General features: G+C 62.4%; 44 protein-coding genes (1 of these 44 running past the window's edge). 21 read left to right on the top strand and 23 right to left on the bottom strand.

Features of this window, described 5'->3' with window-relative positions; genetic code table 11:
- Positions 1-329: 329 nt before the first annotated feature.
- The 5 genes from rluB to CAF70_RS11895 form a co-directional block, all read right to left on the bottom strand.
- The gene (rluB, locus tag CAF70_RS11920) at positions 330-1397 is read right to left on the bottom strand and encodes a 23S rRNA pseudouridine(2605) synthase RluB (protein WP_085623078.1); all 1068 of its coding nucleotides are present in this window, start codon (positions 1395-1397) and stop codon (positions 330-332) included.
- A 274-nt stretch (positions 1398-1671) separates the two neighbouring features.
- Positions 1672-2442 carry an SMC-Scp complex subunit ScpB gene (gene scpB / locus CAF70_RS11910; protein ID WP_085623077.1) on the bottom strand — a complete coding sequence of 257 codons (771 nt, stop codon included), beginning with the start codon at positions 2440-2442 and terminating at the stop codon, positions 1672-1674.
- Positions 2429-3154, bottom strand: coding sequence for a ScpA family protein (locus CAF70_RS11905; protein WP_178076378.1), 726 nt, complete (start codon positions 3152-3154; stop codon positions 2429-2431). Before CAF70_RS11905 ends, scpB begins: the two co-directional genes overlap by 14 nt.
- A gap of 125 nt (positions 3155-3279) precedes the next feature.
- Positions 3280-3909: an L-threonylcarbamoyladenylate synthase gene (locus CAF70_RS11900; RefSeq protein ID WP_038408376.1), complete on the bottom strand. Its 630-nt coding sequence runs from the start codon at positions 3907-3909 to the stop codon at positions 3280-3282.
- A 13-nt stretch (positions 3910-3922) separates the two neighbouring features.
- Positions 3923-4783: a PHP domain-containing protein gene (locus CAF70_RS11895; RefSeq protein ID WP_085623075.1), complete on the bottom strand. Its 861-nt coding sequence runs from the start codon at positions 4781-4783 to the stop codon at positions 3923-3925.
- Between the two features lie 67 nt (positions 4784-4850).
- Here CAF70_RS11895 and CAF70_RS11890 point away from each other — a divergent pair, with 67 nt between their 5' ends.
- The 5 genes from CAF70_RS11890 to CAF70_RS11870 all read left to right on the top strand — a co-directional run bounded on the left by CAF70_RS11890 (position 4851) and on the right by CAF70_RS11870 (position 8549).
- Positions 4851-5444 (top strand): septation protein A, encoded by a 594-nt coding sequence (locus tag CAF70_RS11890; RefSeq protein ID WP_085623074.1) that lies wholly within the window; start codon positions 4851-4853, stop codon positions 5442-5444.
- A 1-nt stretch (position 5445) separates the two neighbouring features.
- Positions 5446-5745: a YciI family protein gene (locus CAF70_RS11885; RefSeq protein WP_012273585.1), complete on the top strand. Its 300-nt coding sequence runs from the start codon at positions 5446-5448 to the stop codon at positions 5743-5745.
- A 206-nt stretch (positions 5746-5951) separates the two neighbouring features.
- Positions 5952-6629: a response regulator transcription factor gene (locus CAF70_RS11880; protein ID WP_085623073.1), complete on the top strand. Its 678-nt coding sequence runs from the start codon at positions 5952-5954 to the stop codon at positions 6627-6629.
- Between the two features lie 102 nt (positions 6630-6731).
- Entirely contained in the window at positions 6732-7148 is a 417-nt protein-coding gene (locus CAF70_RS11875) for a Spy/CpxP family protein refolding chaperone (protein WP_025340137.1), read from the top strand.
- 60 nt (positions 7149-7208) lie between these two features.
- Positions 7209-8549, top strand: a complete 1341-nt coding sequence (locus tag CAF70_RS11870) for a HAMP domain-containing sensor histidine kinase (RefSeq protein ID WP_085623165.1) — start codon at positions 7209-7211, stop codon at positions 8547-8549.
- Between the two features lie 146 nt (positions 8550-8695).
- Here CAF70_RS11870 and CAF70_RS11865 read toward each other — a convergent pair whose 3' ends face one another.
- On the bottom strand, positions 8696-9253 hold the full coding sequence (locus CAF70_RS11865; protein ID WP_085623072.1) for an NAD(P)H nitroreductase: 558 nt from the start codon (positions 9251-9253) through the stop codon (positions 8696-8698).
- Positions 9254-9354: 101 nt separating this feature from the next.
- Between CAF70_RS11865 and CAF70_RS11860 the strand changes: the two genes are divergently transcribed.
- Positions 9355-10809 (top strand): TrkH family potassium uptake protein, encoded by a 1455-nt coding sequence (locus CAF70_RS11860; protein ID WP_085623071.1) that lies wholly within the window; start codon positions 9355-9357, stop codon positions 10807-10809.
- Here the strand turns inward: CAF70_RS11860 and CAF70_RS11855 are convergent.
- The gene (locus CAF70_RS11855; protein ID WP_085623070.1) at positions 10766-11827 is read right to left on the bottom strand and encodes an AraC family transcriptional regulator; all 1062 of its coding nucleotides are present in this window, start codon (positions 11825-11827) and stop codon (positions 10766-10768) included. The genes CAF70_RS11860 and CAF70_RS11855 overlap by 44 nt on opposite strands.
- A 151-nt stretch (positions 11828-11978) precedes the next feature.
- Between CAF70_RS11855 and CAF70_RS11850 the strand changes: the two genes are divergently transcribed.
- Positions 11979-12290, top strand: coding sequence for a DUF962 domain-containing protein (locus CAF70_RS11850; protein WP_015271286.1), 312 nt, complete (start codon positions 11979-11981; stop codon positions 12288-12290).
- 41 nt (positions 12291-12331) lie between these two features.
- Here CAF70_RS11850 and CAF70_RS11845 read toward each other — a convergent pair whose 3' ends face one another.
- Complete coding sequence (locus CAF70_RS11845; protein WP_085623069.1) at positions 12332-13144, bottom strand: UDP-2,3-diacylglucosamine diphosphatase; 813 nt, start codon at positions 13142-13144, stop codon at positions 12332-12334.
- A 131-nt stretch (positions 13145-13275) separates the two neighbouring features.
- Between CAF70_RS11845 and CAF70_RS11840 the strand changes: the two genes are divergently transcribed.
- Positions 13276-14049 carry an AraC family transcriptional regulator gene (locus tag CAF70_RS11840; protein WP_085623068.1) on the top strand — a complete coding sequence of 258 codons (774 nt, stop codon included), beginning with the start codon at positions 13276-13278 and terminating at the stop codon, positions 14047-14049.
- A 178-nt stretch (positions 14050-14227) separates the two neighbouring features.
- The gene (locus tag CAF70_RS11835) at positions 14228-15118 is read left to right on the top strand and encodes a DMT family transporter (RefSeq protein WP_085623067.1); all 891 of its coding nucleotides are present in this window, start codon (positions 14228-14230) and stop codon (positions 15116-15118) included.
- A gap of 1 nt (position 15119) precedes the next feature.
- Here the strand turns inward: CAF70_RS11835 and CAF70_RS11830 are convergent, their stop codons facing one another.
- Positions 15120-15347: a SelT/SelW/SelH family protein gene (locus CAF70_RS11830; RefSeq protein ID WP_256573273.1), complete on the bottom strand. Its 228-nt coding sequence runs from the start codon at positions 15345-15347 to the stop codon at positions 15120-15122.
- Positions 15348-15468: 121 nt separating this feature from the next.
- Between CAF70_RS11830 and CAF70_RS11825 the strand changes: the two genes are divergently transcribed.
- Positions 15469-17655 (top strand): patatin-like phospholipase family protein, encoded by a 2187-nt coding sequence (locus CAF70_RS11825; RefSeq protein WP_085623066.1) that lies wholly within the window; start codon positions 15469-15471, stop codon positions 17653-17655.
- 114 nt (positions 17656-17769) lie between these two features.
- Here the strand turns inward: CAF70_RS11825 and CAF70_RS11820 are convergent, their stop codons facing one another.
- Positions 17770-18207 carry a MarR family transcriptional regulator gene (locus CAF70_RS11820; protein ID WP_085623065.1) on the bottom strand — a complete coding sequence of 146 codons (438 nt, stop codon included), beginning with the start codon at positions 18205-18207 and terminating at the stop codon, positions 17770-17772.
- Positions 18208-18355: 148 nt separating this feature from the next.
- Positions 18356-20503, bottom strand: a complete 2148-nt coding sequence (gene recQ, locus CAF70_RS11815) for a DNA helicase RecQ (protein WP_085623064.1) — start codon at positions 20501-20503, stop codon at positions 18356-18358.
- 246 nt (positions 20504-20749) lie between these two features.
- On the opposite strand from recQ, the gene CAF70_RS11805 reads away from it, so the two are divergent.
- The 3 genes from CAF70_RS11805 (at position 20750) to CAF70_RS11795 (ending at position 23396) form a co-directional block, all read left to right on the top strand.
- Positions 20750-21337: a YecA family protein gene (locus CAF70_RS11805; protein WP_025340148.1), complete on the top strand. Its 588-nt coding sequence runs from the start codon at positions 20750-20752 to the stop codon at positions 21335-21337.
- Positions 21338-21344: 7 nt separating this feature from the next.
- On the top strand, positions 21345-21710 hold the full coding sequence (locus CAF70_RS11800) for a YbaN family protein (RefSeq protein WP_085623164.1): 366 nt from the start codon (positions 21345-21347) through the stop codon (positions 21708-21710).
- A 312-nt stretch (positions 21711-22022) separates the two neighbouring features.
- Positions 22023-23396, top strand: a complete 1374-nt coding sequence (locus CAF70_RS11795) for a TolC family outer membrane protein (RefSeq protein ID WP_085623063.1) — start codon at positions 22023-22025, stop codon at positions 23394-23396.
- 128 nt (positions 23397-23524) lie between these two features.
- Here CAF70_RS11795 and CAF70_RS11790 read toward each other — a convergent pair whose 3' ends face one another.
- From CAF70_RS11790 to CAF70_RS11780, 3 genes are all read right to left on the bottom strand, one after another.
- Positions 23525-24124, bottom strand: a complete 600-nt coding sequence (locus CAF70_RS11790) for a tRNA-uridine aminocarboxypropyltransferase (RefSeq protein ID WP_085623062.1) — start codon at positions 24122-24124, stop codon at positions 23525-23527.
- A 50-nt stretch (positions 24125-24174) separates the two neighbouring features.
- Positions 24175-25740 carry a PAS domain-containing methyl-accepting chemotaxis protein gene (locus CAF70_RS11785; RefSeq protein ID WP_085623061.1) on the bottom strand — a complete coding sequence of 522 codons (1566 nt, stop codon included), beginning with the start codon at positions 25738-25740 and terminating at the stop codon, positions 24175-24177.
- A gap of 139 nt (positions 25741-25879) precedes the next feature.
- Positions 25880-26773, bottom strand: a complete 894-nt coding sequence (locus CAF70_RS11780; RefSeq protein ID WP_063912913.1) for a LysR family transcriptional regulator — start codon at positions 26771-26773, stop codon at positions 25880-25882.
- A gap of 224 nt (positions 26774-26997) precedes the next feature.
- On the opposite strand from CAF70_RS11780, the gene speB reads away from it, so the two are divergent.
- Together speB and CAF70_RS11770 are read left to right on the top strand one after the other, a co-directional pair.
- Positions 26998-27948: an agmatinase gene (speB, locus tag CAF70_RS11775; RefSeq protein WP_085623060.1), complete on the top strand. Its 951-nt coding sequence runs from the start codon at positions 26998-27000 to the stop codon at positions 27946-27948.
- Positions 27949-28111: 163 nt separating this feature from the next.
- Complete coding sequence (locus CAF70_RS11770; RefSeq protein ID WP_085623059.1) at positions 28112-29491, top strand: sodium:solute symporter; 1380 nt, start codon at positions 28112-28114, stop codon at positions 29489-29491.
- A gap of 189 nt (positions 29492-29680) precedes the next feature.
- Here the strand turns inward: CAF70_RS11770 and CAF70_RS27885 are convergent, their stop codons facing one another.
- Positions 29681-29809 carry a PA1414 family protein gene (locus tag CAF70_RS27885; RefSeq protein WP_009683677.1) on the bottom strand — a complete coding sequence of 43 codons (129 nt, stop codon included), beginning with the start codon at positions 29807-29809 and terminating at the stop codon, positions 29681-29683.
- Between the two features lie 124 nt (positions 29810-29933).
- A complete protein-coding gene (locus tag CAF70_RS11765) occupies positions 29934-30827 on the bottom strand; it encodes a LysR family transcriptional regulator (protein WP_085623058.1) in 894 nt (297 codons plus the stop codon).
- A gap of 106 nt (positions 30828-30933) precedes the next feature.
- On the opposite strand from CAF70_RS11765, the gene CAF70_RS11760 reads away from it, so the two are divergent.
- The gene (locus tag CAF70_RS11760; protein WP_085623057.1) at positions 30934-32106 is read left to right on the top strand and encodes an MFS transporter; all 1173 of its coding nucleotides are present in this window, start codon (positions 30934-30936) and stop codon (positions 32104-32106) included.
- 127 nt (positions 32107-32233) lie between these two features.
- On the opposite strand, the gene CAF70_RS11755 is transcribed toward CAF70_RS11760, so the two are convergent.
- Entirely contained in the window at positions 32234-33160 is a 927-nt protein-coding gene (locus CAF70_RS11755) for a DMT family transporter (protein ID WP_085623056.1), read from the bottom strand.
- A 106-nt stretch (positions 33161-33266) separates the two neighbouring features.
- Positions 33267-33662, bottom strand: a complete 396-nt coding sequence (locus tag CAF70_RS11750; protein WP_085623055.1) for a transcriptional regulator — start codon at positions 33660-33662, stop codon at positions 33267-33269.
- Between the two features lie 292 nt (positions 33663-33954).
- Between CAF70_RS11750 and CAF70_RS11745 the strand changes: the two genes are divergently transcribed.
- Complete coding sequence (locus tag CAF70_RS11745; RefSeq protein ID WP_085623054.1) at positions 33955-34248, top strand: addiction module antidote protein; 294 nt, start codon at positions 33955-33957, stop codon at positions 34246-34248.
- Between the two features lie 70 nt (positions 34249-34318).
- On the opposite strand, the gene CAF70_RS11740 is transcribed toward CAF70_RS11745, so the two are convergent.
- Both CAF70_RS11740 and CAF70_RS11735 read right to left on the bottom strand, forming a co-directional pair.
- On the bottom strand, positions 34319-34573 hold the full coding sequence (locus CAF70_RS11740; protein WP_085623053.1) for a BrnA antitoxin family protein: 255 nt from the start codon (positions 34571-34573) through the stop codon (positions 34319-34321).
- Complete coding sequence (locus CAF70_RS11735) at positions 34551-34829, bottom strand: BrnT family toxin (protein WP_085623052.1); 279 nt, start codon at positions 34827-34829, stop codon at positions 34551-34553. Before CAF70_RS11735 ends, CAF70_RS11740 begins: the two co-directional genes overlap by 23 nt.
- A gap of 228 nt (positions 34830-35057) precedes the next feature.
- Here CAF70_RS11735 and CAF70_RS11730 point away from each other — a divergent pair, with 228 nt between their 5' ends.
- The gene (locus tag CAF70_RS11730; protein WP_085623051.1) at positions 35058-35330 is read left to right on the top strand and encodes a hypothetical protein; all 273 of its coding nucleotides are present in this window, start codon (positions 35058-35060) and stop codon (positions 35328-35330) included.
- A 125-nt stretch (positions 35331-35455) separates the two neighbouring features.
- Here CAF70_RS11730 and CAF70_RS11725 read toward each other — a convergent pair whose 3' ends face one another.
- On the bottom strand, positions 35456-36778 hold the full coding sequence (locus CAF70_RS11725) for a DEAD/DEAH box helicase (protein WP_085623049.1): 1323 nt from the start codon (positions 36776-36778) through the stop codon (positions 35456-35458).
- A 144-nt stretch (positions 36779-36922) separates the two neighbouring features.
- Here CAF70_RS11725 and CAF70_RS11720 point away from each other — a divergent pair, with 144 nt between their 5' ends.
- Positions 36923-38224 (top strand): mechanosensitive ion channel family protein, encoded by a 1302-nt coding sequence (locus tag CAF70_RS11720; protein ID WP_085623047.1) that lies wholly within the window; start codon positions 36923-36925, stop codon positions 38222-38224.
- A gap of 388 nt (positions 38225-38612) precedes the next feature.
- Here the strand turns inward: CAF70_RS11720 and CAF70_RS11715 are convergent, their stop codons facing one another.
- A complete protein-coding gene (locus CAF70_RS11715) occupies positions 38613-38882 on the bottom strand; it encodes a DUF3077 domain-containing protein (RefSeq protein ID WP_019471426.1) in 270 nt (89 codons plus the stop codon).
- Positions 38883-38978: 96 nt separating this feature from the next.
- A complete protein-coding gene (locus CAF70_RS11710) occupies positions 38979-39221 on the bottom strand; it encodes a hypothetical protein (protein ID WP_085623045.1) in 243 nt (80 codons plus the stop codon).
- A 789-nt stretch (positions 39222-40010) separates the two neighbouring features.
- Between CAF70_RS11710 and CAF70_RS11705 the strand changes: the two genes are divergently transcribed.
- Together CAF70_RS11705 and CAF70_RS11700 are read left to right on the top strand one after the other, a co-directional pair.
- On the top strand, positions 40011-40997 hold the full coding sequence (locus tag CAF70_RS11705; RefSeq protein ID WP_085623043.1) for a DUF1837 domain-containing protein: 987 nt from the start codon (positions 40011-40013) through the stop codon (positions 40995-40997).
- Positions 40994-42326, top strand: partial view of a DEAD/DEAH box helicase gene (locus CAF70_RS11700; protein ID WP_085623041.1) — the 5' portion only. The gene runs 1322 nt beyond the window's last position; 1333 of the gene's 2655 nt are visible here — the first part of the coding sequence; the start codon lies at positions 40994-40996; its stop codon lies beyond the right edge, outside the window. The genes CAF70_RS11705 and CAF70_RS11700 overlap by 4 nt, the downstream gene beginning before the upstream one ends.

Here is a 42326-nt window from a genome sequence, read left to right as displayed (position 1 = left end):
GGTTTGGTGCTTGGGCGGCGGCAAGGTTTGTTTACACGATCGGGTTTAATCTGAAATCCGGACTGAAACAGGCCGCTTTTGTATGAATTTCTTTACACGCCGGTTCAAGAACTTGCCAGTCGTCCGAAAAATTCTTTTTGTTCAATATCTTGGGGCCGCTTTGCGGCCCATCGCCGGCAAGCCAGCTCCCACAGGATGGTCACAGGTGCGGCCATTGTGGTGACCCTGTGGGAGCTGGCTTGCCGGCGATGGGCTGCAAAGCAGCCCCAAATTCTCACAGGCATAAAAAAACCAGCCCGAAGGCTGGTTCTCTTTAAAACAAAGGCCAATCAGCCACGGGATTTGCCGCGGCCACGCCCTGCCGGCTTGTCACCTTCAGGCTTGGCCGGGCGCTTGCGCATCTCGCTCGGGCGCTCTGCCACCGTGCTGCCACGGCTGGTCTTGCGTGGGGCCTCTTCACGCGGCTGGCGTGCAGGGCGTTCGCCGGCAGCAGCACCTTCGTGAGCCGGGCGCAGGCTGCGCACGCGCTCGCCACGGCCCAACGGGCGAGTGGATTTGCGCTGCAGGCGCTCCATCTTGTCCTTGGCCTTGAGCTTCATGGCTGGCAGCGCCACCGGCTGCAGGCCCACCTCAGCGGCAAGGATGTCGATTTCACCCTGGGTCATTTCACGCCAGCGGCCCATCGGCAGGTCGGAGTTGAGGAACACCGGGCCGAAACGCACGCGCTTCAGGCGGCTGACCACCATGCCCTGGGACTCCCACAGGCGACGCACTTCACGATTGCGGCCTTCCATCACCACGCAGTGGTACCAGTGGTTGAAGCCTTCGCCACCGGGCGCCTTCTGGATGTCGGTAAACTTGGCTGGGCCGTCTTCCAGCATCACGCCGGCCTTCAGGCGCTCGATCATCTCGTCGTCGACCTCACCACGCACACGTACCGCGTACTCACGGTCCATCTCATAGGACGGGTGCATCAGGCGGTTGGCCAGTTCACCGTCGGTAGTGAACAGCAGCAGGCCGGTGGTGTTGATATCGAGGCGGCCGATGTTGATCCAGCGGCCTTCTTTGGGCCGCGGCAGGCGGTCGAACACGGTCGGGCGGCCTTCCGGGTCGTCACGGGTACAGATTTCGCCATCGGGCTTGTTGTACATGATCACCCGGCGGGTGGCCTCGGCGGCCTCTTCGCGCTTGATCAGCTTGCCATCCACGGCAATGGCGTCGTGCAGGTCGACGCGCTGGCCGAGGGTGGCCTCGACGCCGTTGACCTTGATGCGGCCCTGGCTGATCCAGGCCTCGACGTCACGGCGCGAGCCAACGCCGATGCGCGCCAGCACTTTCTGCAGCTTTTCGCCGGATGGAGGGGTGATTTCGGTATCTTGCAGGTCTTGCTCACTCATCTGGGCACCTCCCGGTGTAGGAATGAAATCAGGGTTTTGACGACGAATGCGCCAAAAGGCCGCGCATCATACGCGGTTCGGCGGGGGAACGCACTGGAGGGTAGTGGGTTTTGTGGGTATTGCGAGGGGTTTCTGCCTAATGGTGGGGTGCTGACAGTGCCGGCCTCTTCGCGGGCTTGCCCGCTCCCACAGGGATATCACAGGTCCTGAGGGCTGCGCAGTACCTGTGGGAGCGGGCGAGCCCGCGAAGAGGCCGGTACTGGCAACAAAGGAATCAGGGCAGCGACTTGCCCTCTTCCCCCACCGAGGCCTCAGCCTCTTCCTCGCGCAAGTCATCGAAATCGGTCTTCAGCCCCTCTTCCATGGCATCCAGCTCCACCAGCAAGCTGCGGAAGCTGGTCTCCTCCTTCGGATCGGCAACCTCTTCCTCGTCGCCAAGGCTGGCATCAGCCAAAGCCTGCAAGTGCGCCGGCACTGGCGCGTCATCCGGGTCGAGCAGCGGCTCCGGCTCCATCTCCCGCAGTTCGGCCAAGGCCGGCAGCTCGTCGAGGCTCTTGAGGTTGAAATGGTCGAGAAACGCCTTGGTAGTGGCGAACATCGCCGGCCGCCCGGGCACTTCGCGGTAGCCGACCACGCGGATCCACTCACGCTCCATCAGGGTCTTGATGATGTTGCTGTTCACCGCCACGCCGCGCACATCCTCGATTTCGCCGCGGGTGATGGGCTGGCGATAGGCGATCAGGGCCAGGGTTTCCAGCAGCGCGCGCGAGTAGCGCTGCGGCCGCTCTTCCCACAGGCGCCCGACCCACGGCGCAAAGTCTTCGCGAATCTGCAGGCGGTAACCGCTGGCCACCTCCTTGAGCTCGAAGGCGCGACCATTGCACGACGTGCCCAGCAGCTCCAGCGCCTGCCTGAACACCTTGGGCTCCGGTCGTTCGGCCTCCTCGAACAGTTCGTACAGGCGCTCCAGGGATTGCGGCTTGCCCGAAGCCAGCAGGAAGGCTTCGATCAGCGACGCCAGGTCGCGGGGTTCATTCAGGTTCATCGGGTTCTTCAACAAGCGCCGGGCGAAGCCGCACGTGGATGGCGGCGAAGGGTTCATTCTGCACCAGTTCGACCAGCGATTCCTTCACCAGCTCGAGAATCGCCATGAAAGTCACCACCACGCCCAGCTTGCCCTCCTCGGCGGCGAACAGCTCGACGAACGGCACGAATCCACCGCCCTTCAGGCGTTCCAGCACCTGGCTCATGCGCTCGCGGGTGGACAAGGTCTCGCGGGTGATCTGGTGGCTTTCGAACAGGTCGTTGCGGCGCATCACCTCGGCCATCGACACCAGCAGCTCTTCCAGGCTGACCTGGGGCAACAGCTTGCGCACCTTGGCCTGCGGCGCCTCCAGGCGTGGCACCAGCACCTCGCGGCCGACCCGTGGCAACTCATCGATGCCTTCGGCGGCGGCCTTGAACCGCTCGTACTCCTGCAGGCGCCGGATCAGTTCGGCGCGCGGGTCGCCCTCTTCCTCCTCGACGTCGGCCGAGCGCGGCAGCAACATGCGCGACTTGATCTCGGCGAGCATGGCAGCCATCACCAGGTATTCGGCAGCCAGCTCCAGGCGCACGCTCTTCATCAGCTCTACGTAGCCCATGTACTGGCGGGTGATTTCTGCCACCGGGATGTCGAGGATGTCGATGTTCTGTTTGCGGATCAGGTACAGCAACAGGTCCAGCGGGCCTTCGAAGGCTTCGAGGATGACTTCCAGTGCGTCCGGCGGGATGTACAGGTCCAGCGGCAGCTCGGTCAGGGCTTCGCCATAGACCAGAGCCAGTTGCAGCTGCCGAGGCTCGTCGACCTGTTCGGCCGGCGCCTCGGGCGTTTCCACCTGGCTCACGCGTTGACCAGGAACGGCGTGGGGTCGCCGCAGCCTTCACGGACCAGTTCCGGCTCATCGCCGGACAGGTCGATGATGGTCGAGGCCTTGAGGTCACCGAAACCGCCATCGATCACCAGGTCGACATGATGCTCCAGGCGCTCGCGGATCTCGTAAGGGTCGGTCATCGGCTCGGTGTCGCCCGGCAGGATCAGGCTCACACTCATCAACGGCTCGCCCAGTTCAGCCAGCAAGGCCAGGGTGATGGCATGGGCCGGCACCCGTAGCCCGATGGTGCGGCGTTTATCGTGCAACAGCAGGCGCGGCACTTCGCGCGTGCCGTTGAGGATGAACGTGTAAGGCCCCGGCACATGTGCCTTGAGCAGGCGGAAGGTGCCGGTGTCGACCTTGGCGTACAACCCCAGCTGCGACATGTCGCAGCACATCAGGGTGAAGTTGTGCGTCTTGTCCAGCCCGCGCAGGCGCCGCACCCGTTCGATGGCCGCCTTGTCACCCATCTGGCAACCCAGTGCGTAGGCCGAATCCGTCGGGTACACCACCACGCCGCCCTTGCGGATAATCTCGACGGCCTGCTTGATCAGGCGCTGCTGCGGGTTCTCCGGATGAATCTGGAAAAATTGGCTCACGTAGTCGTCCTGTTCATACCGCCAAAGGCTGTTCATGGCTGAATCGGCGCCACAGAGGTGGCAGGTCCTCGGGCAAAGGCCGGTAGGCACCGATCTCACCCCAGGTGCCGGGGCCGTGGAAGTCACTGCCAGCGCTTGCCAGCAGGCCGAACTCACGGGTGAGGATGGACATGGTGCCCACCTGCTCGGCAGGCATCATCCCGTTGACCACTTCAAGCGCCTGCCCGCCTGCCTGAATATAGTCGGCAATCAGCCTTCTGCGCTTGCTGCGGGTCAGATCGTAGTGCATGGGATGCGCCAGGCTCACCCAAGCATTGGACTGGCGCAGGGTAGCGACGGTTTCATCGAGGGTCGGCCAGTGCTGCTTGACGTCCCCCAGCTTGCCGGCCCCCAGCCATTTGCGAAACGCCTCGCCGCGGTCCTTGACGTGCCCGGCGCGCACCAGGTATTCGGCAAAATGCGGGCGTGCCGGGGCGTTGCCGCTATCGCCCAGTTCGTGCTGCACGGCGCGAGCGCCGTCGAGGGTACCGGGCATGCCCTTGGCCGCCAGCCGTTTGTCGATTTCTTCGGCGCGCAGCCAGCGGCCACGGTGCAGCGCATCGATTGCCGCCAGCAGGGGCGGCGCGTCGAGCGGGAAGTCATAGCCCAGCACATGGATGGTCGCACCACCCCAGGTGCACGACAGCTCTACCCCGCTGACCCAGCGCATGCCCTTGTCGCGGCATGCCTGGCGCGCCTCGGGCAGACCTTCGATGGTGTCATGGTCGGTCAGTGCCAGCGTTTGCACCCCATGCTCATGGGCCCGGGCGACCAGGGTCGAGGGCGACAGGGCGCCATCGGAGGCCGTGCTGTGACAGTGCAGATCAACATTCATGGAGGAGCGCTTTCGCTGGAATCGATGTTTGTTATTATGCCGTCACATCCCGATTCTGGCTGCCATTGTGAAACAATTCATCGATTTCATCCCGCTGCTGCTGTTCTTCATCGTCTACAAGCTCGATCCGCGCCCCATGGAAGTCGCCGGCCACAGCTTCGAATTCGGCGGTATCTACAGCGCCACGGCCATGCTGATCATCAGCTCGCTGGTGGTTTATGGCGCGCTGTTCCTGCGCCAGCGCAAGCTGGAAAAGGGCCAGTGGCTGACCCTGGTAGCCTGCCTGGTGTTCGGCGGCCTGACGCTGACCTTCCACAGCGAAACCTTCCTGAAGTGGAAGGCGCCGGTGGTGAACTGGCTGTTCGCCCTGGGCTTCGCCGGCAGCCACTTCGTCGGCGACCGGGTGCTGATCAAACGCATCATGGGCCACGCCCTGAACCTGCCCGATGCCATCTGGACCCGCCTGAACCTGGCCTGGATCGGCTTCTTCCTGTTCTGCGGCGCGGCCAACCTGTTCGTTGCCTTCACCTTCCAGGACTTCTGGGTCGACTTCAAAGTGTTCGGCAGCCTGGGCATGACCGTGATCTTCCTGGTGGCGCAGGGCATGTACCTGTCGCGCCACTTGCACGACGACCCTTCTACCTCCAAACCCAAGGATTGACATGCTCTACGCCATCATCGCCAGCGACGTCGCAAACTCCCTGGAAAAGCGCCTGGCCGCCCGCCCGGCGCACATCGAACGCCTGCAGCAACTGAAGGCCGAGGGCCGCGTGGTACTGGCCGGCCCGCACCCGGCCATCGACAGCAACGACCCGGGCGAAGCAGGTTTCAGCGGTAGCCTGATCGTTGCCGAGTTCGAATCGCTGGCTGCGGCGCAGGCCTGGGCCGATGCCGATCCGTACATTGCGGCCGGCGTGTACGACAAGGTCGTGGTCAAGCCGTTCAAGCAAGTACTGCCCTGATCTGAGACCGCGTCGGCTTCTTCGCGGGTTTGCCCGCTCCCACAGGTAACTCACAAACCTCAGGATCTTTGGTGTCCCTGTGGGAGCGGGCAAGCCCGCGAAGAAGTCCACGCAGTACTGGCAGTTATACGATTGCCATCAGTCTGCGGTATCTTTGCCACTGGCGGGCCGATTTAGCCGCCGTCAATGGTTGAATTGAGTGAGTCATGAGCGAGCTGTTACTGATTGATGATGACCAGGAGCTGTGCGAGCTGCTCGGCAGCTGGCTGACCCAGGAAGGGTTTACCGTGCGCGCCTGCCACGATGGCCACAGCGCACGCCAGGCCCTGGCCGCGCACGCCCCGGCGGCCGTGGTGCTGGACGTGATGCTGCCCGACGGCAGTGGCCTGGAACTGCTCAAGCAGTTGCGCAGCGAGCATGCCGAACTTCCGGTACTGATGCTCTCGGCGCGCGGCGAGCCGCTGGACCGCATCCTCGGCCTGGAACTGGGCGCCGACGACTACCTGGCCAAACCCTGCGACCCGCGTGAGCTCACCGCTCGCCTGCGTGCGGTGCTGCGCCGCAGCCACCCCTCCGCCACCACCAGCCAGGTGGAGCTGGGCGACCTGGTCTACAGCCCTGCTCGTGGCGTGGCCAGCATCGATGGCCGCGAAATGACCCTGACCCTGTCCGAAAGCCGCATTCTCGAAGCCCTGCTGCGCCAACCCGGCGAGCCGCTGGACAAGCAGGAACTGGCGCAGATCGGCCTGGGCCGCAAGCTGACCCTGTACGACCGCAGCCTGGACATGCACGTCAGCAACCTGCGCAAGAAGATCGGTCCGCACGCCGATGGCCGGCCACGCATCGTTGCCCTGCGCAGCCGTGGCTATTACTACTGCCTCTGAACATCTTTACCGAGCCTTTACCCTCCACTGACCGCGCTTGACGGTGATCTCCCTAGACTGTGCTCATCCGGTAACCACCGGCCCATGTAAAGGAGAGACACCATGCGCAAGACCCTTATCGCCCTGATGTTCGCCGCCGCCCTGCCGACCGTGGCCATGGCCATGCCTGAAGGCGGCCCGCGCCACGACGGCCCGCATCATCGTGGTGATGCGCCTTTCCACCAGCTGGACCTGAGCCGTGACCAACGCCAGCAGATCGGCAAGCTGATGGGCGAGCAGATGAAACAGCGCCGCGACATCACCGAGCGCTACCTGTCCAAGCTGCCGGCCGCCGACCAGAAGGCGATGAAGGACGAACTGCAGGCCAACCGCGACAAGACCGACAGCGCGGTCCGTGCCCTGCTCAAGCCTGAGCAGCAGAAGAAGTTCGACGAACTGCAGAAGGAACGCGCCGCACAAAAGGCCGAGTGGCAGGAGTTCCAGGCCTGGAAAGCTGAAAAAGGCAACAAGGCCCAGTAAGCTGTCCGCCCGATGCCCGGCCCGCCTCAGTGCGAGCCGGGCTTTTCCCGTTTGCAGGAGGTGCACTTGCGTTCACTGTTCTGGCGCATCCTGGCCAGTTTCTGGCTGGCCATCACCCTGGTTGCGGGCCTGTCGATCCTGCTGGGCCATATGCTCAACCAGGACGCCTGGATCCTCAGCCGCCACCCGGGCCTGAATACCCTGGCCAGCAAGTGGGCCAAGCATTACGAACAGGAAGGCCTGGCTTCGGCACAGCACTTCCTGGAACGGCGCAAGGACCGCTACAAGATCGACGTGCAGGTGCTCGACGACAGTGGCGAGGCCGTGGTGCCTGGCACTTTCCCACGCCGTGCGGCGGCCTTCGAGGCACGCCAGCACAACGACCAGCGGCGCCTGCCGTGGCGCCGGCTGACCGAGGAATACACCAGCCCCGACACCGGCGAGACATACCTGCTGATCTACCGCATCCCCCATCCGGCGCTGGACGCCTGGCACCGCGAAAGCCTGCTGTGGCCGCTCAGTGCGCTGGGCATTGCCCTGGTGGTGCTGACCCTGTTCAGCCTGCTGGTAACGCTGTCCATCACCCGCCCGCTCAATCGCCTGCGCGGCGCCGTGCATGACCTGGGCCAGACCACCTACCAGCAGAACAGCCTGGCACAATTGGCGGCGCGGCGTGACGAGTTCGGCGTGCTGGCCAAGGACTTCAACAAGATGGGCGCGCGCCTGCAAAGCACCATCGGCAGCCAGCGACAGTTGCTGCGCGATGTGTCCCATGAACTGCGCTCGCCGCTGGCCAGGCTGCGTATCGCCCTGGCCTTGGCTGAACGCGCCGAGCCCGAGCAGCGTGAGGCGCTGTGGCCACGCCTGACCCGCGAATGCGACCGCCTGGAAGACCTGATCAGCGAAATCCTCGCCCTGGCGCGGGTCGATGCCGAACAGGCCCATGCCGAGCCGGTCGACCTCAATGCCCTGCTCGGTAGCGTGCGCAAGGACGCTCAGCTCAGCGCACCGGAGCAGGATGTGCGCCTGGAGGCACAGCCGGGGTTGACCATGCTGGGCTGGCCAAAACTGATCGAGCGTGCCGTGGACAACCTGCTGCGCAACGCCCTGCGCTTCAACCCGCAGGGCCAGCCGATCGAGCTCAGCGCCGTGCGCGAGCAGGACCGTATCGTGATCCGCGTGCGTGACCATGGACCTGGAGCGGCGGCGGAGCACCTGGCGCAGCTGGGGGAACCCTTCTTCCGTGCGCCGGGGCAGGATGCGCCGGGGCATGGGCTGGGGCTGGCGATTGCACGCAAGGCGGCAGAGCGGCATGGTGGCAGCCTGGTGCTGGACAATCATCCACAGGGAGGCTTTGTGGCCAGGCTGGAGTTGCCTGTAGCTGAAGTGACGGGTAGTTGATTTGATGTAAATGCTGCTGGCCTCTTCGCGGGCCTGCCCGCTCCCACAGGTACTACACAGGCCTTGAAGCAGTGTTGTACCTGTGGGAGCGGGCAAGCCCGCGAAGAGGCCGGATGCCTTGATACGGCGATCAGCCCAAGGCTGCGTTACTCGCCCCAGGCGCTGACAAACGCGGCAGTTTCCAGAATCGGCGCCGTACGCGGCTCGGTCAGCGGCGTACCAACATACAGGTAACCGATCAGCTCCTCGTTCTCGGCCAGCCCCAGGCCCTTGTGCACATGAGCATCGAAAGCCATTTCGCCGGTGCGCCATACCGCACCGATACCTTGCGCATGCGCAGCAATCAGGATGCCGTGCGCCGCACAGCCTGCCGCCAGCCGCTGCTCGGACTTGGGCACCTTGAAGTGGTCCTGCAGCCTGGCAATCACCACGATCAGCAACGGCGCCCGCAGCGGCGTGGCGCGGGCCTTGTCCAGGGCAGCCTGGCTGGCATCGCCCTTGTGCTGCAGCGCTTCGGCGAACAGCTCCCCCAGCCTCTCCCGGCCCTGGCCTTCGATGGTGAGAAAGCGCCATGGCCGCAGCTGACCGTGGTCCGGGGCGCGCAAGGCGGCCTGGAACAGCGCCTCGCGCTGTGCGGCATTGGGCGCCGGGTCAGTCAGACGTGGTACGGAAACACGGTTGAGCAATGCGTCGAGAGCCTCCATGGCTACCCTCCTGGCAGGTGAATGTGCCGCCATTCTAGCGTTTACATCACCAGACCCATAGGTAGAATGGCGCCCTTCCGTTTCGAGTCAGAGCAGATCACATGGCGTTGCCGACCTTAAGGATCATTGGTTTCATCATCGGCATCTTCCTGATTACCCTCGCCGTCAGCATGGCCGTGCCCATGGCGACCCTGGTGATCTTCGAACGCACCCGTGACATGCCGTCGTTCCTCTGGTCGAGCCTGATCACTTTCATCGCCGGCCTGACCCTGGTGCTTCAGGGCCGCCCCGAGCATGTGCACCTGCGCCCGCGCGACATGTACCTGCTGACCGTCAGCAGCTGGCTGGTAGTGTGCGTGTTTGCCGCCCTGCCGTTCCTGCTGACCCAGCACATCAGCTATACCGACGCGTTTTTCGAAAGCATGTCAGGCATCACCGCCACCGGCGCCACCGTGCTCAGCGGGCTCGACAACATGTCACCGGGCATCCTGATGTGGCGTTCGATGCTGCACTGGCTTGGCGGCATCGGCTTCATCGGCATGGCGGTAGCGATCCTGCCGCTGCTGCGCATCGGTGGCATGCGCCTGTTCCAGACCGAATCGTCCGACCGCTCGGAGAAGGTCATGCCGCGCTCGCACATGGTCGCCAAATCGATCGTGGGGGTATACGTCGGCTTCTCGATCCTGGGTGCGCTGGGCTTCTGGTGGGCCGGCATGAGCCCGTTCGATGCGATCAACCACGCCATGTCGGCGATTTCCACTGGCGGGTTTTCCACCTCCGACCAGTCGCTGGCCAAGTGGGATATCCCGGCCGTGCACTGGGTCGCGGTGGTGGTGATGATTCTCGGCAGCTTGCCCTTCACCCTTTACGTGGCGACGCTGCGCGGCAACCGCAAGGCACTGCTCCGCGACCAACAGGTGCAGGGTTTGCTGGGCATGCTGGTGGCCACCTGGCTAGTGCTTGGCACCTGGTACTGGGCCACCACCAACCTGCACTGGCTCGACGCCCTGCGCCACGTGGCGCTGAACGTGACCTCGGTGGTCACCACCACCGGTTTCGCCCTGGGTGACTACAGCCTGTGGGGCAACTTCTCGCTGATGCTGTTCTTCTACCTGGGCTTCGTCGGCGGCTGCTCCGGCTCGACGGCAGGTGGCATCAAGATCTTCCGCTTCCAGGTCGCCTACATCCTGCTCAAGGCAAGCCTCAACCAACTGATCCACCCGCGTGCGGTGATCAAGCAGAAGTACAACGGCCACCGCCTTGACGAAGAAATCGTGCGGTCGATCCTGACCTTCTCGTTCTTCTTCGCCATCACCATCTGTGTCATGGCGCTGCTGCTGTCGTTGCTTGGCGTGGACTGGATGACCGCCCTGACCGGCGCTGCCGGCACGGTGTCGGGTGTGGGCCCGGGCCTGGGGGAAGTGATCGGCCCGTCGGGCAACTACGCCACGCTGCCGGATGCCGCCAAATGGATTCTCGCCAGCGGCATGCTGCTCGGTCGCCTGGAAATCATTACCGTACTCGTGTTGTGCATGCCGGCATTCTGGCGCCACTGACCAGCTCGGGCTCCGCACCCAGGCGGGCGCGGAATTCACCGGGTGTGGCATCGAACCAGCGGCGGAACGCCCGATAGAAGTTGCTGGGGTCGGCAAAGCCCAGCAGGTAGGCGGTTTCCAGCAGGGTCATGCCAGGCTGCGCCAGGTATTGTTCGGCCAGTTCTCGGCGGGTGTCATCGAGCAGGGTCTGGAAGCTGGTGCCCTCCTCCTGCAACCGCCGCTGCAAGGTGCGCTGCGACAGGTGCAGGGCCTGGGCCAGGGCCTCGCGCTTGGGCTCGCCCTGCGGCAGGATGCGGCACAGCACCTGGCGCACGCGGTGGGTGACCCGGCTTCCCGTGAAACGCGCCAGGTATTCGCCGGCAAAGCGGTCATGCAGGATGGCCATGGCTTCGTTGGCGGTGGGCAGCGGTGCCTCCATGTCGGCGCGCTCGAATACCAGCGCATCGTGCGGCGCACCGAACACCAGCGGCGAGTGGAACGCCACCTTGTACGGTTCGATGTCCTTTGGTTGCGGCCCCTGCACCAGCACCCGGCGTGGTTGCAGCTGCCGACCGCTGAGCCAGCTGCACAGCGCCAGCGCGCACGCCAGCGACGCCTCGGCACTGTGCCGGGTTGGCGGCAGATGGTCGCCGTGCACGGTCAGGATCAGCGAATAGCCTTCGGGGCCGAGGACGAAGCTGAGGTCGGAGCTTTCGGCGATGATGCGCTGATAACGCACCAGTCGCTCGAAGCCTTCGGCCAACGTGCGGCTGGACATCAACGCATAACCCACCACATGGAACGACGCCGGGCGCACCACCCGCGCCATGTTCAGGCCAATGGCCTCGTTGCCCGAAAGTTCCACCGCCAGTTGCCACAACCGGGTCATGGAGTCCTGGGGGAAGCGCGCGTCGGGGTCGTCGAGGGCGGCGAAATCCAGCCCCAGCTGCTTGAACATGGCCTGGCAGTCCAGCCCTTCCAGTTCGAGTGCCTTCACGATTCCTGACGCCCAGCTCGCTGACGTGGTTCTTTCGCTCATGACAGGCATCTTGCTGACCGCTCCTGCGGTAAACCCCAAGGATATTCAATTGGCGCCTATTGTCACTGATAGGCCTCGCCAGTCACTCTAGACTCGAATCAGGCTCCACGCCGTGCATCTTGTCCAGAAGTATTAATCCCGGAGCACTGCCATGAACCGCACAGCGCAATTTCGCAGTTTCGCCGAGTTCTATCCCTACTACCTGGGGGAACACAGCAACCCCACCTGCCGCCGCCTGCACTTTGTCGGCACCAGCCTGGTGATCGCCCTGCTGGCGTATACAATCGGCAGTGGCAAATGGTTGCTGCTACTGGCCTTGCCCGTGTTCGGCTACGGCTTTGCCTGGGTCGGGCATTTCTTTTTCGAAAAGAATCGGCCAGCGACCTTTACCCATCCGTTGTACAGCCTGATCGGGGATTTCGTGATGTTCAGGGATATCCTGCTGGGCAAGATCAGCCTGTAGATTTTTTGGGGCCGCCTTGCAGCCCCCTGGGGCCTCGAACCCTACGCCGGTTCACGTACCGCCGCCGCTGCCTGCGCTTCACGCGCCTGTGCATCTGCCAACCGGTACAACTCGATCGTGCCATCCCAATGCTCGATCAGTGCCGTGCACGATTCCACCCAATCCCCGCAATTGAGGTACTCCACCTCCCCCACCTGGCGAATCTCGGCATGGTGGATATGCCCACACACCACCCCATGAAAACCGCGACGGGTGCATTCGTGGGCAATCGCATTCTCGAAGTCGCTGATGAAGTTCACCGCGCCTTTGACCTTGTGCTTCAGGTACGCCGACAGGGACCAATAGCCGTATCCATAGCGGGCGCGCCAGTGGTTGAGCCAGCGATTGAGCACCAGGGTGAACTCGTAGGCACGGTCACCCAGAAATGCCAGCCAGCGGTGGTAACGGGTAATCACATCGAACTGGTCGCCATGGATCACCAGCAGTCGGCGGCCATCGGCAGTCAGGTGCTCGGCCTCGTCCACCAACTGGATGTTGCCAAGGATCAGCCTGGAATAACGGCGCAGGAATTCGTCATGGTTGCCGGTGACGTAGATCACCTCGGTGCCCCGCTTGCTCATGGTCAGCAACCGGCGGATCACGTTGGTATGGGCTTGCGGCCAGTAGATGCCACCGCGCAGCTTCCAGCCATCGATGATATCGCCCACCAGGTAGATGCGGTCGGCCTGGTAACCCTTGAGGAACTGCGACAGGTGTTCGGCCTGGCAGTCGCGGGTACCCAGATGCACATCGGAGATCCACAGGGTACGCACGCGTTGCTTGCGCGAGGGACGGGACAGTTCGGCATGGGTCATGGGCAGGCTCCGGCGCAGTTTGCTGGAGCCTGGCAGGCGCGGATGACAGCGCGGTGGCAAAACCGTTACGAGTGATGGGTTGCAGGGAATGAGGCACAATGCGCTTCTGCCCTGCGAGGACGACGCTACCCATGACCGCCGGCCCGATCCTCTCGCTGCGCCACTACCGCGACAGCCTGATCGCACACAGCCACGAACACCCGCAACTGGTGTTCGGCCTGCGCGGCCGCCTGGATTTCGAGGTGCAGGGGCATGGCGCCGGGATCGATCGACAGGGGTTGATCGTGGTACCGGCGGGTGCCCATCACACCTGCGCCAGCGATGGCGGTAGCGATTGCCTGGTGCTGGATGTACCAGGAGACCTCTGGTTGCGCGAGCAACTGGGCGAACATGCCGATGCCAGCCGCCGTTTGCTCGACCGCCCCGGCGCCCTGGGCCTGGATGAGCGCCAGCAGCAGCTGGTGGATTGGCTGGCGGCCAGCCCCATGCACGATCCGCTGATTGCCCGGCAAGGGGCAGCACTGCTGCTGGCCAGCCTCAACCCTGCGGCGGCCGCCAGCGTCAGCGCCAGCCAGCGCCTGCCCTATGCTGCCTTCGATGCGCATATCGAGCAGCAGGCTGCCTACCCGCTGCAAGTGGCTGACCTGGCGCGCATCGCCGGGTTGTCCAGTGCCCGCCTGCATGCGCGCTTTACTGCGGAGTGCGGGATGACGCCGATGGACTACATTCGCCAGCGGCGCTTGCTCAAGGCGCGGCGCCTGGTGGTGCAGACCTTGCTACCGATGGGCGAAATTGCCGCGCAGGTGGGGTACAGCTCGCAGAGTGCGTTTTCGGCGGCGATGTTGCGGGCGTTCGGGTGTACGCCGCTTGCGTTGCGACGAGAGTCTGGCGACAAGGCACATTAGTCTGGCGACAGAATGCATTCTCCCGAGCCTATACACTGAGCCTGTACCGGCCCTTTCGCGGGCGCGCCCGCTCCCACAGGTGTTGCACCGTTTTCAACACCTGTGCAGTACCTGTGGGAGCGGGCATGCCCGCGAAGAGGCCGGCATAGTCAGCACAGATCTTGAGCAAGGACCCCCCATGAACCACCGCACTGCCCTCGGCGCCCTGCACATTGGCGCGCTGTTCTTCGGCCTCACCGGCGTCTTCGGCAAACTGGCCGCCAGTGCCAGCCCGGTGATCATCGTCTTCGGCCGCGCCGCCTTCGCCGTGCTCGCCCTGGCCCTGTTCGCCAGCCTGGCCGGGCCGGGCTGGCAACGGCTGAGCGGTCAGGACGCCCGCCGTCTGCTGCTCGGCGGCGTGCTGCTGGCCGGCCACTGGGTCAGCTTCTTCATTGCGGTAAAGGTCGCCGGCGTGGCCATCGCCACCCTCGGCTTCGCCAGCTTCCCGGCCTTTACCGTGATCCTCGAAGGCCTGCTGTTCCGCGAACGCATCCGTCGCAACGAGGCATTGCTGGTATTGCTGGTCAGTATCGGCCTGGTCCTGGTCACGCCGGCCTTCGACCTGGCCAGTGAAGCCACCGGTGGCCTGCTGTGGTCATTGCTGTCGGGGTTGCTGTTCTCCCTGCTGTCACTCACCAACCGCGCTGGCTCCGGGCGCCTGCCCGCGGTGCAGGCGGCGCTGTGGCAGAACCTGGTGGTGGGGCTGTGCCTGCTGCCGTTCGCGGCACCGGGCCTGGCTGGCGTAGCCACCATGGACTGGCTGTGGATCGCCCTGCTCGGCATCTTCTGCACCGGCGTGGCACACAGCCTGTTCGTCGCCAGCCTGTCGGTGATCAAGGCGCGCACCGCCGCCGTGGTATTCGGCATGGAGCCGGTCTACGGCATCGCCGTGGCCTGGGCGGTGTTCGCCGAAACCCCGACCCTGCGCATGCTGCTGGGGGGCGCACTGATCATTTTCGCCATCGTGCTGTCCAGCCGCCTGGCCGCCGAGCAACCGCCCAGGCAGCGGCCATTGGCCGAGGGCGCCTGATTCAGCGGTCGTTGTGGCCAAGGTCACGCTGTGGGTCGATCTGGTCGCGTACCCGCTGCTTCAGCACCTTGGCCTCGGGGAAACCACCGTCGGCCTTGCGTTCCCAAATCTGCACGCCATCGCAGGTGATGCGGAAGATACCGCCGGTGCCAGGCTCCAGCGCCACTCGGCCAAGGTCGTCGGTGAAGGTGCTGAGCAGTTCCTGGGCCAGCCAGGCGGCACGCAGCAGCCATTGGCACTAGGTGCAGTACGTGATGACGATTTCCGGTTTGCTGTCGGCCATGGTGAGGCATCTCCAGGTGAGGGGCCGCTTATACTAGCGGTCTTTAGCCCACGGTTTGAGACTCACGATGCGCCGTTTGCTGTTCTGTTTGCTGTTCACCCTCACCGCCCTCACGGCATTCGCCGCCGAACCGGCCAGGCCCAAGGTTGGCCTGGTGCTGTCTGGCGGCGCGGCCCGCGGCCTGGCCCACATCGGTGTGCTCAAGGCCCTGGAGGAACAGGGTGTGCGCATCGACGCGATCGCCGGCACCAGCATGGGCGCGGTGGTCGGCGGCCTGTATGCCTCGGGCTATAGTGTCGAAGAGCTGGAAAAGCTCGCCACCACCCTCGACTGGCAACAGGCGCTGTCCGATGCCCCGCCGCGCAAGGATGTACCGTTCCGGCGCAAGCAGGATGACCGCGATTTCCTGGTCAAGCAGAAGCTCAGCTTTCGCGACGACGGCAGCCTGGGCCTGCCGCTGGGGGTGATCCAGGGCCAGAACCTGGCACTGCTGCTGGAAAGCAAGCTGGCGCATACCGCCGACACCCGTGACTTCGACAAGCTGCCGATCCCCTTCCGCGCAGTGGCCACCGACATTGCCAGTGGCGAAAAGGTGGTGTTCCGCCGTGGCCACCTGCCTCAGGTGATCCGCGCCAGCATGTCGATCCCGGCGGTGTTCGCCCCGGTCGAGCTGGACGGCCGGCTGCTGGTGGACGGCGGCATGGTCGACAACATCCCGGTGGACGTCGCCCGCGAAATGGGGGTGGACCTTGCCATCGTGGTCGACATCGGCACCCCGCTGCGTGACCGCAAGCAGCTGGCCACGGTGGTCGACGTGCTCAACCAGTCGATCACCCTGATGACCCGGCGCAATTCGGAAGAACAACTGGCCAGCCTGCACCGAGACGACATCCTCATCCAGCCGCCGCTGAGCGCCTTCGGCGTCACCGATTTTGGCCGCGCCCGGGAAATGATCGATGCCGGCTACCGCGCCACCCGCCTGCTCGACCCGCGCCTGGTCGCCCTGCGCAGGTCTGAAGGCGACAGCAGCCTGGCCGTGGCCCGTTCGCCGCGCCAGCGCACACCGGTAATCACCGCAATCAGGATCGAGAACGACTCCAAGGTCAGCGACGAGGTCATCCGCTCGTATATCCGTCAGCCGATCGATGCCCCGCTGGAGCTCGGCCGCCTGCAGACCGATATGGGCACGCTGTATGGCCTGGACTATTTCGACCGGGTGCAGTACCGCGTGGTGCACAAGGGTGACGACAACACCCTTGTGATCAACGCCCGGGGCCGTCGTGGCGGCACCGACTACCTGCGCCTGGGCCTGAACCTGTCGGACGACCTGCGCGGCGACAGCGCCTTCAACCTGGGCGCCAGCTACAGAGTCAACGGCATCAACAGCCTCGGCGCCGAATGGCTGACCCGTGGCCAGATCGGCGACCAGCAGGAGTTGTACAGCGAGTTCTACCAGCCGCTGGACGTAGGTTCGCGTTATTTCATCGCGCCGTACCTGGCCTTCGGCTCACAGAACATCGAAGCCACCCTGGACAACGACCCGGTGGCAGAGTACCGCCTGGAGCGTTACGGCTTTGGCCTGAACGTAGGGCGGCAGATCGGCACCAACGGTGAAGTGCGCCTGGGCGTGGGCAAGGCCTGGGGCGAGGCCGAGGTGCGCATCGGCGCCCAGGACCTGCCCAAGGTCAGTTTCAATGAAGGTTTCTACGAGCTGAAGTACTCGTTCGACACGCTCGACAACGTGTACTTCCCGCACCGCGGCGAAGATATCGGCCTGACCTTGCGCAAGTATGACCGGTCGCTGGATTCTGACCAGGATTACCGGCAGTGGATGTTCAACCTGGACAAGGCCATCAGCAGCGGGCCGAACACCTTCGTGCTGGGCGGGCGCTACGGGCGCACGCTGGACGATACCGAAGTGGTGACGTCGAGCTTCGTCATGGGCGGCGCGCGGGAGCTGTCAGGCTTCCGCCAGGACTCGGTGTCGGGGCAGAACGTGAGCCTGATGCGCATGGTCTACTACCGCCGCCTGACGCCACGGGCCTACGTGCCGCTGGACTTCCCGCTGTACATCGGCGGGTCGCTGGAGCGTGGGCGGGCGTGGAACAACGACAACGAGTTCGACAGTGGCTACATCAATGCGGCGAGCATCTTCCTGGGGCTGGAGACGCCGCTGGGGCCGTTGAACCTGAGCTACGGGGCGAACAGTGCGCATGAGCAGGCGGTGTACCTGAACCTGGGGCATACCTTCTGAATATTGGGGCCGCCTTGCGGCCCTTCGCGGGCACGCCCGCTCCCTCAGAGTCCAGCGATCACTTGTGGGAGCGGGCATGCCCGCGAAGGGCTGCAAGGCAGCCCCAATGGCCCCTCAGGATTTCTCGAGGTTGGCCAGAATCCTGGCATGCACCCGCATGCAGACCTGCAGGTCCGCCTCGTCCACCCCGGTGAACAGCTCCACCCGCAGTTGATTGGCAATGGTCTCGATCTGGTCGATCAGCGGCTTGGCCGGTGGGCACAGCACGATCTTCTTCGCCCGCCGGTCCTCCAGCACCGCCTGCCGGCGCACCAGCCCCTGCCCTTCCAGGCTATCAAGCAGGCGCGCAAGGGTCGGGCCTTCAACACCCACGCTCTGGGCCAGCTCACGCTGGGTCGGGGCCTCTTCGAAACGGGCCAGGTGCAGCAACACCAGCCAGCGCGCCTGGGACAGGTTGAGCCCGGCCAGGCGCCGGTCCAGCTCGGCACGCCACCCCCGGGACATCTGGGCCAGCTGCATGCCGAAGCGGTGTTGGTTGTCGGTCAGGGGCATAAGCAACTCATTGAACAGATCTAATTATTAGGCAGCTAACCATGGCCCGTCCCACGAGGCAAGGCTCGGGCACACTGGAATGTTCGATAATCGTGAAAAAACATGACGAAGGTCAGCAGATGGCAGGTCTGCGCGATCCTGTCGCCACTCACAGTTCAAACTCGGCCGCCAGCGCCGCACGCACGCAGTACAGCACGCCCTCCGGCACCCGTGCCCCGAACAGCGGCGCAATCGCCGACACCGGTGGCAGCTCGCCCTCGCCATCGAGGAAGGCATCCTGCACTTCCATCAACAGGTCTTCCGGCAGGTCCAGGGCCTGCTCCAGACTCAGCTCCTGACGGCCCAGCGCCTCGGCCAGCAAGCTGTAGACGTTTTTCTCGCTGCAGTTCAGCTGGCCAGCGATCTGCGCCGGGGTCATACCGGCGCGGGCCAGGCTGACCAGTTCGTGGCGCAGGTCGAGCACCACTTTCGGTGCGTCGTCGGTGCCACCGCTGTTGTTCAGCACCTCGAGGAAGGCCTGGCCATAACGCTCCAGCTTGCGCGCGCCCACGCCACTGACCTGGGCCATGTCGCTGAGGCTGACCGGCTGGCTGCGCAACATCTCCAGCAACGTCGAGTCGGGGAAGATGACGTAGGGCGGCACACTGTGCTCCTCGGCCAGCTTGCGCCGCAGGGTACGCAGCGCTTCCCAAAGCTCGCGCTCTTCGGCACGCACCAGCTGGCTGGCCGGGCTGCCGCCACTGGAGGACGAGGTTTTGGCAGTGGTTTGCGGTTTGAGGTCACGGCGCAACTGCAAGGTCACTTCGCCACGCAGCAGCGGCCGGCAGCTGTCGGACAGGCGCAGGCCACCGTAGCCTTCCAGGTCGATGTCGACCAGGCCGCGCGCCACCAGCTGGCGGAACAGCGAGCGCCATTCGACCTCGGCCAGGCCTTTGCCGACGCCAAACACCGAGAGTTTCTCGTGGCCGAAATTGCGCACCTTGTCGGTGTCCTTGCCCAGCAGCACGTCGACCAGGTGCCCGACGCCGTAGCGCTGGCCGGTGCGGAACACCGCCGACAGTGCCTGGCGGGCAGGCTCGGTGGCGTCCCATGTCTGCACCTGGTCGACACAATTGTCACAGTGCCCGCATGGTTGCTCGAGGGTTTCGTCGAAATACGCCAGCAGCGACTGGCGGCGGCAGCGGGTTTCTTCGCACAGGGCCAGCATGGCGTCGAGCTTGTGCTGCTCGATGCGCTTGTGGCGCTCGTCACCTTCGGAGTTCTGCAGCATCTGCTTGAGCATGACCATGTCCTGCAGCCCGTAGGCCATCCAGGCATCGGACGGTAGCCCGTCACGGCCGGCACGGCCGGTCTCCTGGTAGTACGCCTCGAGCGACTTGGGCAGGTCAAGGTGGGCGACAAAGCGCACGTTGGGCTTGTCGATACCCATGCCGAAGGCGATGGTGGCGACCATGATCAGCCCTTCCTCGTTGAGGAAGCGGTGCTGGTTGGCCGCGCGCGTCTCGGCAGCCAGGCCGGCGTGATACGGCAGCGCCGGGAAGCCCTGGTCGCAAAGGAAGGCGGCGGTCTCGTCGACTTTCTTGCGTGACAGGCAATAGACGATGCCGGCGTTGCCGCGGCGCTCGCCGAGGAAGGCCATCAGTTGCTTGCGCGGCGCCTCCTTGGGCACGATGCGGTAGAAGATGTTGGGCCGGTCGAAACTCGACAGGAAGCGCTCGGCGCCTTGCAGGTGCAGGCGCTGGACGATTTCTTCACGGGTGCGCATGTCGGCGGTGGCGGTCAGTGCGATGCGCGGCACATGCGGGAACAGCTCGGCCAGCTGGCCCAGTTGCAGGTATTCGGGGCGGAAATCATGGCCCCATTGCGACACGCAGTGGGCCTCGTCGATGGCGAACAGCGCGATATCCAGGTCGCGCAGGAAGTCGAGCATGCGCGGCTGCACCAGGCGCTCCGGCGCCAGGTACAGCATCTTCACTTCGCCACGGCGCAGGCGCCCGGCCAGGTCACGCTGCTGCTCCGGCGTCAGCGTGGAGTTCAGCGCGGCAGCCGGCACCCCCAGCTCGTCGAGGGTAGCGACCTGGTCGTCCATCAGCGCGATCAGTGGCGAGACCACCACCGTCAGGCCCGGGCGTAACAGCCCCGGCACCTGGAAACACAACGACTTGCCGCCGCCGGTGGGCATCAGCACCAGGGCATCGCCGCCATTGGCCACGCAGTCGATGATCGCTGCCTGACGCCCGCGGAAACTGTCGTAGCCGAAGACGTCCTTGAGAACGCGCTGAGCCTGTTCGAGCATGTGCAACTCCACAAATCGCCGTACCATCCTGGATACAGGCTGGACGAAAAACCCGCCCCGCACACGCCAAATGCGTAAGCGGTTTTTGCCAGGCAGCCGGCAAAACCTGCCCCTGGATGAAAAATCGCGGAGTATACCGCAGCGCTGCCCCGCGCAGGGCACCGCGACGATAGACGTTCCCTTTGCCCCGCCGTCGCCGCAAGGTGCTAGAATTCGTTATCGTTTATTCCCCAAGGTAGCCCTGTAATGTCCTTCGCCGAGCAACTGACCCGCCTGCAAGCCTTCCTCGACGCCGACGAGCTGCACGAAGAAGCGCTGGACTATGTCGCCGCCCACGGCTACCTCACCGCCCTGTCGATCAATGCCGAGGAAGTGCCCGAGCGCGAATGGATCGACGCCTTGTTCGCCGAAGAACCGCACTACGCCAGCGACGCTCAGCGCACCGAGATCGAAGCCACCCTGGTGGCGCTCAAAGCGCATATCGCCCGTCAGTTGGCCAGTGACGACGAGTTCGAGCTGCCGTGCGACCTGGACCTGACCGACGAGCCGGACGATTCCGACCTGCGCGGCTGGTGCATCGGCTTCATGGAAGGCGTATTCCTGCGTGAAGAGGCCTGGTTCGAGAACGCCGAGGAAGAAGTCAGCGAGATGCTGTTGCCGATCATGGTTGGCTCGGGCCTGTTCGACGAGCAGCCGGAGTTCGCCGATATCGCCAGCAACGCCAACCTGCAGGACGACATGATCGTGCAGATCCCGGAAGCGCTGACTGCCCTGTTCCTGCTGCTGCACGCCCCTGACGAAAAGCCGGCGCTGCTCAAGCCACGCCACCACTAAGTTGCTTGTGCGCTACCTGCTGCTGGCCACCGGCTGGCTCAGCGTCGCGTTGGGGGTGTTGGGGATTTTCCTGCCGGTGCTGCCCACCACTCCGTTCCTGCTATTGGCGGCGGCCTGCTTTGCCCGCAGCTCGCCGCGCTTTCACCACTGGCTGGTCCATCACCCGAAGCTCGGGCCATGGATCCGCGACTACCTCAGTGGTGAAGGCATCCCCCTCAAGGGCAAGGTCTATGCTGTCGGCCTGATGTGGGCCAGCATCGGCCTGTCGTGCTATCTGGTACCGCTGTTCTGGGCCCGCACCTTCATGTTGACCAGCGCCGTGCTGGTAAGCCTGTATATCCTCAGCCGGAAAACCTTGCACAGGTCAAAGTGACAATATTTTGTCGCCAAATATCAATATCGCCTAACTGATACTTCTCTTATCCGAAAGAATTCTGGAACCAGGCAAAAGCCTTGTATTCACGGGCTTTCACGGCCATCCATAGTGGTGCACTTGTGCAGTCCTGCGCAAACCAATTAGACAATATATGTCTTATATGGCAATTTGATATGAATAAATCTTCTTATCTATCGCATTGAATGTACTTAGCTGTGTTGTTAAAAACCTGCAACACTATACGCGATTAGTTTATCGTCATTTTTTTGGCGAACAGCAGGATAAATTCCAGGATCAGGGAGATGTACCATGCGCGTTTTGAACCCCATCACCAGTGCGTTACTGTTGGCCCTGGCGAGTGCCAACGTACAGGCGATGTCGATCACAGAGGCCGTCCAGAGCGCCGTGGACTACCATCCCCAAGTCAGCTCCAACCGCAACAGCAAGCTCTCGGCCGATGAAGACGTAAAGTTTGCGCGTGGTGGCTACTTCCCTTCCGTAGACCTGGTCGCAGGCTACGGCCGGCAACGTTCGGACAATAACAATACGCGCGGGGTAAACCCCGACGGTACGAGCAACCACAACAAGGAAACGCTCAACTACACCCAGTCCGAGCTGCGCCTGCGGCAGATGATTTTTGACGGCTTCAACACCTCGAACGAGGTGGGCCGCACCGAAGCGGTCTCCACTTCCCGCGCCTACTACACCCAGGCTGTCGCCCAGGATGTCGCCCTGCGTGCAACCGAGGTGTACCTGGAAGTGCTCAAGCGCCGTGAGCTGGTAGCCCTGGCCAGGAATAACCTGCAAGCCCACCTGCGCGTCAACGACCAGATCGGCCTGCGCAACGAGCGCGGTGTCGGCAGCACCGCCGACCTTGACCAGTCCCGCGCCCGTCGAGCCCTGGCGGAAAACAACCTGGACACCGCCGAAGTCGACCTGGCCGACGCCGAGGCCAACTTCTTCAGTGTCGTCGGCCGCATGCCGGACGAGCTGGAAAGCCCGCAGTCGATCAAGGTTGAAATGCCGGCCGATCTCGAACAGGCGCGTGAAGGCATGCGCCAGAACAATCCTTATATCAAGTCGGCCCAGGCTGACGTAAATGCCGCCGAGAAGCAGTACGAAGTGGCCAAGTCGACCTTCTATCCTCGCTTCGATGCCATCCTGGCCACAGGCGCCAACAACAACACCGGCGGCGAGAAAGGTCACAGCAACAACGACTGGCAAGCCGGCGTCGAGATGAACTACAACCTGTTCCGCGGCGGCAGCGACAAGGCTCGCCTGAACTCCGACGCACACAAGGTCAACCAGGCGCTGGACATCCGCAACAACGCCCTGCGTGAGCTGACCGAGAACCTGAGCCTGGCGTGGAACGCCATGAACAACGCCAGCAAGCAGCTGCCGACCGCGCGTGAATACGCCGAGACCACCAAGCGCGTGCGTGCGGCCTACCAGGACCAGTTCGGCCTGGGCCAGCGTACCCTGCTCGACCTGCTCGACAGTGAAAACGAGCTGTACAACGCCGACCGCCGCTACACCGAGGTGCGTTATACCGAGGAGTTCTCGCGCTACCGCGTGCTGGCGACCATGGGCGAGTTGCTGAGCAAGCAGCGTATTTCGCTGCCGCCGGAAGCGCTGGCTACTACCGAAGTGCGCACCGAGGCGCGCTTGCCTGACATGCGTTGATCAGGTTCGAGATGTTGGGGCCGCTTTGCGGCCCTTTCGCAGCACAAGGCTGCTCCTACAGGAAAGCGCGCAACATCTATAGGAGCAGCCTTGTGCTGCGAAAGGGCTGCAAAGCAGCCCCCCAGCGCCTACTCGCTGCCATGGTTGCGCTGGAACGTCTCCGCCCCCATGGCCCTGATCTGCCCCTCGATCAACGCCTCGAACGGTGCCAGCAGCGCATCGAAACAGGCCGGCTGCTCCAACGCGTTCAACGCCCCCACCACAGCCTCGATAGTCGATAACGCCCCCGCCTCCGGTGCCTTGCGCAAGCGGTAGCGTGAAGGCGCGACAGCCCCCAGCGTGACCCTCGGCAACGTATCCAGCAGCGGGTTCAGGTACAGCAGCTTGCGCGCCTTGCGCCAGGTGCCGTCGGGCACGATCAACAGCAAGGGTTTGTCGTCCGTCTCGCCATAGGCCAGCAATTCCTGGGCGTCATCGCCCGGGAACAGCAGGGCCGGCCGGTAACCCGGGGTCGCCAGCAATTCGCTCAGGTCATCGAACACCTCGCCTACCCGCAACTCGGCGTTGTTCAGGCCAAGGGCGGCCAGGCGGGCGGTGTTCAGGGCATGGGCGGTTTCACTGGGGTGCTGCAGCAGGATGACGCGGGTGCGGCTGTCGAGCGCGGGAATCAGTGGGCAGAGGCAATGGTCGAGCGGGCGCTGGCAACGCTCGCAGCGGGGTCTGGGCATGGGGTTCTCCTTGGCGGGAACAGTTTGCCACAGAACCGGGGCCAGCGATTTCAGCGGTTGAACCGCTCTGCCAGGCTATGCAGGTACTCCGCCATGCGTTCCAGGTCCTGGCTGATTTCCGCGCCCTGCCTGGCCTGCCCGGCACTCTGGTCGCACAGCTGGGCAATCCTCACGATCTGCTGGTTGATGTCTTCGGCCACATGGCTCTGCTGCTCCGACGCCGTCGCCATCTGCTGGCTCATGCCGGTGATGCGGCTGACCGCCTGGGCAATCCCGCTCAACGCGGCCTGCACTGCTTCGACACTGTGCACACTATCCCGCGAGATCTGCTCACCACGGTTTGCCGTACTGACCGCTCGCTCTGCCCCGGCGCGCAACGAAGCAATGATGTGGTGGATTTCTTCGGTCGAGGCGCGCGTGCGCTGGGCCAGCGAACGCACTTCATCCGCCACCACGGCAAATCCGCGCCCCTGTTCGCCGGCGCGTGCCGCTTCAATCGCAGCATTGAGCGCCAGCAGGTTGGTCTGCTCGGCAATCGAAGTGATCACATCGACCACGCTGCCGATCGACTGGGTCTGCTCGGCCAAGGCGTTCACCGCCTGGCCGATGTCATTGACGGCATCGCTCATGCTGCCCATGGCTTTCAGGCTCTGCAGAGCCAGCTCACTGCCCTGCTGTGCCAGCTGATCGGCATCTCCCGCTGCATGCGCCGTACTTTGCACATTGTGGGTAACCTCCTGGATGGTCGCCGCCATCTGCGCAATCGCGGTGGCGGACTGGTCGGTCTCGTTGCGCTGACGGTCGAGCATCTGTGCCTGGGCATCGGACAACCCGGACGACTGCGCAGCCCGCGACTTCACCCCGACCCCGGCATCCACCAGCCGGGTCAAGGCCGTTTGCAGGCGTGCTTCCTCGCTGAGGATGGCCAGGTCGAGCTGGCCTTGCAGGCCCGGGTTATCGCTATAGGTCAGCGCCACCAGCGGGCTGGTGAAAGCCTTGGGATGCTCGGCCAGCGTGCGGCGGATGCCCTGGTTCTGCCGGTGCTCGACCAGATACCAGGCCAGCAGCAGGCTGGCCATCAGTACCCCGAGTGCCGCGTAAGGCGGTAGCCACAGGTAGCCCGCTGCCGACAGCAGGCCCGCGCCGATCAATGGCCAACCGTGACCCAGGCCATGCCCCAGGCGGGCCGCCCATGGCACCGGCGCTCGGCCGGCCCGCAAGCGTGCGTACAACGCCTCGGCGCGGCGGATCTGCTCGCGTGTGGGCACCGACCGCACCGACTCGTAGCCACTGATGCGGCCCTGCTCGTAGATGGCCGTGACATAGGCGCTGACCCAGTAGTAATCGCCGTTCTTAGCCCGGTTCTTGACTACACCCATCCACGGTTTGCCCTGCTTGATGGTTTCCCACATGTGGCCGAACACCGCCGGCGGCATGTCCGGGTGGCGCACCAGGTTGTGGGGTTGACCGACCAGTTCGTCGTAGGTGAACCCGCTGATCGCCACGAAGGCGTCGTTGCAATAGGTGATGCGGCTGTTGAGGTCGGTGGTGGAAATCAGGCGCTGATCGTTGGGAAAGGTTCTTTCGTGCTCAGTGACGGGCAAATTCATGCGCATCTTGGGCAATCCTTGCAGGATTAAGGGGAGGTGGTGAGCAGCACACGCTGATTTGATATATAGCAGGACGCCATTATGTTGTCGGTCAGCGGCGACAACAATTTAACCGGCGCCGACGAAATACAGCATGTGCCGGACTTCAGCCCACGTTGAGCTGGCTTTTCAGCAAATCGCGGAAGGTCTGGATCAACGGTTCGCGGCTGCGCCCGCGGCGAATGATCAGCGAGAACGGTGCCTGGTAGCCGAAGGTCGACGGCGACAGCACGCGCAAGTCGCCCTTGTCGACCCAGGCCTGGGCATAGTGCTCGGGCAGGTAGCCGATGTAGGCCCCGGAAAGAATCAGGATCAACTGCGCCTCCATGCTCTCCACGGTCGCGGCACTGTGCTTGAAGCCGTGCCGGGCCAGCTCGGCCTGGCTCCAGTAGCCACGCCCGACCATGCGCTGCTGGGTCACCACTGGCTCGGGAATGCGCCGTTCGGCATACAGCGGGTGGCGGCTGCTGCAGTACAGCCAGTGCTGCTCACGGTACAGCGGCTGATAAAGCAGCCCGCTCATGCGCGAGGAAAACGCGCCGATGGCCAGGTCCAGGCGGTTGTCCTGCACGCCCAGCTGCAGCTCGTATGGGCTGGACACCGACAGGTGCAGGTGCACCGCCGGGTGTTCCTGGCTGTAGGCGCCAATGGCTTCGGCCAGCGGCAAGGCCCGGTCACCGACCGTGGAGTCGATCACCCCCAGGTTGAGGGTGCCGCGCAACTCGCCCTTGAGGGCGGCGGCGTACTGTTCGAAACCGTCCAGCTCGGCCAGCAGGCGCAGGGTTTCCTGGTGAAACAGCTCGCCCTTGCTGGTCAGGCTGAAACCGCCACGGCCACGGTGACACAGCACGATACCCAGGGCGCCTTCGAGCTGGCTCATGTAGGTGCTGATGGCCGAGGTCGACAGGTTCAGCTCGCGCTGGGCGTTGGCGAACCCCTGGTGGCGCACCACGCTGACGAAGATGCGCAGCAGTTTCAGGTCGGGCAAGGTCGAGGCCATGGTGCAACAGTTCCGCAAGGGTATTTGCGCGCAGTCTAACCGCTCTGCCGCCTTTAGTTCAGAAATTCCTGAACTAAGTATTTGCCGGTAGCGATTTTTCCCCGGCACTACCTTCAGCAGACTTGGCCGAAATGTCCCTGCCCGCCGGCAAGACCCTACCTGCAAGGCGCGCGGCGGCACAGGTTCGAACAAACAGAACAATCGACCGACTGATGAGGCCCACCGTGGACAAGATCCTCCACCAACCACTGGGCGGCAACGAAATGCCGCGTTTCGGCGGCATCGCCACCATGCTCCGTCTCCCCCACCTGCAAAGTGCCCAGGGCCTGGACGCCGCCTTCATCGGCGTGCCACTGGATATCGGCACCTCGCTGCGCTCCGGCACCCGCTTCGGCCCGCGGCAGATCCGCGCCGAATCGGTGATGATCCGCCCGTACAACATGGCCACCGGGGCGGCACCGTTCGACTCGCTGTCGGTGGCCGACATCGGTGACGTGGCAATCAACACCTTCAATCTGCTGGACGCCGTGCGCATCATCGAAGAAGCGTATGACGAGATCCTCGAGCACAACATCATCCCGCTGACCCTGGGTGGCGACCACACCATCACCCTGCCGATCCTGCGCGCGCTGCACAAGAAGCACGGCAAGATCGGCCTGGTGCACATCGATGCCCATGCCGACGTCAACGACCACATGTTCGGCGAGAAGATCGCCCACGGCACCACCTTCCGCCGCGCCGTGGAAGAAGGCCTGCTCGATTGCGAGCGCGTGGTGCAGATCGGCCTGCGCGCACAGGGCTACACCGCCGATGACTTCAACTGGAGCCGCCGCCAGGGCTTCCGCGTGGTCCAGGCCGAAGAGTGCTGGCACAAGTCGCTGGCACCGCTGATGGCCGAAGTACGGGAAAAGGTCGGCGGCGGCCCGGTGTACCTGTCGTTCGACATCGACGGCATCGACCCTGCCTGGGCGCCAGGCACCGGCACCCCGGAAATCGGCGGCTTGACCACCATCCAGGCGATGGAGATCATTCGCGGCTGCCACGGCCTGGACCTGATCGGCTGTGACCTCGTCGAAGTCTCCCCGCCTTACGACACCACCGGCAACACCTCGCTGCTCGGTGCCAACCTGCTGTTCGAAATGCTTTGCGTGCTTCCAGGCGTAGTACGTCGGTAAACGACGGCCCGTTGCAGGAGCGCTCGCAGTACTTGCTACACCCCGGCAGGAGCCATATGGGAGGGCCACTGAGGCCCGCCAACAACACGACAAGACCGCCGGGCGCCGTGAACCCGCCCGCGTGGTCGATCTCGCCATAATAAAGATAATCGGGAGACCCCCAATGGCCTTGGACATCATTGTTGTAATGATCTATACCGCCGGCATGCTCGGGCTTGGCTGGTATGGCATGCGGCGCGCGAAAACCCATGAAGACTACCTGGTGGCCGGGCGCAACCTCGGCCCTGTCCTGTACATGGGCACCATGGCCACCACCGTGCTCGGTGGCGCCTCCACCGTCGGCACCGTGCGCCTGGGCTACGTCCACGGCATCTCTGGCTTCTGGCTATGCGCAGCCCTGGGCCTGGGCATCATCGCCCTCAACCTGTTCCTGGCCAAACCCTTGCTGCGCCTGCGCATCTTCACCGTGACGCAGGTGCTGGAGCAGCGCTACAACCCGACCGCACGCCAGGCCAGCGCCGTGATCATGCTGGCCTACGCACTGATGATCGGCGTCACCTCGACCCTGGCCATGGCCACCGTATTGCAAGTGCTGCTGGACCTACCGTTCTGGGCCTCGCTGCTGCTGGGTGGGGGTGTGGTAGTGCTGTACTCGACCATTGGCGGCATGTGGTCGCTGACCCTGACCGATATCGTCCAGTTCGTGATCAAGACCGTCGGCCTGATGTTCATCCTCCTGCCAGTGTGCCTGTACAAGGCCGGTGGCTGGGACACCCTGGTAGCCAAGCTGCCGGCGGCCAGCTTCCAGCTGACCACGATTGGCTGGGACACCATCATCACCTACTTCCTGATCTACTTCTTCGGCATCCTCATCGGCCAGGACATCTGGCAGCGGGTGTTCACTGCCCGTGACGAGAAGGTCTGCCAGCGTGCCGGCACCACCGCCGGTGTGTACTGCGTACTGTACGGCCTGGCCTGCGCCACGATCGGCATGGCTGCGCACGTGCTCATGCCTGACCTGGCCAACCCGAACAATGCCTTTGCCGAGATGATCAAGACCACCCTGCCCGATGGCATCCGTGGCCTGCTGATGGCAGCGGCACTGGCCGCCATGATGTCCACCGCCAGTGCCGGCCTGCTGGCTGCGTCCACCACCCTGACCGAAGACCTGTTGCCGAAGCTGCGTGGCGGCAAACAGTCGAGCCTGGGCGTCAGCCGCCTGTTCACCCTGCTCACCGGGCTGGTGGTGCTGGGCATTGCGCTGATGGTGAACGATGTGATCAACGCCCTGACGCTGGCCTACAACCTGCTGGTCGGCGGCATGCTGATCCCGCTGATCGGTGCCATCTTCTGGAAGCGCGCTACCACCTCCGGGGCTATCGCCAGCATGTCGCTGGGCTTTGCGACCGCGTTGCTTTTCATGTTCAAGGATGGGCTGGAGGCCAATACGCCGATCTACTACAGCCTGGTGGTTGGCCTGGTGAGCTTTGTGGTGGTGAGCCTGGTGTCGCGTAAACCGGCGGCGGCGGTGAAGCTGGCCTGATAGTTCTCGGGCGCCTGTACCGGCCTCTTCGCGGGCTTGCCCGCTCCCACAGGGACTCCACAGGTCCTGAGATTTGTGGGGTACCTGTGGGAGCGGGCAAGCCCGCGAAGAGGCCGGTACAGGCAACAGATTTTCATCAGGCACAAAAAGGCCGCTGCACCCACCCAGGTGCAGCGGCCTTTGTATTTATCAGCGACGACGCGGTTGGCGTTTGCGCTGCTCTTCGTCAGTCGGGATCGGCACCGGCTGCAAGGGTGGTGGAATCAGCCCCAAGGCGACAGCCAGGTCGTGGAGCCAGTTGGACAGTGGTTTATTCATAATGCCCCCTTGACGGGTCAGCCTCACGGCAATTCAATCCTGCGATGTTTCATACAGATCATAGCCCTATGTCCTGCATTACGCATGCCTCTACACCTACAGATACGGGCCATTTTGATACGGATCAAGCCGTAGCGGCGCATTCCGACGACTGGTTAATCGTTTCGCTTTGTTGCAGGTCGATCCAGGCCTGCAAATTCGCCCCGCGCATGCCTTGGCGCCACATCAACCAGGTGACCGCCTGATCGAACGGCGTCTGCAGCTGGTGTACCCGTACCCGGTCGCGCCCGGGCAGGCTGTCAAGCATCGACCGGGCCATCATCGCCACCCCCGCGCCGGCGATCACGCAGGCCAGCATGCTCTGGTACGACTCGATCTCCATCACCCGGCCCATGGGCGTATGGGCATGGGCATACCAGGCTTCCAGGCGCATGCGGTACGAGCAGCCCTGACGGAAGGTGAACACCGCCTTGCCCGCTACGTCCTTTGCTGTGTGCACTGCAGGGTGCTCGGGACTGGTGATCAGTACCAGTTCCTCCTCGCACAACGGCACGCCATCCAGCCCGGCCAGGCTCGGCGGCCCGTCCACCAGGGCCGCGTCCAGGCGGTGGTTGAGCAGGCCTTCCAACAGTTCGCCACTGGGCGCCGCGCGCACCTGCAGGTTCACCGCCGGGTAGGCCTGGTGATAGCGTGCCAGCAATCCCGGCAAATGGGTCGCCGCTGTGCTGTACATGGTCCCCAGCACGAAATCCCCGGCCGGTTGGCCACCTCGCACCGCGGCCAGCGCCTCGTCGCGCAAGGCTGACATGCGGTTGGCGTAGTCCAGCAGCACCTTGCCCGCCGGCGACAGCTGCAGGCGCTGGCGCTCGCGCAGGAACAGCTCGACACCCAGTTGCTCCTCGAGCTGGCGCAAGCGCGTCGACAGGTTCGACGGCACCCGGTGCAGGCGCTCTGCGGCACGGGTGACCGACCCCTCCTCGGCCACGGCCTGGAAGATACGCAGTTGGCTGAATTCCACGACATTCTCCAAAACAGAACAACTTGATCATCATTATTCAATTTTATTGAAAAACAAACCACCCTAACCTGCCACCCATCGCTTACATCCGCGCAGGAGACTTGCCATGTCGCCCCTCATTCAACTGCTGGCCAGCGCCGTGGCGCTGATGATGGCCATGGGCATCGGCCGTTTCGCCCTTACCCCGCAGCTGCCGCAATTGATCGCCGAAGGCCAGTTCGACCTGACGGTCGCCGGGCTGGTGGCGGCGGCCAACTACCTGGGTTATTTCATCGGCGCCGTCGACGCCATGTTCGCCCGCTCACCGGGTCAGGTGCGCCTGCGCCTGCATGGCGGGCTTTGGCTGTGCGTGCTGCTGACCTTGGCCTCATGGGCCGCCGACGGGTTCTGGAGCCACCTGTTGCTGCGCTTCGGCACCGGCGTGGCCAGCGCCTGGGTGCTGGTGATGATCACCAGCCTCAGCCAGCAGGTGGCCAATGCCCTCAATCGCCAACGCTTGGGTGCCCTGGTGTTCGCCGGGCCAGGGCTGGGTATTGCGCTGACCGGCTTGCTGGCTCTGGTTGCGCATTTGTGGGGGTTGGGCTCGGCAGCACTGTGGCTGATCTATGCCGTGGCCGCGCTGGTGATGCTGCTGGCGGTCTGCCCCTGGTTGCCGCGCGCGCTGCAAGCTGCAACGGCGCCCTCCGCTGCAAGCCAAGGCCCGAGCCGCAGTGTCGGCATCGGCCGCCTGGGGCTGGTCTATGCGTTGTACGGAATCGGTTACATCCTGCCGGCCACCTTCCTGTCGCAGATGGCCAACCAGCAGTTCCGCGGGCAATGGCAGGCCGACCTGTTCTGGCCGGCGTTCGGCCTGGCGGCGGCGCTGGGGGTGCTGCTGGTGAGCCTGCGACGTGGCGGCCGCACCTCGACCTGGCTCACTGCCACGCTGTGGCTGCAGGGGCTGGGTGTGCTGGCCTGCCTGATGGGCGGGGGTGTCGGGCTGGCGTTGGGTGTGGTGCTGTGTGGCGGGCCGTTCCTGGCTTGCATGCAGCTGGTGATGCAACGTTCGCGGGAGCTGGCACCGCATGCCACGCAGCGCAATGCCGGGCTGCTGACGGCCTGCTTTGCCCTGGGGCAGTTGAGCGGACCATTGCTGGCGGCGGTCAGCAGCCATTTCAGCGGCGGGCTGCAGCCGGCGCTGATGGTGGCGGCGGGTGGGTTGGTGGTGGCTGGCGGGTTGGTGCTGATGGCCGGCTCGGCACAGCAGGGCAGCGCCTGTCAGGCCAAGGCTGCATCCTGAATTGTGGTTGCCTGTGCTGGCTTCTTCGCGGGCTCGCCCGCTCCCACAGGGGCCGCACAATCTTCAAGACCTGTGCAGTACCTGTGGGAGCGGGCAAGCCCGCGAAAAGGCCGGTACAAGTTATCGATCACCCCACAATCCGCCGCAACTGCTGCTTCACCCAAGGTTCGGCACTCACCAGGACCACCCCCAGCAGCACCATCAACGCGCCAACCACAAAGTTCAGGCTCAGCGGCTCATCCAGCAACAACACGCCAAAGGTCACCCCGAACAGCGGGGTGATGAAGGAAAACACCGCCAGGTTCGACGCCAGATATTTGCGCAGCAACCAGAACCAGGTCAGGTAGCTGATGAACGACACCACAATCCCTTGGAACAGCACGCTCCCCATCGCCAACGGTGTAAACACCACCGCGCCGATCTGCCCGCTGAGCAAGGCAATCAGCAGCAGCCCGGCAAAGCCTACCGCCAGCTGATAGAACAGGGTCAGGGTCGCTGGCGCTTCCGACAGCCGCGAGCAACGCACCACCACCGTGGTCGCGCCCCAGGCCAGCCCGGCGATCACGCCAAAGGCATCGCCCAGCAGGGTACGGCCATCCATGTGCTCGAACGACATACCGCCGGCAAACGCCATGGCAATGCCGCCGAAGGCCAGCAGAATCCCCAGCCATTGCAGCAGCCGCAGGCGTTCGCTGGGCAACCTGAAATGCAGGCCCAACGCGGTGAACACCGGCGCGGTATAGAGAAACACCGACATGTGTGCCGCCGAGGTCAGCTTCAGCCCCTCGGCAATGAACAGGAATTCCACGCCGAACAGCCCGCCTGCCACCACGCCGGCGCGCCAGGTGCTACCCACCTGCTCCCAGCCACCCCGCCAGCACAGCATCAAGCCCACCAGCACGGCGGCGATGCCGTTGCGCAAGGCCGCCTGCATCACCGGCGCAATATCGATGGCGGCCGTCTTGATCAACACCTGCTGGCAACCCCAGATCAGGCATAGCCCCAGCATCACCTGGAAGGCAAAGGCATCGGGGTTCTTGCGGACCGCACTCATGGGCGGGCCTCGGCGTTGGTCATCGGCATGGGCGAAGGCTCGGCAGTGTTCATGAACTACCGATTATCGGGTTTTCAGGGCCGCACTTGCCAGCCTCAAAACGACCTCAGGCGATCTGTGCCTTCGCCGACACCTGCTCGAAGGTGGTTTCGTCCAGCGCATCCTCCTGTTCATCCAGCACCTGGCGCGGGTGCTCGAAGCCGGGAATGCTGCTGTCGATCAGGCTCATCAGCCGCGAACCACGCTCGGTGAGCACAAAGTTCTCACCATTGCCGCCATCCTCTTCGGGCCGGGTTTCGATGAAACCCCGCTCGAACAACAGCCTTTCGTATTCGCAGGCGCGGGTTTTCAGGTGGTCCAGGTCGCCCACCGGCTCACCTTTGGCGGCCAGTGCCGCAGCGTGCTGCTCGGCATAGGGGCGTGGCGTGAAGCTGCGACCGGCGCCGTTCTGCACTTCGTGCAGCAAGCGTTCGATCAGGTCCCAGTCGTAGGCGATGCTCATGGCTACGGGCTCCTGCTGTGGACGGAAGGGGTACACAGGTTGGGACCTGTCGGTGAGCCGTGGTGTTCCGAAAGATCTCGGCACGGTGACACGCCACGCGCTGAAGCCGCAGGTACCGCAACAGGCAGAAACCATTTGCTGCCTATCCATCTGTAGTTTATAAACTACATTAACCCGATGAAAAAACAGGCTGGCAGCACATTTGTCATTCTGCTTTGCGGCGGCGACAAAGGCACCCAACAGCGCGACATCAAGGCAGCCCACCAGATTCTGCGTTCGTGGAGGATGCAAAATGACTGAAACCTTCTCTGAGTTCGACCCCGCCCAGTACCTCACTACCCCTGAAGCGATCGCGCAGTTCATGACCGACGCACTCGAGACGGGGGATGCCAGCTATGTCGCCAAGGCTGTTGGCTTGGTGGCACGTGCAAAAGGCATGAGCGAGCTGGCTAAAGAAACCGGTCTGTCGCGCGAGCAGCTCTATCGGTCTTTCAGTGAGCATGGCAACCCGACTCTGAAATCGTTCCTGACTGTGATGAAGGCGCTGGGCATAGACATGACGGCGCGGCCACACCTCGCTGGCTGATAAACGGGCAAGCCCGTTCGATGCCTTCAATTGGCGCCACTGGGGCTGCCGCGCAGCCCATCTGAAAATGTCAGCGCTGTCTCTGCTGAGCTTGCATGTACTGGCGCAGCAACTGATTGATCCGGGTCTGGTAGCCGCTACCCTGCTCTTTGAACCAGGCGAGCACATCGGAATCCAGGCGAATGGTCACCGTCTGCTTGGCTGGAACTCGCAGCTCGGCCTCGCGGAAGAATTTTTCATCCAGTTCAGGAATATCCGAGGTATCAATAGCCTGGTCGTCCTGCCTAGCCAGGCGACTCCAGTCAGTTTTCGATGCTTTGGTCATAATGTTTGGCCTCCCATCTGGTGGCTTTGCGTGCAGAAATGATGCGAATGACATCACCCTGCCTTTCCGTGTACACGACCACGCCGATCAAACACTTCAGCCAGCCCAGGCAGACCCAGCGCTCCTCATCATGGTCCGGATTGTCATCACGGCGAATCAACATCGGGTGATTGAACATATCCGGAACATCGCTGAAGTCGATGCCGTGCTTGCGGATGTTTATCTGGTTCTTGCCATCGTCCCATTCAAAGAACATGGGACGCTCCGTATTTACATCTGTACATACGATACCTCCTGATCCAGGCCAAGGCTAGGGGGCGATCGCATGACCTTCAATAGCGTCAGGATGCTTTGGGAAAAGGATTACAGCCGGAAGCGGAAACGGACTAGCCAACCGGCTAGCAAGGCCCACCGGTCGAAGGCGCTGAACTAACAGCCAGGCACATGCCTCCACCGGGCATCACAACCGCCGGAGGTAGGAAGGATGAAACTGCTGCTGCCCATTGCCTGCGCCACTACCCTGTTCTGCGCCCTGCCCGCCTGGGCCTGTACACCGGAAGAAGCGACGCAGAAGCGCGAAGAGCTGGCGGGGCTGGTCACCCAGTTGACCGAGCAGAACCCGCAGAAGGCCAAGGAGATCAATGATGAGCTTCAGGGGATGGAGCTGGGGACGGCGAGCAAGGACTTGCCCGACAAATGCCAATTGATCGACAAGCGGATCAAGGAGTTGAGACAGGCGGAGAAAAAGGCTGAATAGTTGTCGCCTGTGCTGGCCTCTTCGCGGGCACGCCCGCTCCCACAGGAACCCCACAGATTTCGAGGCCTGTGATATCCCTGTGGGAGCGGGCGAGCCCGCGAAGAAGCCAACAGCGCTATCGAGCCTTACTCAGCAGCAGGCTTGCGCTTCTTCAGCGGCGCCAGGCCGTCAGCGCTGGCCAGCGGTGCGTTGGCCTTCGGTTTGGCGGTTGGCTTGCGCTTGGCGGCTGCCTTCTTGTCACCGGTCTTCTTCTCGACCTTTTTCTTCTTGCTGCCAGCCGCCTTGCCGGAGGCCTTCACCTTCTTCGGCCCGCTGTAGGTGCCCTTCACTTCCTTGATCACCCGGCGCTCGAACTGCTGCTTGAGGTAGCGCTCGATGCTCGACATCAGGTTCCAGTCGGTGTGGGTGATCAGCGAGATCGCCAGGCCTTCGCCACCGGCACGGCCGGTACGGCCTACACGGTGCACGTACTCGTCACCGCTGCGCGGCATGTCGAAGTTGATCACCAGGTCCAGGCCATCGATGTCCAGGCCACGGGCCGCCACGTCGGTGGCCACCAGCACCTTGGAGCTGCCCTGCTTGAAGCGGTCCAGGGCCAGCTTGCGGTCCTTCTGGTCCTTCTCGCCGTGCAACACGAAGGCCTTCACATCCTTGGCCACCAAGTGGCCGTAGATGCGGTCGGCCAGGGCGCGGGTGTTGGTGAAGATGATCGCCTTGTCGAAGGTTTCGTTGGCCAGCAGCCACTGCACGATCTGCTCTTTGTGCTGGTCGTGGTCGGCGGTGATGATCTGCTGGCGGGTGCCTTCGGCCAGCTGCGAGACGCTGTTGAGCATCAGGTGCTCAGGGTCTTTAAGCACCTTGCCGATCATGTCGCGCAGGGCCGCACCACCAGTGGTGGCAGAGAACAGCAGGGTCTGCTGGCGATTCTCGCACTCCTTGCACAGGCGCTCCATGTCTTCGGCGAAGCCCATGTCGAGCATGCGGTCGGCTTCGTCGAGGATCAGCACCTGCACGTGGGACAGGTCGAGGTTGCCGGCATTGAGCTGCTCGAGCAGGCGGCCCGGGGTGCCGATCAGCACGTCCGGCACCTTGCGCAGCATGGCGGCCTGTTCCTTGAAGTCTTCACCACCGGTGACCAGGCCCGACTTGATGTAGGTGAACTGCGAGAACAGCTGTACCTGCTTGAGGGTCTGCTGGGCCAGTTCACGGGTCGGCAGCAAGATCAGCGCGCGGATCTCGACACGGCGTTCGCGCAGGTCGACCAGGCGGTTGAGCAACGGCAGCACGAAGGCTGCGGTCTTGCCGCTGCCGGTCTGGGCGGTCACGCGCAGGTCACGCCCTTGCAGGGCCAGGGGGATGGCCGCGGCCTGCACCGGGGTTGGCTCGACAAAGTTAAGCTCGGCCACGGCTTTAAGCAGGCGTTCGTGCAGGGCGAATTGGGAGAACACGGAGGTAACCTCAGGCAAGTGCGGGAAAATTCAGTTGCATAGGGTAACGTTTTCTGCCGCCTTAGCCGAATTTCTTTTGGCAACTTTGTCGCCATCCGCGCTCTAATAGCGCTTCGTTTGGCAACAAAGACTGTACGCAAGCCCATGGATATCCAACGAATCTGGCGTGACTCACTCGACCTGTGGGGCACCCTTGACCAACATCCGATGCTGCACGCGGCCATCGGCCTGGCGGTGCTGCTGCTGGTTTCTCTGGTCATCGGCCGCCTGGCACGCTTCCTGGTGCTGCATGGCGCCCGCCTGCTGGCCCGCCAGCCAGCGCTGAAGTGGCTGGATGACCTGCGCAACAACAAGGTGTTCCACCGCCTGGCGCAGACCACGCCGTCACTGGTGCTGCAGTTCGGCCTGAAGCTGGTACCCGAGCTGTCCGACACCGCCCAGCACTTCCTTGGCAATGTCGCCCTGGCCTTTACCCTGCTGTTCATGACCATGGCGCTGTCGTGCCTGCTGGATGCCCTGCTCGACATCTATGCCCGCACCGAACACGCCCGCACCCGCTCGATCAAGGGCTACGTGCAGCTGGCAAAGATGATGCTGTGGATCTTCGCCTCCATCGTCATCGTCGCCACCCTGATCGACCGCTCGCCCCTGTTGCTGCTTTCCGGTCTGGGTGCCATGTCGGCAGTGCTGCTGTTGGTGTACAAGGACACCTTGCTGTCGTTCGTCGCCAGCGTGCAGCTGACCAGCAACGACATGCTGCACGTGGGCGACTGGATCGAAATGCCCCAGGTGGGCGCCGATGGCGATGTGGTGGACATCACCCTGCACACGGTGAAAGTGCAGAACTTCGACAAGACCATCGTCTCCATCCCCACCTGGCGCCTGATGAGCGAGTCATTCCGCAACTATCGCGGCATGCAGCAGTCCGGTGGCCGGCGGATCAAGCGCAGCCTGTTCATCGATGCCGCCGGGGTGCGCTTTCTCACCCGCGAAGAAGAGCAGCGCCTGAGCCAGGTGCACTTGCTGGCCGACTACCTGGCCGGCAAGCGCCAGGAGCTGCAGCGCTGGAACGAGGCTATGGGACCGGTGGCCGAGCTGTCGGCCAACCGCCGCAAGCTGACCAACATCGGTACCTTCCGCGCCTTTGCCCTGGCCTATCTGAAAAACCACCCCAACGTGCACCCGAACATGACCTGTATGGTGCGGCAGATGCAGACCACCGCCGAGGGCGTGCCGCTGGAGATCTACTGCTTTACCACCACCACCGTTTGGGCCGATTACGAGCGGATTCAGGGGGATATTTTCGACTACTTGCTGGCGGTGTTGCCGGAGTTTGGCTTGAGCCTGTATCAGCAGCCGAGTGGCAACGACATGCGGGTAGGGTTGAGCGGGCGTGTAGCGCAAGAGCCTGTGCCGCGCCGGCTGGAAGACATGAGCGAGGCTTGAGATTGCCGGGGCTGCTTCGCAGCCCATCGGCGCGGTTTGTCGCCACGACAAGCCAGCTCCCGCAGAGGTCACGCAGATCGTGAGATCTTCGTTGTACCTGTGGGAGATTGCCCAACCCTTTGGGCTGCGCTGTCGCACAGGGAACAATGTTCGAAAGCGTGTCACCTTCCCTTGTGGGAGCGGGCGTGCCCGCGAAGCAGACGACGCGGTGTATGGCCCTGGCTTCGCCGGTGTTCGCGGCGGTTCGAGGCCTCGACACACCCGCTCCCACAGAGCTCTGCTAAATCAATGGTTTATGTGTTGTTCTATGAGACCTGGCTTGCCGGCAATGGGCCGCAAAGCGGCCCCAAATTGCTTGATTGACAGGCATCACGCCTGAGGGTGGTGTTCAAGGGGTTTTCATCATGCCCAGTTCAGCATCATCCATGAGCGCCTTGGCCAAGGCACAGAGGTAGTGCGAAGCCCAGATTAGCTGGGGTTTGTCTTCCATCAAGCCGTCCAGGGTCATATCTCGCGCGTAGCCCATCAGCTCCGAAGCTTGTTCCCGGGCGCTCTGGCAAGGGATGCCGGCTTCGATGCGGAACAGAGGATGGGTCTGGTTTTCACCTTGGTAGAAGGTGGTTTTGCCGACGGTGAATTTGGTTTCTTCTGTAGACATTGTTCAATCTCCCCGAAATCTCTAGTGCCTGGGCTGGCCCTATCGCCGGCAAGCCGAGCTCCCACAGAGGCAGCCCCAGGCGAATCATGATGCGGATTAATGCAGCGTCTGCGGATCTGCTGGTTTTTGGACCTGAGCCAGCGCTGATTCAAGCAACTTGCGGAGGGTCTCCAGCTCGTGCATTGACGCCATCATCAATACCGAGACGGGTGATCTCGGTTGCATCAAAACCGCTTGCTGAGCAACGGCTTCGGCGCATAGCGCGTAATCCGCGGCCATCAGCAGTGTGTCTTCCAGGGAGTGGAGTTTGCAGGGTGGATCGGGGACTATGTTCAGCATGGTGTAACCCTCAATTTGTGGTTGGGGACTACCGCCATTTGCTGTCAAACAAAGGGTGGCAGCTGTGCACGGGTTGACAGACCGGTCAAATTGAGAAACCCGGCGCACCCGAAGGCGCCCCACGCACAGCCGCCATTGAAGGCAAAGCTATGGATTGTAATTTGAGTCGGCCTGTCAAAGCCGGTCGTTGGATCGCAACGACTAGCCGAGACTAGTGGCCAACCTGGAACATCACAATGGCCCGCAGTATCTTTGGGAAATGCCCTACAAGAAAGGGGCAAAATCCGATTATTTCCCGTGAAGGGGTAACAATATGTAACTCCTACCTGAGCTAGTAAACTAACTGCGTTGGCCGAGAACTAGGATGATTCAAAGTGGCATTTCAGGCGCGGTCGGAGCTGCCAGCGAGCTCAATAAATTGCTGATGATGGAAATGCCAGATCCGCTTGGAGACACGAGCCAGTACGTAACGAGTACCCTCTTTGCCATGTCCCATCCTGGGAAGTCAGTTGCTCATTTCATGAGCAGTAGTCAGCCCCCTGTAAGTCGATCATCGCTCAGCTATTAGGCTACCGCGAGCCAGGGCTGATGCGAAGGAAGGTAGCACCGGGCCATATCCTTTCAAGCCGCATAAACCGAGCAAGAGGTTTCGCTGGAGGTAGCTAGCTGTGGATTGGCATTGGAAGCGCTCTCGGCTAACCGCATCAAGTCGTCTGTCGTAGAAGCGACACCAAGCGAAACGGCTGTAGTATCATTCTGGCACTACGCAGCCATCCAGAAGGGATTCAGATGCAAAAGCTATTCGAAGGTATCACCTGGAGTGACTGCCTCACCGTCAAAACTGATTGGGTCGAGAACTTTTTCCATCGGATCCCTGAGGTCTTGGATCTAAAAGTCCGGGCACATGCGTTGTCCCTGAAATTTTCAGGGAATCGCCAAGAAAGCCTCGCCTTAGCAAAATATGTCGGGAACAGAATCGAGCATTATGTGTTTGATAAAAACGAACTGGATGAATACAGAGCCAGAGACGAAAACCCGTTCCCTATGGCATCTAGCTTTTTTGCAAACACCGACCCAGTGTTCGACGGAAAGTACGGCGAACTAATACTTTATTTACTAGTGGAAGCTATTTTTGAAACTCCGATGGTATGCCATAAGCTAAGCTTGCTCACCAACGTAAAAGATCAAGTAAAAGGCGGCGATGGAATATTTTTTGGAAACAGGCACAACAACATATCTATATTAATCGGCGAATCTAAAATATACCAAGAGCTGGGCGGAGCAATTGGCAGTTCATTAGACTCAATCGACAGATTCAACCAAAACTACCTACCAAGCTCACTAGACCATGAGCTTTTCATCGCCCGTTCCAATATTTCAAAAAACTTCACTCTTGACCAAGCGAGGGCTTTACTTAAAGCATTTCGCCCTGGAACAGAAGAATACCAAGCCTGCAACAAAATATTCCCCATCCTCCTCATTTACGACGACAATAAAATTGACAGCATTGAGGAGGAAGCGACCAACAAAGATCACGCAGAAGAGCTTATTGCCGAGTGGATTAAAGAGCATGCCGCAGGAGCGGTCAAGAGCATAAGAGCTAGACTAGACAAAAAACCAGAATTACGAAAACTATTTCTCGAATTTTTCCTCATCCCAATGAGCAGCGTTGAAGTTTTTAAAAAGACCTTATTCAAACAAATTCACGGAATTGAATTCAAAGAGCCACCTAAGGATCCAAAGCCTAAGAAAGCAGCTAGGAAGACCAGCCAATGAACAGGGATTCTGAAACCCTCCCCCTTGAGGCGTCTAGGGATGAGGACTTCGTAGAGACTTATGACAAGCTGCTGAAGCATCTATTCCTCAGCAAGCAGGCCGGACCGCAGGAAGGGATTCTGATCTCACCTCAAAAACTTCAGCATGCTACATGGCTTGCCTCTATAATTTCTCTTAGCAAGTCTGAAACTCTGAAAAATCTTGCCAACTCGTTTGGGGCGTTATTACATCTTTACTCCCCCAACAACCCCACATATCAGCGCGCCTGCTACATTATCCAGTCCAGATCTGGAAATCTGCTTTCAAGCAGACATATACCCAATATTTTTGAACATGGTCAGTATCTGAATAGCTTCGGCGCTTTACTAGACCTTGAGCTAGGCGCTACGAGGGGGCGATTGACCCACAAACTGGAAGGCGCTGGAGAATTTGTATTCACAGACTACCAAGCGAGGCTATGGTCGGCGATCCAAAGCGGGTCTAACGTTGCCATTTCCGCACCTACATCTGCCGGCAAGTCATTCATAATCCGGCGATACATTGTTGAAAAACTGAGAGCCAAACCTGAAACCGCAATATTTGTAGTTCCGACCAAAGCGCTGATCAACCAGGTCAGCATGGACTTCAAGTCAGACCTAAAAGACAACGCCCACGTATACACAACATACCGCCCACAGGAAGAGGATGATAAATCCATCATTTACGTCCTGACTCCAGAGCGATGCAACAAACTCCTGCAAGACAAAACGACAAGACCACCTTCAATCATTTTCATTGACGAAGTACACAACCTTGAAGCAGAAGGTCGTGGCATGGTGTTTGAAAACTGTCTTTATGGCCTTGTCGCTCGATTCGCTAACAGCCAATTTATCTTTGCCGGCCCCTTTATTGAAGACATCGTCACCCCATTGAAAGAGCTTTCGGGGCTAGATCTCATTGATGAGACAACAGTAGCCAGCCCAGTATTCCAGATTAGAGCTGCCGTCACATTCCTTCCTAGGACTTCAACAGCCGAGTATCGTATTTTTAGCCAGACTGGTAACATCATATCAGGCACGACCGTCTTGAACAAGAAGCTATATTCAAAGGCGAAGGGCAAGAAAGGTGAGGCAATTTCAACCTTCTTGCAAAATCTTAAGCAGGACGAAAGCTGCATCATATTCGCACCACGTAAGTCCACCGCAGAAAGTTGGGCGCTTGAACTGCCACCCTCCAGCAAGGCTAATGTTGAGCAAACCGAGGCAATCGGTGAGCTCATCGACTTTCTGGCGGAAGAGATCCACCCCGATTACTCTCTGATCAGGACCCTGAGAAACGGCGTGGCATTTC

This window comes from Pseudomonas sp. B19(2017) (assembly GCF_002113165.1).
Classification (GTDB): domain Bacteria; phylum Pseudomonadota; class Gammaproteobacteria; order Pseudomonadales; family Pseudomonadaceae; genus Aquipseudomonas.
The sequence above is the reverse complement of the archived record's forward strand: the minus strand, read 5'-3'. Positions and strand labels throughout refer to the sequence as shown.

Bases quoted from the DNA above. Each gene is read 5' to 3' on its own strand.
- rluB (WP_085623078.1), bottom strand. From the start codon at position 1,397: ATGAGTGAGCAAGACCTGCAAGATACCGAAATCACCCCTCCATCCGGC.
- scpB (WP_085623077.1), bottom strand. From the start codon at position 2,442: ATGAACCTGAATGAACCCCGCGACCTGGCGTCGCTGATCGAAGCCTTC.
- CAF70_RS11895 (WP_085623075.1), bottom strand. From the start codon at position 4,783: ATGAATGTTGATCTGCACTGTCACAGCACGGCCTCCGATGGCGCCCTG.
- CAF70_RS11885 (WP_012273585.1), top strand. From the start codon at position 5,446: ATGCTCTACGCCATCATCGCCAGCGACGTCGCAAACTCCCTGGAAAAG.
- CAF70_RS11880 (WP_085623073.1), top strand. From the start codon at position 5,952: ATGAGCGAGCTGTTACTGATTGATGATGACCAGGAGCTGTGCGAGCTG.
- CAF70_RS11875 (WP_025340137.1), top strand. From the start codon at position 6,732: ATGCGCAAGACCCTTATCGCCCTGATGTTCGCCGCCGCCCTGCCGACC.
- CAF70_RS11865 (WP_085623072.1), bottom strand. From the start codon at position 9,253: ATGGAGGCTCTCGACGCATTGCTCAACCGTGTTTCCGTACCACGTCTG.
- CAF70_RS11860 (WP_085623071.1), top strand. From the start codon at position 9,355: ATGGCGTTGCCGACCTTAAGGATCATTGGTTTCATCATCGGCATCTTC.
- CAF70_RS11855 (WP_085623070.1), bottom strand. From the start codon at position 11,827: ATGAGCGAAAGAACCACGTCAGCGAGCTGGGCGTCAGGAATCGTGAAG.
- CAF70_RS11850 (WP_015271286.1), top strand. From the start codon at position 11,979: ATGAACCGCACAGCGCAATTTCGCAGTTTCGCCGAGTTCTATCCCTAC.
- CAF70_RS11845 (WP_085623069.1), bottom strand. From the start codon at position 13,144: ATGACCCATGCCGAACTGTCCCGTCCCTCGCGCAAGCAACGCGTGCGT.
- CAF70_RS11840 (WP_085623068.1), top strand. From the start codon at position 13,276: ATGACCGCCGGCCCGATCCTCTCGCTGCGCCACTACCGCGACAGCCTG.
- CAF70_RS11835 (WP_085623067.1), top strand. From the start codon at position 14,228: ATGAACCACCGCACTGCCCTCGGCGCCCTGCACATTGGCGCGCTGTTC.
- CAF70_RS11825 (WP_085623066.1), top strand. From the start codon at position 15,469: ATGCGCCGTTTGCTGTTCTGTTTGCTGTTCACCCTCACCGCCCTCACG.
- CAF70_RS11820 (WP_085623065.1), bottom strand. From the start codon at position 18,207: ATGCCCCTGACCGACAACCAACACCGCTTCGGCATGCAGCTGGCCCAG.
- recQ (WP_085623064.1), bottom strand. From the start codon at position 20,503: ATGCTCGAACAGGCTCAGCGCGTTCTCAAGGACGTCTTCGGCTACGAC.
- CAF70_RS11805 (WP_025340148.1), top strand. From the start codon at position 20,750: ATGTCCTTCGCCGAGCAACTGACCCGCCTGCAAGCCTTCCTCGACGCC.
- CAF70_RS11795 (WP_085623063.1), top strand. From the start codon at position 22,023: ATGCGCGTTTTGAACCCCATCACCAGTGCGTTACTGTTGGCCCTGGCG.
- CAF70_RS11790 (WP_085623062.1), bottom strand. From the start codon at position 24,124: ATGCCCAGACCCCGCTGCGAGCGTTGCCAGCGCCCGCTCGACCATTGC.
- CAF70_RS11785 (WP_085623061.1), bottom strand. From the start codon at position 25,740: ATGCGCATGAATTTGCCCGTCACTGAGCACGAAAGAACCTTTCCCAAC.
- CAF70_RS11780 (WP_063912913.1), bottom strand. From the start codon at position 26,773: ATGGCCTCGACCTTGCCCGACCTGAAACTGCTGCGCATCTTCGTCAGC.
- CAF70_RS11770 (WP_085623059.1), top strand. From the start codon at position 28,112: ATGGCCTTGGACATCATTGTTGTAATGATCTATACCGCCGGCATGCTC.
- CAF70_RS27885 (WP_009683677.1), bottom strand. From the start codon at position 29,809: ATGAATAAACCACTGTCCAACTGGCTCCACGACCTGGCTGTCGCCTTG.
- CAF70_RS11760 (WP_085623057.1), top strand. From the start codon at position 30,934: ATGTCGCCCCTCATTCAACTGCTGGCCAGCGCCGTGGCGCTGATGATG.
- CAF70_RS11755 (WP_085623056.1), bottom strand. From the start codon at position 33,160: ATGAGTGCGGTCCGCAAGAACCCCGATGCCTTTGCCTTCCAGGTGATG.
- CAF70_RS11750 (WP_085623055.1), bottom strand. From the start codon at position 33,662: ATGAGCATCGCCTACGACTGGGACCTGATCGAACGCTTGCTGCACGAA.
- CAF70_RS11745 (WP_085623054.1), top strand. From the start codon at position 33,955: ATGACTGAAACCTTCTCTGAGTTCGACCCCGCCCAGTACCTCACTACC.
- CAF70_RS11740 (WP_085623053.1), bottom strand. From the start codon at position 34,573: ATGACCAAAGCATCGAAAACTGACTGGAGTCGCCTGGCTAGGCAGGAC.
- CAF70_RS11735 (WP_085623052.1), bottom strand. From the start codon at position 34,829: ATGTTCTTTGAATGGGACGATGGCAAGAACCAGATAAACATCCGCAAG.
- CAF70_RS11730 (WP_085623051.1), top strand. From the start codon at position 35,058: ATGAAACTGCTGCTGCCCATTGCCTGCGCCACTACCCTGTTCTGCGCC.
- CAF70_RS11720 (WP_085623047.1), top strand. From the start codon at position 36,923: ATGGATATCCAACGAATCTGGCGTGACTCACTCGACCTGTGGGGCACC.
- CAF70_RS11715 (WP_019471426.1), bottom strand. From the start codon at position 38,882: ATGTCTACAGAAGAAACCAAATTCACCGTCGGCAAAACCACCTTCTAC.
- CAF70_RS11710 (WP_085623045.1), bottom strand. From the start codon at position 39,221: ATGCTGAACATAGTCCCCGATCCACCCTGCAAACTCCACTCCCTGGAA.
- CAF70_RS11705 (WP_085623043.1), top strand. From the start codon at position 40,011: ATGCAAAAGCTATTCGAAGGTATCACCTGGAGTGACTGCCTCACCGTC.